Genomic DNA, 55834 nt, shown 5'->3' with positions numbered 1-55834 from the left:
TTTGCTGGACGAGCCGACCAACCACCTGGACCTGGACTCGATCGAATGGCTGGAGGGCCTGCTGGTCGATTTCAAGGGCAGCATCATCACCATCACCCATGATCGCTCCTTCCTGGACAACGTGGCGACCCGCATCGTTGAGCTGGACCGGGGCAAGCTGCTGTCCTACCCCGGTAATTTTGCCGCCTATCTGGTGCAAAAAGCAGAACAAGCCGCGCAGGAAGCCGTGATCAACGCCCGCGCTGACAAACTGTTGGCGCAGGAAGAGATCTGGATTCGCAAAGGGGTAGAAGCCCGCCGGACCAAGGCCCAAGGGCGCATCAACCAGCTGGGCGTGCTGCGTGCCTCGCGCGAAGCCCGCCGTGAAGCCGTGGGCAGCGTCAAGCTGGACGTGGCCAGTGGCGCGGTCAGCGGCAAGCTGGTGGCTGAGTTGACCCATGTGTCCAAAACCTTTGGCGAGCGCGCCATCGTGCGGGACTTCTCCAGCGTGGTGTTGCGCGGCGACAAAATTGGTCTATTGGGCCCCAACGGCGCCGGAAAAACAACCTTGCTAAAGCTGATCCTGGGCCAACTCGCTCCAGATGCGGCGCCCGCCGACGCCCCTCAACCCGGCCCTGGCGAAAGCGCCTGGGGCACGGTGCGCCAAGGCGCCAACATTCAGGTCGCCTACTTTGACCAGATGCGCAACGCGCTGGACCTAGACGCGACGCTGGAAGATTTCATCAGCCCTGGCAGCGAGTGGATCGAGATTGGCAACCGCAAACAGCACGTCAAGAGCTACCTGGGCGACTTTCTGTTCTCGCCAGCGCGAGCCCGCTCGCCTGTCCGCTCCTTGAGCGGGGGCGAACGCAACCGGCTGCTGCTGGCGCGCCTGTTTGCTCGCCCTGCCAATGTGCTGGTGCTGGACGAGCCAACCAATGACCTGGACATCGACACCCTAGAGCTGCTGGAAGAGCTGCTGCAGAACTACGAAGGCACCGTGTTTTTGGTCAGCCACGACCGAACCTTCCTGGACAACGTGGTCACCAGCACCATTGCCTGGGAGGGCGACGCCCGCTGGCGTGAGTTTGAGGGCGGCGTCGAAGACTGGCTGCTGCAGACCAAGCGTGCACGCGAAATTGCGGAAAGCAAGGGTCAAAAAGGCTCTCAGGCCTTTAACTACGAGCGGGAGCAGCTATCAAAACAGCAGCAAACGCCAACCCAGTCTGCTGTGCCGCAGGCCCCAGTGGCAGCCGCCCCGGCCGGCAAAGCACGCAAGCTCAGCTTCAAAGAGCAACGTGAACTGGAGGTGCTGCCGGAGACGATCAGCGCGCTGGAATCCGAGCAAAAGGAAATCAGCGAGGCCTTGGCCGATGGCAGCTTGTATGCCGTGGACAACGCCCGCGCCATGAAGCTGGCCACCCGCAGCGCCCAGATTGACGACGAACTGATGGCCGCGCTGGAGCGCTGGGAAACACTGGGCGCCAGCCCGGTTTGAGTCGATTTCCGGTCTTAAGGGGGCTTGTTCGCCCGCCAGGGCCGGGCTTCAAACCGGAAGACGCGCGGGTCGGCCACATCCACGGTGCCCTTGATCCAGCCAAAAAATGGGTAGCCAAAGGTCTCCACGCGCGTGAAGTTTTTCACCGCTTGCCGCGTGGCCGGGTCCAGCATGGGCTGGTTGATCTGGTGCCAATGGGTGTCACCGTGCACCAACACGACCTGCCCCTCGAAGGCCTGGGTTTCCTGGCGCAGCTGGGTCAGAAAGTCCCGGTAACCCGGCGTTGGGCGTCCCGCATTGGCTTCGTCAAATTGGGGGTCGGCCTGCATGACCACCATCAGACCCGCCAACTTCTTCTCACGCGCCTCGCTAAAGGCCTGTGCCAGCCAAGCCCGATTGGCGGCACTGCGCTGCAAAAATTCGGGCACTGGCCCACGGTGCGGGGTGGCGCCGGCGTAGTTGTTGTCGCTGCCGGGCAGGTTCAAGCCCACAAACAAGGCGCCGCCGGCTTCCCAGCGTACGTTTTCCCGGTAGCGCGCAAACGCCGGGTCCTTACTCTGGCGAGTGAGGCGCAGCGGTCGCTGACCCAAGGCGTGCTCGCCTTGAAAAAAGAGCGTGCGTAACTTGTCCAGCCGTTCTTCGGGGTCGTAACGGCCATTGCTTCTGCGGTGGCAATCCGTCCATTCGTTGTCGCCCGGCACATAGACCAAAGACGTCTTCGAGGCCTGAAACACGCTCAGAACGTCCTCGAACACGGCGTCGCTGCAGACGGAGCTACCACTCTTGATGTCACCGTTGTGCGTCACAAACGCCAGATTTTCGCCGTCCATCTCATCAATCAACAAGGGCAGGTTTTTGCGCTCCCAATCGCTGTAAGGCATGTCGCCAATCAAGCCGAAGGACAGCGGCTGGGCGCCCGCCGCGGCGGCGCACCAAGTCAGCGCGATCAATAGCAATCGTGAAATCTTTTTCATCAGGAGGGGCAGAAGGTGTGAAGGGGGCGATTCGCTGGACCGGCCCGGTGGCGCGGCGTGCGTGACTTTGTGGGATTTTAATTTCCGGATCAACGATTCGTGGACAACCCCCGGCGAATCGAGCACGGATGCGACGAAACGGCCTCAGCTCCAGCCGCTGAACCACACCCTAACCACGCCTTAATGGCGTCAAAATAACTACACAATTGATAGCAACTTGCGCTTGGTGTGCCTACGCCAGGGGCATTAAATTTATAGAAATAACCGGGCGTCGTACGCCATTGACGCCTATCAAGTAACATGCCCCCGAATCAAAACCGCCCAGACCCGGGCCTCAACGGAGAAAGTTATGTTCAGTCATGTGATGTTCGGTGTGAGTGACCTGGAAGTGTCCAGAAAGTTTTATGACGCCGCGCTGGGCTCGCTCGGCATTGCCCCAGGTGTGGCCAACAAGAATCGCTATTTCTACCGCAGCCCCACCGGCACCTTTGGCATCACCACGCCCATCAACGGCGAACCCGCCACCCATGGCAATGGCAGCACACTGGGCTTTCACGCCAAGACTGCGGAGCAGGCCGACGCCTTCCATGCGGCGGGCTTGGCCAACGGCGGCACGGCCTGTGAGGCGCCACCGGGCCTGCGCGACGGTGGCGGCATGGCGCTGTACCTGGCTTACCTGCGGGACCCGGACAACAACAAAATCTGCGTGCTGCACCGCCCAGCCGCTTAAGACTTTTGGCCGTCCATGGCCCAGCGCCGTGGACGCCTTCCCCCAGCTCTCACCATGCGCCGTCGAACTCTCCTTCCCCTTGCCTTGTACCTGCCCTTGAGCCAACTGACGGGGGCTGCGTCCGGCGATGCACCGACCGAACCGGAGGAGGACGCGCCAGCGCTGCCCCGCTACAAAATCTCTGCGGCCCAACTGCAGCGGGCGGTAGCAGAGCGTTTTCCGCTGCGCTACCCGGTACCGGGGGTGTTGAATATGGACCTGCAGGCGCCCCACTTGCGCATGCTGCCGGCGCAAAACAGCTTGGGTGCCGAGATGCTGGTGGACGTGGCCGGCCCGGCGCTGCGCACCAGCCACCAAGGCACACTGGCGGTGGAGTTTGCCCTGCGTTATGAGGCCAGCGACCTCACCGTGCGCGCCCACCAGTTGCGCTTCAAACGCCTCACCATGCCCAGCCTGCAGCCCGGTGTGGTGGCGCTGCTGAATGGCTACGGCCCGGCGCTCACCGAGCGCGCCTTGCTGGAGGTGGTGGTGCACCAACTTCAACCCCAAGACCTGGCCCTGCCCAATGGCCTGGGCATGCGCCCCGGCACTATTACCGTGACAGACGCGGGCTTGGTGATTGGTTTTGTGCCCAAACCACTGGGCCAGCAATAAGGCAGCGACTGGCGGACACCACGGCCCCGTCACACCCGCTGCGCAAAACGCTGGTTCAGCAAAAACTCCACGAAAGTAGAGGTATTCAGCGCCAACCATTGGCGCGCCGGGTACACGGCATAAATAGACGGACCGGGCGCCAGACTGTATTGGGGCAGCAGTTCGACCAGTTCGCCGCTGCTCAACTCTTGCTCCACCAGCAAGCGATCCATCAGGGTGATACCAGCCCCGGCGCAAGCGGTGGCGGCCAGCGCCATGCCGTCGTTCACATGAATGCGACCCTGCACGCGCACCCGCTCGGTCACCCCGTCCAGGGTGAACGGCCATTCGTCGTAAACCCGGTTGTCGCGCGTCCACAGCAGGCATTCGTGCTGGGTCAAGTCGCTCGGCGTCTTGGGCACACCCGCCCGCGCCAGATAGGACGGAGACGCCACCAAAGTGCGGGGGTTGTCGGCCAGCTTGCGGGCCACCAACGTGGAGTCTTCCAGATTGGCGGCGCGAAGGGCCACATCAATCTGCTCGGCCACCAAGTCGGTCATGCGGTCTTCCACCAGCAGGGTCACCTCCACCAAAGGGTGCAGGCGGGTGAACTCGGTAATTAAGGGCACCAAATGGCGCTGTCCCAGTGGGCGCGGGCAGGCCACCCGCAGCGGCCCGCGCACCTCTTGCTGAAACTGGCCTGAGATTTGCGCGACGTTGTTCAACGCCCGGTCAATCTGCTGCGCCTCCAGCAACACCACTTTGCCCACCTCGGTCAGCGTCAGCTTGCGCGTGGTGCGCTGAATCAGCCGCGCACCCAAGTCGGACTCCAGGCGGGACAGTTGACGGGAGATGACGGATTTGCCACAGCCCAAGCGCGTGGCTGCCGCGCTGATACTGCCCGCGCTCACGATGGCGGAAAAGGTGGTCAGCAGTTGGGGATTCAGCATGGTGGTGCGGCTTGGCAGGTTTTATTGTTGCTATTTATACAACTCAATTGTGCTTTATTAGGCCTTCTCAAGCAACGCCATGACCCCTACATTCCATGCATCGCATTAAAAGTGTCACACCGCTGTGACGTCTCGTGCCCTCCACAACCCTTAGAAAGCTGTTTCATGACCCAAGTCACCCCCATCGCTGCCGACCAAGAAATGGCATCAGACGCGCTCATCGAGCGCCTGCAGTGGCGCTACGCCGCTAAAAAATTGGACGCGTCCAAAGCCGTGCCGCAAAACAAGGTAGAACGCATTCTGGAAGCCGCCCGCCTGGCGCCTACCTCCAGCGGCTTGCAGCCCTACGAAATCATTGTGGTGACCAGCAAGGAAGTACGCGAGCGCATCAAACCCATCGCCTGGAACCAAGGCCAAATCACCGACGGCTCGCACCTGCTGGTGTTTGCCGCCTGGGACAACTACACCGTGGAACGCATCAACATGATGTTTGACCTGACCAACTCCGTGCGCGGCACCAAAAACGAAGGCTGGGAAAACTACCGCAACATGCTGCTGGGAATGTACCCCCAGCGCGCTGCCGAGGTGAATTTTGAACACGCCGCCCGCCAAGCCTACATTGGCCTGAGCGCCGCCATGATGGCCGCCGCCTTTGAAGAAGTCGACTGCACCCCCATGGAAGGCTTCGACCCCAAAGCGCTGGACGAGATTTTGAACCTGCGCGAACGCGGCCTGCGCAGCGTCGCCATTCTGCCCCTGGGCTACCGCGAGGCTGACAAAGACTGGCTGGTGAACCTCACCAAAATTCGCCGCCCCCGCGAGCAGTTCATCACCGAAGTCTGATCGCCCCCGCTCGTCTCCACTCCCACCTCGGGGTGGCCCGCTGGTTCAACACCGTGCTGCTCATCGCCGTGGCAGGCGCATTGGGTGCCTGTGGCGGTGGGTCTGACACCACGCCCACCGTCCCCGTCAACCCCAACCGTGGCTTTGCCAACGCCGCGCCGTGGGTCTCGTACTATGGTTCAGCGGCCAAGCTTGACCTGGCCAAAATGGCGGCCACTTTCCGCAATCCGGACATTGACGCCGACCCCGGCCTGCGCAACTTCAGCGCCACCCAAGTCAAGCAATTGCAAAACCGCGGCGCCAACAAAGTGACCTTGCCCTCGAAAAACGTATTGGACTTCACCCGCTTTCGTAGACAAATTTCAGCTTCCAGTTCGAAGCTGCTCGAATGCCAGCGGGCTCAGTTGGTCTAGGTGACTGTGCCTGCGGACTCGATTGTAAAAACCCTCTATGTAATCAAACACGTCGGACTTGGCTTCCTGTCGGGAAGCATAGATACGCCGCTTGATTCGTTCCTTCTTCAAGCTGCTGAAGAAGGACTCTGCAACTGCATTGTCCCAACAGTTTCCCCGGCGACTCATGCTGGGCACCAACTGGTTGTCTTTGCACCAGCGGTTGAAATCATCACTACCAAACTGGCTGCCCTGGTCCGAATGAATCATCACCGGGGTCTTCGGGCGCCTGCGCCACACGGCCATCATCAGCGCGTCCAGCACCAGCTCGGTGGCCATGGTGGAATTCATGGACCAGCCCACGACGGAGCGTGAGTACAGGTCAATCACAACGGTCAAATACAGCCAGCCCTCGTGGGTGCGTATATAAGTGATGTCAGTGACACAAACCTGGTCGACCTGGGCGACTGTGAATTCCCGTTGCAACCGATTGGGTGCGGTGGTGGCTGGCATCCCAATCCTGTAGCGTGGACGCTTATAGCCACGCACAGAGCGCAGTTGAGCTTGACGCATCAGGCGTGCCACACGTTTCTCGCCACATGCAATACCGGCCTCACGCAGGTCACAGTGAACGCGTGGGCTGCCGTAGATACCCAGACTGTCCTCAAAGGACTGTTTGATGTTTAGCAATAGGGATTCATCGGCCAGGCTGCGCGATGACTTTGGCCTAGTCTTCCAGGCGTAGTAGCCGCTGCGCTGAATCCGAAGCACCCGGCACATGCTGCTCACGCGAAACTGGCTTTGATGCGCTGCCATGAATGCGTACTTCACCCGGACAGTTTGGCAAAGTACGTTGCGGCCTTTTTTAGGATGTCACGCTCCTCGTTGGCCCTTTTGAGTTCAGCCTTGAGGCGGGACACCTCTGCCTTGAGCGAAGCGTTTTCACCACTACCAACGCCTTGCTGCTGTTGAGCAAGGCGAACCCAAAGGTAGAGGCTTTTGTCCGACATGCCAAGGCGCTTGGCCACATCCACTACCCCGTGACCGCGCTGGGTCACTTGCTTGACTGCCTCAGCTTTGAATTCCGCTGGGTATCTGACTCTCTTCATGACTAACTCTCCAGTTCAATTTCGACCTTAACAGGTGTCTATTGAAGCGGGTGCAGTCCATATCCCTTGCTGAGTGTGTAAATTCACGCAAGGAGAACGGAAATGACGAAGACAGCAAGAGCGCGCTACACGCTCGAATTCAAGCAAGAAGCAGTTCGACTGGTCGAAGGTGGCCAGAGCATTGCAGCCGCGGCACGCACGCTGGGAGTGGTCGACCAGACGTTGTTCAATTGGGTCAAGGCGCAGCGCCAGGGCCAGCTCAAGGGAGCTGACAGCAAGGTATTGGTCAGCGCCGAGCAGATGGAGATCAGCCGGTTGCGGGCCGAGCTGGCGCGTGTGAAGATGGAGCGTGACATTCTGGGAAAAGCGACGGCGTACTTCGCAAAGGGATCGATTTGAAGTACGCCTTCATCCAGCGCCACCGCAGCACATGGCCGATCTCGGTACAGTGCCGCGTACTGGGGGTGAGCATCGCCGGGTACCACGAACACTTTGTGCGACTGGCCAGTCCGGCCCAGCTCCGCCACCTGAGCGATGACGCCTTGCTGGTGCACATCAAGGCCATCCATGCCGAGACGCGAGGCGGCTACGGCTGGCCACGCACCTGGAAGGAGCTGCTTGCCCGTGGCATCCGTGTGGGCAAAGAGCGCGTGCAAAAGCTCATGCAGTTGCACGGCATCCGTGCCAAGGGAAAGCGGCGCTTCAAGGTCACCACCGATAGCAATCACGATCTAGCGATCTCACCCAACCTGCTCAACCGGGAGTTCGATGTGGCAGCACCCGACAAGGTCTGGGTGGGTGACATCACGTACATCGCCACGGACGAAGGCTGGTTGTTTCTGGCCGTGGTGATTGACCTGTTCAGCCGCCAAGTAGTGGGCTGGTCGTTACGAGAGGAAATGACGCGGGACATCGTCATTGATGCGCTGCGCATGGCATGGTTCAAGCGGCATCCGGGCAAGCAGGCTGGCCTGATGTTCCATAGCGACCGCGGCAGTCAGTACGCCAGCAAGGACTTCCGGGAAGTGCTCAAGGAGTACGACATCACCAGTTCAATGAGCCGGCGCGGCAACTGTTGGGACAACGCCTGCAGCGAGACGCTGTTTGGATCATTGAAGGTGGAACGGTTATACGGACAGAAGTTCAAGACTCAGCGGGAGGCAAAGGATGAAACGATTGCTTGGATGCTTTGGTATAACCGGACTCGACTGCATTCGACACTGGCCTACGTCAGCCCGGTGCGGTTCGAGCAAAACTGGCTTGCTAATCAGCCCAAGCAAGCCAACTCATGATCTCGGTTATGGGATACGGATTCCAGGGGCAAGGTCAATTTTGAGCCATCCCTGAATGAAGCGCTTCGCCGCCGTTGCAGCGGTGGGGGCTGCGGTCCCATTTGGCACTTGATTTTTTGCCGCTCACAGACTGCGCAAAAAAGCGGCCAGGTCGGCGGCTTGGTGGGGGCTGAGGTGCAAGGGCCGCAGGATGCGTTCGCCGTCGGCATGCAGGCGGTCTTCGTTGAGATCGGAGTAGTGCTGTACCACGTCTTCAATGCGGGCCAGGCTGCCGTTGTGCATGTAGGGCGCGGTCTCGCTCAGGTGGCGCAAGCCCGGCACCCGGAATTCACCAAAGTGGCGCGGCTCAAGAATGACGTGGCGGGTGCCAACGGCGCTGGGGTCTTTGCCGCCCGCGTCGTTGAATTTCCCCAGGCGGTTGTAGTTGCTGCGCAGCAGTTGCTGTAACCCGCTGTAGCGGCCTGAATCCACACCGCCCGGTACAAAAAAGGGCACACTAATGTCGGCAAACTCGCCGTTGCTAAAGCGCGGGCCGGCATGGCACACGGTGCAACGCCCCTCCCCGATGAACAGGCGCAGGCCGCGCTGGGCAGCGAGGGGGTAGCTGACGGCGGCTTGGGCGTCGCCACGGCTAAGAGCGTCGCGGAAATCGTCAAACGGGGTGCGCGTCGACACCAGCGTGCTTTGGTAGGCGGCCAGGGCCTTGGCTACATCCACAGCCAACGTGGCATCGTCGCTGGGCAGCGCTTGCCCAAAAGCGGCTTGGTAGCCCTGGGCCAACTCGGGCGTGTTGCGCAGGCGCTCACCCAGGCTGGTGAGGGTTTGGTGCATTTCGCCGTCGTCAAGCAGCGGGGTCAGGCTGGCCGCCCACAAAGAGTCGTGACTGCCACCCCAGCCTAACCAGCGCGCCTGGGCGCTGTCGAGCAGGCTGGGCGTGTTGCGCCGACCGTTGAGGCGGCCCACGGCGGTCGGCAAACCGTCTTGAAAGGCCCGGGCCGACTGGTGGCAACTGGCGCAGGCCAACTTGCCATTGCCCGACAAGCGCGCATCAAAAAACAGCGAGACGCCCCATTGAACCGCCGTGGCCTGGGTGGCTACGCGGTTAGAGGCATCGGGGCGCACCACAGGCGGCCAGGGGCCATGCGCCACGATCTGCGCCCGCTCGTCGGCGGTAAATTCGAGCAGCCCGGCTGGCGCGGCAGTCGAGGGCGGTTGCTGGGGCTGACTGGAGGCAGGCAGGGTCAGCCACGTCATGGCGGCCAGCAGCGCTGCGCCCAACATCAGGGGTTTGAGCCAACGCCGTCTCAAAGGGGGGCGAGTCACTTCAACTGCACTGACTGCGTCAGGCGGTGCGGGCTGCCGTCCCAGCGGGTATCCACTTTCAGCAGCCAGCGCCCGGCCATGTGCCAGACCATGCCCTCGACTCGCCACTGGCCGTCACCCTGTGCGATGAAGCTGGGTTGGTAGTTCATGCCGTGGCGGTGGTCGGGCATTTCGGCATCCACTTTCACCAACTGCGCCGAGGCGGGGCACAGGGTGAGTTGCATCACAAACGGTTCGCCCACCGTGGGAAAGGCCGGCTCGGTGGACCAAGTGGCTTGCACCGGCCCGGTGGTCATGAGCGATGGTGTGTCTGCGGGCAACGGGCAGGTGGCCGCGTGCGCCGCGAGGGCGCTGATGCACACGGCAGCCACGGCAAGAGCGCGGACGGCTTGCCACTGGGGGCGTGTTGCCACGTCGTCAGGCCTTCAGCAGCGACGCGAACAGCGCTTCGCCGTTGCGGTAGGCAATGCGCTCGACCACCTCAGTGGGCAAACCAGTGAGCCAGGTGCGCGTCCAGTTGGCGTGCTCGCCAATGTAGTACCAGCGCTCGGGGGTGAAGGTGTCAGTGCCGACCACAAAGCGGTCAGGGTAGGCGATGAAGACTTTTCGCCAGTTGGGGTCAATGCGCCCCATGGTGGCGTGGTCGCTGCGAAAGGCCAGATCGCACCACAGATTGGGAAAGCGGGCGAGCATGGCTCCTACTTTGTCGGGGGCGTCAAAGCCGGAGTGCGCCCAGAGAATGCGGGCGCTGGGGTCTTGCTGAAACTGGCGTTCGATGGCATCTGCGTCCGAATGCGAGTGCAGGAAGATGCGGTGCTTTTTTGCCAACCCCACCACCTTGCGTATGACGGGCAAGTCAGCGTCTTTGCCGTAGATGTGGTATTCGCCAATGGCGGCGTAGCGGTACTTGGCCAGACGCTGCTCCAACATGCCGACCACGGTGGCGTCGTGCATCCAGGTGGACAACTCGCCGCGCTGGCGGTAGGGCCGCAGTGAGGGGATGATGAGATCAGGCGCTTCGGCAAACAGCATCTGGGTGCCCTCGTCGCTGCTGCTGGAGACCATGGCGCGCTTCAGACCGGCTTTGCGCAGAAGCGCGATGGCGTCTTTGGGCGGAAGGGTTTCCCAAGCGTCGTGGCTGTAGTGCAGGTGGGCGTCAAAGATGGGCAGGGGCGCCGCGTCGGCAGCCTGTGCCTGGCCAAAGCCAGTGAGTCCGGCAGCAGTGCCCAATAGCCAGTCGCGTCGGCGCAGGGCGAGGGGGTGCGGGGTCTGGCGGGTCATGGGATCTCCTATGCTAGCCTGGGGTAAAAATCTTGCCCACCAGCATATAAGAAGTGGCCCACCCCTTGCAATCCACAGGGTGTAAGTCAACGCCAAATTGCTACGCTTTAGATAGCGATATGCGGATATTTCGTGTGGGCTAGAGCTCTATTTGGCTTGCAAATTGGTGGCTATTTAATGTGCAGCAATTCTTGCGCTGTAACCCCCACTTTCACCCCAACCCTCTCTCGCCCGGCGGGAGTGAGTGGGGGAAAACTCCCGAGAATCGCTGCGCCGAAAGCACCACTGGCACCTTCGGTACAACAGCCATCATTGGCACCCATCACCTTAAGTCAAAGCATTCTTTGACTTGCGTCACCCGATTGATCGCGCCGGCCCGTTATCGCAGGTGCCGGGTGATGCCTTGGGCTCACCCGACCTACAAAAAAATGGCAGACCTGAGTAGTTACTGCAAATCAGCGACTCACGTCCACCACCACACGGCCTTTGACTTCGCCGTTGAGCAGCTGGGTGGCCACGGGCACGACTTCACTGAGGCCGATATCACGGCTGATGACGCCGAGTTTGGCCAGGTCCAGATCCGTGCCCAGGCGTTGCCAGGCTTCCAGTCGATCAGCTTGCGGGCACATGACACTGTCCACGCCCACCAAGGTGACGCCGCGCAGGATGAACGGCATGACCGACGCCGGAAAATCCATGCCACCGGCCAACCCGCAGGCGGTGACCACACCGCGATACTTGGTGGTGGCGCAGACGTTGGCCAGGGTGTGGCTGCCCACCACATCGACCGCGCCCGCCCAGCGCTCTTTGCCCATGGGTTTGCCTGGCGCTGAAAACTGGGCGCGCTCCAACACTTCTACCGCGCCCAGTCCTTTAAGGTAATCGGACTCTTCGGGGCGGCCGCTCACGGCCACCACGGTGTAGCCGAGTTGGCTGAGCACCGCAATGGCGACGCTGCCCACACCACCTGCTGCGCCGGTGACCAAAATTTCACCATCGGCGGGCTTGACGCCTTGGCGCTCCAGGGCCAGCACACACAGCATGGCGGTGTAGCCGGCGGTGCCGATGGACATGGCCTGCTGTGGCGAGAAGGCGGTTGGCAGCGGCACCAGCCAGTTGCCTTTCACCCGGGCTTTTTGCGCCAGACCGCCCCAGTGGCCTTCACCCACGCCCCAGCCGTTGAGCAGCACCGCGTCGCCGACCTTGTAGTCAGGATGCTCGCTGTGCTCCACGGTGCCCGCCAGGTCAATGCCCGGCACCATGGGGAATTTGCGCACCACCGGCGCTTTGCCGGTGATGGCCAAGCCGTCTTTGTAGTTGAGGGTGGAGTGGCTGACGCGCACGGTGACGTCGCCCTCGGGCAGCTGCGTTTCGTCAATGTCTTTGAGGGAAGCGCGGTAGCCGGACTCGTCTTTTTCGATCAAGATGCCTTTGAACATGGGGGTCTCCTTGGGGTTGAAAAATTGATGGTTGCAAAAATTTTAAGATTTAGACTGATCGTCTTTAAAAATCTAAAAAAAGTTAGCCGGGGGGCAATCTGGCAAAAAACACGCGCCCAAACAGGTCTAGCGGCGCGCCGCTGCGCTCCAGCTTGGCTCTTAAAACCGCGCCTTCCCAGCCAATCCAGAAGAAGGCGGCGAGCTCATCGCAATCGGCTTGGCGAGAGAGTTCACCCGCGTCTTGCGCGGCCCTGAGGCAGCGGGCAAAACGGGTCTGCCAATCGGCAAACACATCGAGCAGCCGAGCCCGAAAGCTTTCCGGCAGGGTGCCCATTTCTTGACCGAGGTTGCCAATGAGGCAGCCGCGCCGAAAGTCGTGGCGGGCCATGCCGGCATGGGCATCCGCAACAAAGCGGCGCAGCCGCTGAAGGGGTGACAGGCTGGTATCGCCCAGATGGCGTTCGATTTTGCGCACAAAATAAGCGGAGTAACGCTCAATCAGCTCGGCGCCAAAGGCTTCTTTGCTCTCAAAGTGATGATAAAACGAGCCTTTTGGCACGCCACCGCGACGCAAAATTTCGTCCAAGCCTGCTGCCGAAAATCCTTTTTCAGTCAGCACCTCCAACCCCGCACGCAGCAGCAACTCGCGCGTCTCCACCACGCCGTCACGCGATTTTGGAGGGCGACCCCGACGAGGGGGTGTTGAGAGCAGAACTTCCATTCCGCCGATATTAGACCGATCGTCTTATAAAGTCAATAAAAGGCGGTTGGAGGTGTCGCGCGGGGCATGGGACGCGGGCAGGCCAAGGTGGGCTGGCCCTGCCACGGCAGCGCGCAGCAACGAGGTGACCGGCGCAGGGAGATACGTTGCTATTGAATGAATAGCATATTGCGCTTGCTTCACTGGCGCTGGAGGCTAATTTGGCACACAAATCGGGGTTGGTTTCGGCGTCTCCGCGTTGCGGGCGGTTTCAGGCGGGCTGAATCGGATTGATGTGGCGCAATGAAGTCGCAGAAACGGTCAGGCGGGGCTGATCTTTTGCTGCATTGCAGCGTAAAGTTTTGCCATGGATTGGTCAGGCCACTTGGACCTCCCCTGCAGGGTGCCAGCACGCAGGGGGTAACTGGTGGCCCGGCCGGGTCGTGATGTCATTCAAAAAGAAGGAAGCCCCATGGCGGAAGCAGCAGAGTTGAAGAAAGCACCCTACGTCATCGAGTGGCGTGATGGGTTCAAGATTGGTGTGGGTCAGGTGGACCAGGAGCATCGGCACTTGTTCACGCTGGTCCGTGCGCTGCATCTCGACTCAGTGGACCAAACCGTGGAGGAGTGGCTGGACTATGTGGTGACGCATTTCACCAACGAGCAAGCCTTGATGGAGAAAAGCGGCTACCCCGCTTTTGAGCAACATTTGAAGTTGCATGAAGAGTTTGGCGCCCAGGTGGCGGACTTTTTGGGCAACGGCGAGGCGTGGAACGAGGACCGCGTCCAGGAGCTGCGCCGGTTCCTGAACAAGTGGCTGATTGGTCACATCATGACGCACGACCTGCGTTTCGGAAAATGGTATGCCAACCAGCCGACGCCAACCCCAGCGGTGTTGCAGCCCACCCAGGAGTCCGGCGGTTTTTTCGTCCGCTTGTTCGGCCGCAAGCGCAGCGCCGGTGTCCATGGCACTGCGCCACACCGCTAGCAATTCACGGGGCCAACTTCAACCGGGCCCATGCGGGAGTGCTCGGGGTGGGGCGGAGGCGCGCTAGCCCAAATGTTTACCAAAGAAGCGAAGGGTGCGATCCCAGGCTTGTTGCGCCCAGACAGCGTCGTATTGGGTGGCGGGAATGCGGCCTGGGCCGGCGGCAGTCTCATTCGCAAAGGCGTGGTGGGCCAGGTAGCGATGGAAATCAAACCCCACGCCAGCGGCGGTCAACTTCTCTTGCAGCGCATCAATGGTGTCGATCTTGAAGAACTCGTCTTGCGTGGCCCAGTGGCCTTGCAGCGGCGCGGTGATTTTGGTGGCGTCGATGTACTCCAGCGGTGGGCAGCCATACCAGACCACGCCGGCATCGATCTCGGGCGATTGGGTGAGCGCCAGCAGCGTGAGCGCGCCGCCCATGCAAAAGCCAGTGACCCCGACCTTGGGGGCACGGGTCTTCAAATATTGAACCGCACCGCGTATGTCTTGCCCGGCGGCGTCACCGAAGTCGAGCCCGGTCATGAGGTGGTGCGCTTCCTCTTGCTCCACCGTGGCTTTGCCGCGGTACAGGTCAGGCACCAGCGCCTGAAAGCCGGCCAGTGCCAGGCGGTCGGCCACGCCGCGAATCTGGTCGTTCAAGCCCCACCATTCCTGAATCACCACAATGGCGGGTGCACCATTGGGTTGGGCCGGTTCGGCCAGATAGCCCTGCACAGCCTTGCCGTCCGGGCGCTGAAAAGTCACCATATTTCCCATAACTACTCCTGTTGGTCAATGAATGTTGCACCTCATTCTCCGCCGATAGGGACACCCTGCTGAACGGCAGGGGGATAGATCAACGTGGCAGCGGGGCAGTCGGGTGAGATCTAAAGGGGACTAATTTTGGACACACCGGGCAAGAAACCTTCAGAGGCCGGCACCCGCGCCCCGGCTTGATTGGATTCACCCCTTAGCATCGGCGCATGACCCGCAGTGCAAAACCCCCAGCCAACCCCCGACGCGCGCAGACCATTGCCGCGTGGGTGGCTGCGCTGCTCAGCCAGGCCGATGCGGCTACCCTGAAAAGCCTGCCCCCGCTGCTGGATGCGGATGCCGCCCATGTGATGGCCTTGCTACGCGACCAAGCCGGCGCAGAGTCCACGCCACTTGATTTGCCCACCACAGAGGTGGGCACCGTGGTGGGCCACTTTCGCCCGCGCATCACCCTGCAAACCCTGGGTCGGGGCGAGGGCCTGCTGGGTCTCAAACCCCACGGCAAACTGGCCGCGCGGGGGAGTAGCGTGACATTGGTCCAAATTGACTGGACTTACCGCACCGATGACGGCACGGGCGGTGGCGCGCAATGGCAAACACCTGCCCCTACCTCAGTGCTCAACAGCCGACCCTCTGCCGTGCAAGATCTGTATGACACAGGCGGCCCGGTACGGCGCATGCAGCGCGACCTGGCGGCCGAAGCCGATGCCATGGACCTGGTCTGGGAGCTGGGCTTGCTGCCGGTGTCGACGCAGCAGTTGCAGTGGCGCCATCGGGAAGAAGGCGAGGCCGGCATGCCCACGCTGGGCGCAGTGTGGACGCTGTCGCAAGAAGCGTTCTTTGGTGATTTTTGGGCCGAGCAAGTGCCGCGCCTGCAGGCGCTGGGCTGGCAGGTGGTGGTGCAGCCCGGCTTTGCCCATGAAAGTGTGGGGGTGACACGCTGGAAGTTGATCGTGCAGCCCGACACGGGTGAGGTGCTGGGCAAGGAACTGGATGGGCCGCTGGCAGAGCGCGAGCGCCCGGTGCAAAAGCTGCATCTGCCCGAGCGCGAAGGCGCCTGGTTGCTGAGCCTGGGCATTGAGATTGACGGCGAAATGCTGGACCTGGCACCGCTGCTAGCCGACCTGCTCAAGCGCGACCCGCGCTGGCTCAATGCCGCCAAGATGGCGGCCATTGACGACCAGGCACTGATCTCGCTGCGCGCACCGGGCGGGAGGCGCATTGACGCGCTGGCCGCGCCACTGAAAGCCATCATTGGCGCGATGGTCGATTTGCTGACCGACCCTCAGCGTGGCCGCCAGCCCGGCGAGCCGCTGCATCTGGGGGCCTGGGAGGCACGCCGAATGGACGCCTTGCGCAGCGCCCTGGTGGAAGCCCACCGCGTCGGCCCGCAAGGAGGCTGGCAACTGGAAGGCGATGCGGGATTGGCCAGCTTGGCCCAACGCCTGAAAACCATCGGCACCCCGCAGCCGGTGAGTGCCCCGGTGGGCCTGCAGGTGCAATTGCGCGGCTACCAGTTAGAAGGTTTAGCGTGGCTGCAGTACCTGCGGGCGCAACACCTGGGCGGCATCTTGGCCGATGACATGGGCCTGGGAAAAACCGCGCAGGCGCTGGCCCATGTGCTGGTGGAAAAACAGAGTGGCCGCATGGACCGGCCCACGTTGGTGGTGGTGCCCACCTCGCTGGTGTTCAACTGGCAGCTTGAGGCGCAGCGCATGGCGCCAGATTTGCGCGTGCTCACGCTGCAGGGCGCAGACCGCGCCAAACTGTTTTCGCAGATGGCCACCCATGACTTGGTGCTGACCACCTACCCGCTGCTGTGGCGCGACGTCAACGCCTTGGCCACACAGCGCTTTCACCTGCTGATTCTGGACGAGGCGCAGATGGTCAAGAACGCAGGCAGCCGCAGCGCCCGCGCCCTGCGCCGCCTGCAGGCGCGCCACCCGCTGTGCATGACCGGCACCCCGCTGGAAAACCACCTGGGCGAACTGTGGTCCCAATTTGATTTTTTGATGCCCGGTTTTCTAGGCGATGTGCGCAGCTTCAATACCCGTTGGCGCAAACCGATTGAAGAGAACGGCGAAACGGTGCGCGCCCAACTGCTGGCCCAGCGCGTGCGCCCTTTCATCTTGCGCCGGCGCAAGCAAGATGTCGCGAGTGAGTTGCCCCCGCGCACCGAGGTAATTCAGCGCGTGCAGTTGCAAGGCCAGCAGCGCGAGCTGTACGAAGCCGTGCGCACCGCTGCCGACAAACAGGTGCGCCGCGTGCTGCAACGCCAGAGCTTTGATGGGGCGCAGATCAGCATTCTGGATGCGCTACTCAAGCTGCGCCAAGTGTGTTGCGACCCGCGCTTGGTGAAGGGAATAGAGTCTTGCGGCGACATGGAGCGCGCCAAATTGGAGCTGCTGGGCGAGATACTTCCCGCGCTGGTGGAGGAGGGGCGCCGGGTGCTGGTGTTCTCACAGTTCACTGAGTTTCTGGAGCTGGTGGCCGAGCAATTGCAAGCGCTGCAGTTGCCCTTTCTCAGCCTCACCGGCAAGACGCCACCCAAGCAGCGCGGCGCGGTGGTGCAGCAGTTTCAAGCTGGTGCAGCGCCCGTGTTTTTGGTGAGCCTGAAAGCCGGTGGCGTGGGCCTGAACCTGACCGCAGCGGACACCGTGATCCACCTGGACCCGTGGTGGAACCCGGCCGTGGAAGAGCAAGCCACTGCCCGCGCCCACCGCATTGGGCAAGACCAGCCCGTGTTTGTCTACAAACTGGTGGTGGAGGGCAGCATCGAGGAGCGCATGCTGGAGCTGCAGGCCCGCAAACTGGCGCTGGCGCAAGGGGTGCTGGGGCATGACGCAGAGGGCGCTCTCAAGTTCAACGAAGAAGACCTGGGCGCCCTGCTGGCGCCGCTGACACCGGCGAGCGGGGTGGGTTGACGTTGCGGGGGGCGCAACTTCGCGCTGGTACCCAATGGGAAGCCGCACCGCCGATTGCGTGCCTTTTAGGGCTCTGACCCATGTTTTATATGCGCAGGTAGTTATCGAATACGCAGCAGTTCGTGTTTTGAAAACTGTGTATTCACGCCAAGCTAGACTCCTCGCCATGCCCCACGCCGTCTCTCGCCTGCGCGCTGCCCGCCTTGCGCGCAGCTCCAAACCTTTTCTGGCCCGTGGCGGGCCGCGTGGCGAGCGTTGCGCGGGTTGCCGGCTGGTGCCGAGCCACTGCATCTGCGCCTTGCACCCTGTCGTGCCGACACGCGCCGGGGTGTGCCTGCTGATGGCCGACATTGAGCCGCTCAAACCCAGCAACACCGGCTGGCTGATTGCCGATGTGGTCCCCGACACGTTTGCCTTTGGCTGGGCGCGCACGTTGGTCGACCCCGCGTTGCTGACCCTGCTGGCCGACCCGCAGTGGCAGCCCTATGTGGTGTTTCCGGGTGAGTTTGTGACCCCTGAGCGGGTCGTCACCGAGGTACAAACCTCGGTGGCTCCGACTGGCTCAGTGGTCAAGCGCCCCTTGTTTGTGTTGCTGGACGCCACCTGGCCCGAGGCACGCAAGATGTTTCGCAAAAGCCCTTATTTGGATCGTTTTCCTGTGCTCAGTCTGCACCCCGAGCAGCTATCGCGTTACAAGCTGCGCCGGTCCCGACGCGATGACCACTTTTGCACATCCGAAGTCGCAGGCCTGTGCCTAGACTTGGCTGGCGAGACACGGGCGGCGCAAACATTGGAGACGTATCTCGATGTGTTCACTCACCATTACCTGCAAGCCAAGAACCAACTCCCAGCCGACCTAGAGGGTGTTGCCCATCAGCAGTTGCGCAGCCTCATCACTTGATACGCGTCAAACGAGGGCCATTCAAAACAGACGGCAGGCGGTTCAGCGCGCTTAATGACAGAGGTTGAACCACAACAACCCATTGTCTAAAAGGAGTTGACATGACCGCCATGATGAAAGCCGCCGTATTTGTTTCCCCGGGTCGCATTGAGTTGGCCGACAAGCCGATTCCCAATGTGGGGCCCAACGACGCCTTGGTGCGCATCACCACCACCACCATTTGTGGCACCGACGTGCACATCCTCAAAGGCGAGTACCCGGTGGCCAAAGGCCTGACCGTGGGCCACGAGCCGGTGGGCGTGATCGAAAAATTGGGCAGCGCCGTGCAAGGCTACACCGAGGGCCAGCGCGTGATTGCCGGAGCCATTTGCCCCAACTTCAATTCCTATGCCGCGCAAGATGGTCTTGCGTCGCAAGACGGCAGCTACCTGGTGGGCCAAGGCCTGTGCGGCTGCCACGGCTACAAAGCCACGGCCGGCTGGCGCTTTGGCAACCTGATTGACGGCACCCAGGCGCAGTACGTGTTGGTGCCCGACGCGCAAGCCAACCTCGCCCCCATTCCCTACGGTCTGACCGATGAGCAAGTGCTGATGTGCCCCGACATCATGTCCACCGGTTTCAAAGGCGCAGAGAACGCCAACATTCGGATCGGGGACACAGTGGTGATTTTTGCGCAAGGCCCCATTGGCCTGTGCGCCACGGCAGGTGCCCGTTTACTGGGGGCGTCCACCATCATTGGTGTGGACGGCAACGACCACCGCTTGGGCATTGCCAAAAAACTGGGGGCTGATGTCACGCTCAATTTCAACAACTGTGACGTGGTGGCTGAGGTGATGAAGCTCACCGGCGGGCGTGGTGCGGACTCGGCCATCGAGGCGCTGGGAACGCAGGGCACATTCGAGTCGGCATTGCGCGTGCTCAAACCCGGTGGCACTTTGTCGAGCCTGGGCGTTTACTCCTCCGATCTCACCATTCCCCTAGGCGCCTTTGCCGCGGGGCTAGGCGACCACCGCATCAACACCGCCTTGTGCCCCGGCGGTAAAGAGCGAATGCGCAGGCTCATGAATATTGTGGCGTCGGGCCGGCTGGACTTGGGTGTCATGGTGACGCACCACTACAAACTCGACGACATCGTGGAAGCCTACGACCTATTTTCGCACCAACGCGATGGCGTGCTGAAGGTGGCGATCAAGCCTTGGTAAGGCGGGTTTCTCTGCTATATCGTGGGCAAATGGGCACGCTCAGATACTCACAACCTATCAAGGTTAAGGGCAAATTCACTGCAGACCTCTGTCGATCAAGTTGTTGCGGCGTGAGCGGATGGACCTGAGGAAATAGCATGTAGTTGACCACGCATAGTGGCGGACCTCCGTGTCTTTTTTCGTTGCTAGCATTCTTCGCAATTGAAGCCAAAAACAGCTTGGTGATCGGCTACGGGTGGTAGGCCAACCTCCAAATTGGCACCGTCTTATAGCGACCAGAGGCCATCTGCAGTCATTCGGTAATGGCTGCTTCAGAGCAGCGGAGGTTACATTGACTTAAGAGGTAGCCGTATGGAATTCCCATGACCTTAAATCCTCACTTGCCAACTTGCCAACTTGCCAACGGTGATTCCTTTCTCCGCCAAATCAATAGCCATCAAGCGACTTTTTTTGTCTGTGGGATATCGTCATCAGAAATAATTAGGTCTTGGCTAAAAAACATGACTTCATTGCCTACGTAACGCCGTTGGGCCGTGTAATTGAGCCCGTATGTTTTCGAGTTGACGAGTTGGTACATGGCGCGGATTTCGTCTGCATTGTCATAAGACACGACCCAATGCCGCTTGAAGCCTTTAGCATTGATAGTTTTCGCGATCGCAACATGATCGTCGTGCTCGTAATAGTTTCGGTACAGACCCTTGCCTTTGACATAGTAAGGCGGGTCAAGATAGATCAGCGACTTTTTCGGCAGAAACTCTTTGCCACGTTTCAGAAGAGCCAAAGAATCTTCACAGTACACGGTAATCTTATTTGCACGTTTAGCGATTTCCTTAATGCGTGCGGTAATGACATCCTTTTTGAAGCGGGCATCCAGTTTGTAGGCTCCTTCCTGGTTCTTCCCACCAATGACGCCCGCTTTCAAAATACCAGAACGGTTGGTTCTGTTCATGAACAAGGTAGCAAACCCCTTTTCGACCAAGCTGGCTTGGCAGTCTTCGCGCAGTACCGAACGCCACTTGAACCATTCTTCGATAGTGATAGGCGTCGATGCCAGCAACTCAAGCAATTCCGCAGAGTGCTGCGTCACAGAAACCCAAAATGCAAACACTGCGGGGTCTGCATCGTTGATATGAATATGGCTTGCATGTCCATGAAACAGCAGATCGAGGGCAACCCCCGCTCCGCCCGCGTAGGGCTCCAGGTAATGCCCCCCGATACGCCATTGACCTCCATTACCTTGGCAATGAACGGCGCAAAAGGCGCTTTTCCGCCGGGGTAGCGCAGTGGGCTGTAAAGCCTATTTGAGAACATCAGGCACCTTCTTCAGTTTGATTTGCAGCGCGGTTAGTTTGGCATCGTCCACGGCGTAGCCCTCTTTCATGACGCCGAATAGCACTTCCTTGAATTTTTCCAAGAATACGTTAGTTGCCTGCGGATTATTTTCAACCCAATGCCGCCACGCGTTGAGCGGTTTAACACTCGAGGCGACCAGCAATTGGAAATCAACAGAATTATAAAAATTCTTGAAAATAGCCCGTTTTATCTTGTTTCCACGGTAAGCAGCAAGACGCTCTTTAAGATTCACTACGTTACCAATGATGCCCAACTCCCTAATTGCCTCGCGGCCAGCTGAATTGGTAAAGACTTCGCGGGAAAACTGCAAGTTGTTTTTCCAAAAAAAATCATCAGCAGGCAAGTTGTAAAGATGCTCAAAAATCAGCTGATCTGGCGGCAAATCTCCGGGGAGAAGAACGACAGTTTTAAACCCTTTTCCCTTGACGAGTGACTTGGCGTCTTCGTCTAAACAAACAACACTATTCACGGTAAATTCTGGCACTTTTTTATCAAGCAAATACACGTAATTTGTGCAACCCATCTTGATGCCCGACATCGGATTAGAAAATTTCCTAATTGGCTGCCGGAAAATTAATGCCGCGAAGAAATCCTCAGCCTCTTTGTCTTCAAAATAAACATTGACGCTCGGAAGGATAGCTGTTGGTCCTGCGCTGACAGTTCTCGTGTGGATGTCGGCGCTAGTCTTCGCCCAAGACCAATCATGCATGACCTGAACAGATCCATACGTATTGCTCAAATAGACGGTTTTGAACTTTTTACTGTATTTGTGCTGACTTTGCTCGTATGCGTACTCAATCATGACAGGTGAGTGAGACGTCATAACCACCTGCAAATTGAGCTTCTTGCATTCACGTTCAAGAATCTTCAGCAGGTTGACTTGAGCAGTTGGAAACAAGCCAGCATCAGCCTCATCAATCAGCAGCAAACCACCTTTGTAGTCGGCATATTCCGCTTTGAGTTTTTTGAAGAACAGCAGCGCCATGATGATCTGACCCGCATTGTCTTCGCCCGCAGAGACTGACTCATGGTTGTAGTTGTCACCATGAGCAACGGCAGAAGCAATTGTTCCGTGAGTGCCTGTGGCTTGAGTCGAGTTGCGATTTAGCAGCTCGTTGGTTAGTGCAATGAACTCGTTCTCAGGGGCTTTCAAATAATCGAGATCTATTTCTTTATAGTCTCGATCTGCGATTGGAAAGAGTCGCTTTAAACTCAAAAAAATCACTGAGGGTGTAAGAAGTTTTGTGTAAACGGTTATTTGGCAGGAAACTGCTGTCTTGCATGGAGCCGAGATGACCGTAGAGATGAAACCCTTACCCGCCGAGCTGATTGACGCCCTGTTGGCCGACTACAAAAAGCCCGAAGACCTGATTGGCCAGAATGGCCTCTTGACGCCGCTCACCAAAGCCTTGGTCGAGCGAGCTTTGCAAGCCGAATTGACCGGCCACCTGGGTCACGGCAAGAACCAGTTGGTTGCCAATGAAGCGGGCAACACCCGCAACGGGTGCAGCAAGAAAACGCTCAAAGGCGATTTTGGCCAGCTACCCATAGAAATCCCCCGTGACCGCGCCGGCACCTTCGAGCCCCAACTGATTGGCAAACACCAGACCCGCTGGAGCGGCTTTGACGACAAGATACTGTCGCTGTATGCCCGAGGCATGACGGTACGCGAGATTCAAGGCCATCTGCAGGAGATGTACGGCGCCGAAGTGTCTCCTACCCTGATTTCATCCGTGACCGACGCCGTCATGGACGAGGTCAAAGCCTGGCAGTCGCGCCCCTTGGAGGCGCTGTACCCCATCGTCTACATGGACTGCATTCACGTCAAGGTGCGCGACAACGGTACTGTGCGGGTCAAGGCCCTGTACTTGGCCATTGGCGTCAACCTGGACGGCCTCAAAGAGGTACTGGGCCTGTGGATGGCCCAAACCGAAGGGGCCAAGTTCTGGCTGCAGGTGGTGACTGAACTGAAGAACCGGGGCGTGGCTGACATCTTTATCGCCTGCGTAGATGGGCTCAAAGGTTTCCCTGACGCCATTGAGGCAGTCTTCCCCAAGGCGACGGTGCAGCTTTGCATTGTTCACATGGTGCGTCACAGCCTGAACTTCGTGGGGTGGAAACAGCGCAAGGAAGTCGCCGCGGATTTGCGGCTGATTTACGCTGCGCCCACTGAATCCGAAGCTGAGCGACAACTCACGGCATTCGAGGTCAAATGGGACGATTCCTTCGCTCCGATTGGGCGCTCCTGGCGGCGCAACTGGACACGCTTGATACCGTTCTTTGAATACCCGCCAGACATCCGAAAAGTGATTTACACGACCAACGCCATTGAGTCCGTGAACATGAGCCTGCGCAAAATAACCAAGACCCGCGGCTCGTTCCCAACTGAGGACGCAGTGTTCAAGCTGTTCTATCTGGCACTGAACAACATCAGCCAGAAATGGACGATGCCGATTCGGGATTGGAAGGCTGCTCTGAACCGCTTTACCATTCAGTTTGACGAGCGCATGCCGCGCGTCTAACTTAACCGCCGTTTACACAAAATTCGGGACACCCTCATCACTGGATGCGTGAAGTTTCTGCTGGTGTTTCCCGTAGCGATACTGTTTTTCCGTATGACAGGGCGCGGTAATACCTTTTTCTTTTCGTTTTCAGTAACACCACGCGTCATCAGTTCTAAATTGGCTGTAGCAGCTTGGTCTGTGTATCCATCGTGCAAATGAATGATGGCAGACAGCGATCCTGGCACATCAAATATCTCAGATATTCTGATGTGCTCCTTGTATTGAGATTTAAAACCATGACCGCTGATTTGCTTGAACTCGCGAAGACTTGCGCCAGTGATGTAGTCTTTTTCAAAGCTGAAAATTTGCGCTGCGATCCCAAGAATTGACGATTTGGATGTGCCGTTCTTTCCGCAAATGACGGTGATGTAATCGCCGAACTCAACTTCGACGTTGTTGAGTGCGCGAAATTTTTCAATTACTATTTTTCTGAGTTGTGTCTTTGTCATGTTGCATCCCTTATGTCTTATTGAAGTTTTCACTCAATCGTGAATATTATTCTTCGTCGACCTGCTACTGAGGTTTCAGCTTTTAACTGATCGATCAGGCCATTTCGCTCAGCCTCAATAGTGCCTTGGCGGTCCATAAGTGGAGCCGAAACCTCTTAGTCTTATTTTTTCGATCACGCTCCAGCGTCTGCACTTACCCCACTAAACGCTGCAAGTGTTTAGTGGAGATTCTGATGGTCAGTATTTCACCACCTTTCGCGGGGATGTCGACGCCCTTAAAGTTGACAATTTCCGCATAGTTCGGTTCGACATTTGAATGTCAGCTGTCGGGTCAACAGTTGACCGCTTGTTAAGCCCGACATGGGTCGAGTCCCGTAATTCAGTCACGCCCGCCAAACGACTGGAAGCGGAGCGCACCGATCATTCCTCTCCCATCATTCACGAGCGTCACACGCATCAAGTTGTATTGACGAGGGACGTCAGGGTTTCAAGTTCTGGTGCTCGGCAGCTGCCTTTTGCACCTCTTCCCATTGGTGTTTGGGAATGTGGCCGGTAAAGCGCTCAACCACCATGTCCATCACTTCTTCTGTCACTTCATGGAGCAGGTAGGGAATCACGTCAGCGGTGATGTCGCCGCCCAAGCGCACCAAGCGCTCAGCCGCCGTCACGCAGTGCCCGTATTGAATCACCGGATCGGACTTGCCATGGATAAAGTGCAGTGTGGTTTTCTCGGGGGCGTGCTCAGGCAACTGTGCATAGCGCCCCGACAGTGCGACGATGCGCGCCGCCAGCCCGGCCTGTGCCTGCGCGGCCTCCAGCGCCATGATGGCACCCTGCGAAAAGCCGATAACGGCGGTAGCGCCAGGCTCGACGCCGCTGGTTTGCTGCCAGTAGCGCAGGTTGTGGATGAAGGCGGGCATGACCTCGGCCACGCGCGTGGGGCGGTTCTCGTCGGTGATGCCTTGCACAGAAAACCACTGGGCGCCTGCGCCGCTACTGCCCAGATCGCTGACATAGGGCGCGTGGACGCTCACGATAAAGGCGTTGGGAAACTGCGCCGCCAGATGTTGCCCCAAGGGCACCATGTCCTGCGCATTGCCGCCCACGCCGTGGTGCAACACCAAGAGTTGCTGCGCGGCATGAAGGGGTTTTTGGATGATGATGGAGTCAGACACGGTAGGCCCTTGCGAGTGAGGTAAAACAATCGATATCACTTGGGTGCGGATGCCCTGCGTACAAGGCGATCATGGCATTTGGGATCATCGGTCAAGACAGAGGGTATGTCTATTTACTCTTTTTTTGATAGCTGCTTGCGCATACTGCGCTTGAGCTAGAGGCCAATATGGCTCAAATTTTGGGTCGCAATGGCTCTGAAACCGTCCGACACCCGCTTGTCGCTGGCTGCGGCTTGCCAAAACGCGGTGGCCAAGGTGCGAGCTTGGTTCCACTCCGGCAGGGTGGCGGCCGTGGGTTGCAGGGGCCGGGCGGCAAAGTCGCGCGCCACCAGCTCGCCGCCGACGGGGGCGTACATCATGGGCAGCATGTCGTAGGTGGGCGAAAGCGTCCAGTCGTCCTGGTCCAAAATAAGCGAAATGTTGCCGTAGTGGCGGTCGGTGTTGGCAATCAGCACGCCATACGCTTCCAACAGGCGCAGCGTGCGGGCGTCCTTTGGGGTGAGCAGGCCGCGCGACAGCATGCGGTTGGCCGTGGCCGCCCAGTTGTCCATCTCCCCCACGTATTCGTTGTCGTACACCATCAAAGACACCATGCCGATGCGGCCGTGGGCGGTTCGGTCAAACCGCTCGGCCTCCAGAAAAATGCGCCCGCCGCCTGAGACGATGTTCGTCTTGGCCGCTGGCAAGCCCGCCTGCGCCAACACACTCAAAGCCAAATGCTCGCACACCAGCAAGTCCCGCAGGCGCTGGTCCACGGGCGCGTCCCCTGCGGGGGAAAACTTCACAATCACATGGCGCTCGCCGTGGCGCGTACAAAACTTAGGCTGCTCACCCCCTGCTGACGATCCCGACAACGTGCCCTGCATCGCTTGCTCGGCCATGCGCGGGTAGTCGGCGTGCGACTCCGCCCGTGAGGCGCGCTGGGGCAGGGTGTGAAAGCGCTGAAACGCAGCTTCGCCCACCACCAAATTGCCGGGCAAGTCATCGCCAAACAGGGCCAACGCCCGCAGCACGTCGTCGTCATTCCAGTGGCGCGGGTCCGTGCCCAGTTGCAGTTCAGGGTGGGCATGGGCAAAAGTGCGGCCCATGAAGCCTTGCGGGCGCATGTCGTCCAGAAACCAGGGCAAGCCGCCGTGTTGCTGGCTCAGGCCGTCCGCCTCATCCACCCAAACAGCACCACCTTGCAAGGGCACCAAGCGGGCAAAAGGCGACGCCTGACCCTGCTCGTTGACCCGCATCACCGGCACCTCGCGGCCCACACCCGCCACCGTGCGCGGCAACACATAACGCTGCGAACGCGCCGCGCCCACCTTTTGCACCTGCCCCGCCTGAACCAGCGGCGCCAACGCCCGCGACACCGTCGGCTGGCTCACCCCCAACTGCTCCTGCAACTCCGCGCTGGACAGCACCCCACCCTGACGGCGCAGGGCTTGCAAAACTTTGGGGACGAGGGGGTTGTCGGTGGTCATGACTCATTTTATGAATAGATTCATAAATAATTAAGTTCAATTGAATCAATGGCTTAAGTTTCAGCTTGAATAGATAGTTCTAAGAAAAATCCCATCAAAAACTTGTTCCGAGAAGAGGCGTGGCAGACATGTTCTGCCGGAATAGCGACCCGCCTTTCCACTTGCTAGCGCAGTATTTGATCTACCTGCTATCGATCATCGTTCTCTGCTGGGCGCAGATCAAGTGTGGATCGGACGGAGGCACGATGCCACAGCAGCAACCCAAGCACACCCATAAATGCGGCGAACGCGAAGTGCACCAACGCAGGGCCGGCTTGCCCTCACTGCGAGTCGGCGAACTTGTAAAGCCACGCCAACCGCCCTGCAAAGGGCTGAGGAGGAGTCTCCAAAGTGGTGAATCCAAACGCAGCAAATGCCACTGCCGTGGCCCACAACCCCCAGCAAGCCTCCCTGGGAGTCAACGTAGGACGACCGTCGGCAGGGAATATTTCATGTTCTTGCGGGTTCGAATTGATTTGACTGTCGACATCTGGCCCAATGGGCGGCGGAGCTTTTGAGAATTGCAGTCGCCTGCTCAGTTAACGATCTTCACCGCTTCGCCGCACTCTGACCATCCCCATTTGGCTGAGTTAGTGGAAGATGACAGGTACCTCTCTCACATCTCCGACCCGTCGTCCGGCAAAAGCCCGGCAAAACGTTGCGCCGCCGGGGGCCGTGGGCGCGCTGGTCGCCGCTCAGCTCACGAGGACTTCAACCTCCATGCCCGCAAACGCGTCAGCGGCGCCCACATAGCTGCCTGACACCGGCATCAACAGCGTGATGTCGCGGGCCACGGCGACCGGGACCAGGTTGAATCCGCCGATGCTGCGGTTGGTCGGGTCGAAGGTGATCCATCCCGCCCCCGGCACATAGACCTCGGTCCACGCATGGGTGGAGCCGGACCCCGAGGAGCCCGTCTGGGTGCTTTGCGGGTCGTACAGATAGCCCGACACGATGCGGGCGCCGATGTCCAGGCTGCGTACCGCTTCGGCGAACAAAATGGCGAAGTCGCGGCACGAGCCCTTGCCGCGGTCCAGCGATTCGATGGGCGTTTGGGTGCCTTCGCTTTCGCGCACCTCGTACTGCAGGGCTTCAGACACGCCGTGGCTGATGGCCTTCAGCAACTCCAGCGTGTCGGGTGCGGCGCCCCGCACGAATGACCGGGCCCATTTTTGCAGGCGGCCCATGGGGTCAAGGTACTGCTGGATGGCCAACGCTCCCAAGTCAGCGCGATCGTCGTTCGAATAGTAGAAAGGGTAGCTCTGGGCTGCTGCCGTAATGTTGAAAATCGGCCAGGGGTTGCCGGTGAGGTCCAGTTCGAGCTTGCTCTCAATCCGCAACACGTCGGTCTGGCCGCTGAACGACGCCGTCGCAATCGCATTGCCCCAGACGTCGTTGGCCCACGCAACCGTGACATCCGGTGACACCTTCAGCGTGTGCGAGAGCAGTTGCAGTTCACGGCTTTCTCTGGGGCGCAACATCAGCCGGTGCGGACTCAGGCTGACGGGGGTGCGGTAGTGATAGACCGTTGTATGGCTGATTCGAACTTGGGTCACGGTGTTGGGGGGCTCCTTAAGTACATTCAGCGTACCACCTTCAGTGAAAGCGGGCCCGCGTCAAGCGGCGGCGCCGTTCGCTCAAACCACCCGCCAATCGTTCGCAGCCACGTAGTCCGTCAGGAACTCGGCAAAGCGTTGTGCCGCTGGTGACAGCGGGCGGTCTTTGCGGGTAAAGATGAAAAACTTGCGCTGAATCTCTGGGGCCACCAGCGGGCGGCTCTCCAGTTGAAAACGCTTGATGAGCGTGCCGGCGTAAGGCAGGCAGGTGGTCACCCCCAGCCCGGCGCTCACCATGCTGAAGGCAGTGGTCATGAAACCCACCTCGTTGCTGGGGGTCAGCGCGCCGCCCCGCAGTGCCTCAAACAAGTCACCCCGCAGGCGCTGGGTGAACTCGCCTTGCAGCGCAATCAGTGGGTGGGCCAGCGCCTCGCTCCAGCGCACGGTTTTCTTGGCCGCCAGCGCGTGGTCGGGCGGAAACACCACCACAAACGGCAATTCAAACAGGGTGCGGGCCTCAATCTCGGGCAAAGACTCGCGCTCGGGGCCAACGCCTAAATCCACCTCGCCGCTACTCACTCGGAGCAACACGCTTTCCACCATGCTGTCAAACAGCCGCACCTGAATGTCCGGGCACTCCCGTTTGAAAGCGGCCATCACCTCGGGCAGCACGGTGCAGGACATGAGCTGCGGCGCGGCGATGCGAACCACCCCGCGTTTCAGCGCCTTCAGGTCGGCCATGGCGTCCAGTGCGCCGTCCAGGTCTTGCAAGATTTTGACGGCCAGGGGGTAAAACTCGCGCCCGGCCTCCGAGAGCTGCACCTTGCGCGTGCTGCGGTGCACCACCTGTACGCCCAAAATCTGCTCCAGCTCTTTGATCAGCCCGCTCAGGGCCGATTGGGTCACATGCAAGCTGGTGGCGGCCTCGGTGAAGCTGCTGGTGTGGGCCAGGGCACAAAAGGCGCGCAGTTGGCGCAAAGTGACATTCATAAGCTAGCCAGATAAATTCATCATAAAAATTCGTTTGAATGATAGATGAAAAGGCTTTTTAATCACCCCAAGGCTTCTGCCGTTCAACCGCATTCACTGGAGACCGCCATGCTCGTCAAAAAGATTCACCACGTCGCCTACCGCTGTATCAACGCCAAACAAACCGTCGAGTGGTACGAAAAGCACCTCGGCATGAAGTTTGTGCTGGCCATTGCCGAAGACGAGGTGCCCTCCACCAAGGCGCCAGACCCTTACATGCACGTCTTTATTGACGCCGGCATGGGCAACATCCTGGCCTTTTTTGAGCTGCCCAACGCCCTGCCCATGGACCGGGACCACAACACGCCCGCGTGGACGCAGCACATTGCTTTTGAGGTGGCCAGCATGGGCGACCTGCTCACCACCAAGGAGCGCCTGGAGGCCGCCGGTATTGAAGTGATTGGCGTGACCAACCACACGCTTTTCAAGTCCATTTACTTCTTTGACCCCAGCGGCCACCGCCTGGAACTGGCCTTTAACACCGCCACCCCTGCCATGGACAAGGCGCTGGACGACGTGAAATGGGACATGCTCAACGAATGGGACCGCACCAAAAAAGCCCCCAAGCACGCGGCCTGGATGCATGACGGAAGCGGAGTGCCCCAGTGATTGGATTGAACCCCACGCACAACCCCGCGCTCAAAAGCTGGGTCACCTCCGCCAACCAGCCCGACTGTGATTTTCCGATTCAAAACCTGCCATTTGGTGTGTTTCGCCGCGCCGGCAGCACCGAGGCCTTTCGCGGCGGTGTGGCCATGGGCGACCAGATTCTGGACCTGAGCGCCGCGCAGCACTTGGGAGCCTTCAGTGACGACGCCGGTGATGCGGCCCGCGCTTGTGGTGCACCTACCCTCAATGCTTTCATGGCCTTGGGGCCCAAGGCCTGGTCGGCATTGCGTGCAGCCCTGTCGCGCGCTTTAAGCGAAGGCGCTGAACTGGAGTCGGCTTTGAGTCGCTGCCTGGTGCCGCAAGCCGAGGCCGAGTTCACCGTGCCCGCGCACATTGGCGACTACACCGACTTCTACACGTCCGTGCACCACGCCACCAACGTGGGCAAACTGTTCAGGCCGGACAACCCGCTGATGCCCAACTACAAGTGGCTGCCCATTGGCTACCACGGCCGTTCTTCGTCCATTGGCGTCTCCGGCCAGTCCTTTCACCGCCCGGTGAGCCAGACCCTGGCTCCCGGTGCGGCCACACCCCAGCTCACCCCCAGCCGGCGCATGGACTACGAATTGGAACTCGGCGTCTACATGGGCACCGCTAACGCGCTGGGTGAGCCTGTGCCGCTGGACGAGGCCGAGTCCCACGTCTTTGGTCTGTGCCTGTTCAACGATTGGTCTGCCCGCGACATTCAGGGCTGGGAATACCAGCCGCTGGGCCCGTTTCTGTCCAAAAATTTTGCCAGCACCGTCTCACCCTGGATCGTGACACTGGAAGCGCTCGCACCCTACCGACAGCCCTGGACCCGGCCCAGCGACGACCCGCAACCCCTGGCCTACCTCGACTCGGCCACCCTGCGCGCCAGCGGTGCCATTGACATTGAGCTCGAGGTGTTCATCCAGAGCGCTGCCATGCGCGAACAAGGCCTGCCTGAGCACCGCCTGTCACGCAGCAATTTCCGTCACGCCTACTGGTCGGTGTCGCAAATGGTGGCGCACCACACGGTGAACGGCTGCAACCTGCAACCCGGCGACCTGCTGGGCAGCGGCACCCAGTCCGGCCCCACGCTGGACGAAGCCGGCGCCTTGATTGAGTTGTCCGTCGGTGGCAGCCGCACGCTGGCCTTGCCCTCGGGCGAAACCCGCACCTTTCTGGAAGACGGCGACACCGTCACCTTCCGGGGCGCGTGCAAGAAGCCAGGCGCGGCCCGGGTCGGCTTTGGCGAAGTCAGCGGCACGCTGTTGCCAGCGCGTGCGCTGGTCTAGGGCTGCCCATGCTCAAGCTCTACACCTACTTTCGCAGCTCGTCTTCGTACCGGGTGCGCATTGCGCTGAACCTCAAAGGCCTGCCTTATGAGTCAGTGCCGGTGCACCTGCTTCGCGACGGCGGCGAACAACACGCCAGCAGCTACGCCCAACTCAACCCGGCAGAGCTGGTGCCCACGCTGGTGGACGGCGACCTGGCCCTGATCCAATCGCTGGCCATCATGGAATACCTGGACGAAGTGCACCCCAGCCCCAGCCTGCTGCCCGGCAACGCGCTGGACCGGGCCCGCATTCGCACTATGGCCCAAAGCATTGCCTGCGAGATGCACCCATTGAACAACCTGCGCGTGTTGCAGTACCTGCAACGCGAACACCAGCTGGACGAAGCCGCCAAAGCCCACTGGTACCGCCACTGGATCACGCTAGGGTTCACCGCATTGGAAGCCCAGTTGAACCACCCCGACACCGGCACCTTTTGCCACGGCGACACCCCCACGCTGGCCGACTGCTGCCTGGTCCCCCAAGTGTTCAACGCCCGCCGCTTTGACACCCCGCTGGACGCCTTCCCCGCCATCCGCCGCATCGAAGCGGCGTGCCTGGCATTGGAGCCGTTTCAGCGTGCTGCGCCAGAGGCACAAGCCGACGCGGTTTGAGCCACCTGCGCGAAAGTGACTCGGCGGACTGATTCGCTCTACCTTAAAACAGCGTGGTTTGCGGCCCCAGCGCCGCTCTGGCGGCCAGATTGTCGGCGGGATAGGGCCGCAGCAATGGTTTGCTGTGTTCGGGCCTGGCGTTGAGCCAGTCGTCGTACTGGTCGTCATGCAGGATGACGACCATGCGCTTTTCATCGTTGGGTTTGTGAAACAGCCGCATCAAAGGGTGCTGGGCGGCGTTGAGGGTAAGCATGGTGAAGCTGTGCACCACCTCGCCTTGGGGTGACTTCCAGGCGGACCACAGGCCGGCAATGCCCAAGGGCTCGCCATCCGCCCGCGCAATGCGGGTGGGCACGGGCCGGCCGCTGCGCCAGTCGGGCTCAAAAATGGCCTCGGCAGGAATGATGCAGTGCTGGGCCTTGTTCCACGCGTCCCGAAAACTGGGCTTGCTGGCCACGGTTTCGCTGCGGGCGTTGTAGGTGTATTGGGTGATTTTGGTGTCCGGGGACCAGTGTGGCACCAACCCGAAGAGTCCGGGCAAGGCTTCGCGCGCTGGCACGGCTTCGTCGCCCACTTGCGACTGCGGGTGCGCACGGACAAATGTGCCGGTGTAGCCAGGCCACATATCGACCTTGCCCAAATCAGCGGGCGGTTGAACGAGGAACAAGCGCTGCAAGCGCTCTTGTTCTTTCAGGGCTTGGTAATGACTGCACATGGCGGCATGGTAGCGCCTGTTGAGCGCGTTTGATGGCCTGGCAGCCGCGGTTGAGGCCGCTTAGCTTAACTGGCTCAAGCGCGATAACGCTTGGCAAGCGCGGCTATGTGATCAGGCCCAAGCCCGCAGCAACCACCGAAGGCTGTAACACCCTGGCTCTGCCAACCTTGCGCCCGATCCACCAAATCGCCTGGTGAAATGATGTCGACAAAGCTCCACTCTGGCATTTTGAAATAGCCGCTTTCCGGGTAGACGCCGAGTGGCCCTTGCCAGTGGCGCTTGACGATATCGATGGCGTCTCCGGTGTCATTGGGCGACGAATGCATGATGCTGATGTGGGCCGGGCAGGTGGCGGCCAGCACGCGCACCACGTCGTCCAACAGTTGATCGTCATGGCTGAAGCCCACGAGCTCGCCATCGGCACGCCGCTCAGTGGCGATGCCTACCCAAACCGGCAGGCCCGTGGCGAGAGCGGCTTGCGTCGCCCACAGCGAATACGCCACGTCGCGCATCATCTCCATGAGGATGAAGTCCACCCCCGAAGAGGCGAGGTTTTGGGCCTTGCGCTCGAACAGGGCTCGTGCCTGCGCCTCAGGCCACTCTTGCTGCTTGGCGGTGCGGTCTGAGCCCGCCACGACCGGGCGCATGGTGGACATGGAACCCGCCACCGCCACTGGTTTGCCCTGCGCCGCTTCCCGGGCAATGGCCACGGCGGCACGGTCGATGGCCAGCAACTCGTCGTCGCGGCCCAGCGCGTTGAACAGCAAGGCGCTGGTGGCAAAGGTGTTGGCGGTGATCACATCAGCCCCAACCGCGATGTAGTCGTGGTGGACCGCACGCACGATGTCCGGATGGGTCAGGTTCACCTCCGCGCACCAAGTGTCGCCACTCATGGGCGCGCCACGGCGTTGGATGTCAGTGCCCGTGCCCCCGTCAAGAATGATGGTCTCGCCGCGCTGCAGCTTGGACGCAATGTGTTCGTACATAGAGATAACAACCTTTCGATCAACAACGAACCACCAGAAGCAAGAAACCCATAAATTTCTCAACTTATGGGTTTCAATTTCTCAGCTTATCAGGCTACCTACACTAAGCTTAAATATCGATATTGCCTGCGCGCAAGGCGTTGGCTTCGATGAACTCTCGGCGGGGCTCCACGTCGTCGCCCATCAGCATGGTGAAAACGCGATCGGCTTCGATGGCGTCATCAATTTGCACTTTAAGCAAGCGCCGCACAGTGGGGTCCATCGTGGTCTCCCAGAGCTGCATGGGGTTCATCTCACCCAATCCTTTGTAGCGCTGGCGCGAGGTGGCGTGCTCGGCTTGACCGATAAGCCAGGCCATGGCTTCGCGGAAATCGGCCACTTTCTCTTCCTTCTGGCGCTCGCCTTCACCGCGTGTGACCTTGGCACCTTCGCCGAGCAAGTAGCGGAAAGTGTTGGCGGCTTCGGCCAAGGCGGCGTAGTCGGCACCGTGCACAAAGTCTTGTGTGAGCACACTGCTCTTGACGTTGCCGTGGTGACGACGGCTGATACGCAGAATGGGTTTGTCCGAGCGCTCGTCAAACTCACCGGCCACTTCAGCATCAGGCAGCTTGGCTTGCAGGGCAGCGGCAGACACTTCAGCATCGGCCACGGTGTCCAGATTCAGCACAACGCCGTCGGCCACGGAGCGCAAGGCTTCTGCGTCCATGAAGTTGCGCAAGCGAGCGATGACACCCTGTGCGACCTGGTGCTTGCGCGCCAGTTCAGCCAGCACATCGCCAGTGAGGGTGGTGCTGTTGGCGCCACCGGTGATGACGGAGGCATTCACCAAGGCGATACGCAGCAAGAAGCTGTCCAGAGCGGGCGCGTCCTTCAGGTACAACTCTTCTTTGCCGGCCTTGACTTTGTAGAGCGGCGGCTGCGCAATGTAGATGTGGCCACGCTCCACCAGCTCTGGCATCTGGCGGTAGAAGAAGGTGAGCAGCAGGGTACGAATGTGGGCGCCGTCAACGTCGGCGTCGGTCATGATGATGATGCGGTGGTAGCGCAGCTTGGCGACGTTGAAGTCATCGTTGCCAGTGGTGCCACCGGCTTTGCCGATGCCGGTGCCCAAGGCGGTAATCAGCGTCAAGATCTCGTTGCTGGTGAGCAGCTTTTCGTAGCGTGCTTTTTCAACGTTCAAAATTTTGCCGCGCAACGGCAAAATCGCCTGAAATTTGCGGTCACGTCCCTGCTTGGCGGAGCCGCCGGCGGAGTCACCCTCGACGATGTAGATTTCGCACATGGCAGGGTCTTTTTCCTGGCAATCAGCCAGCTTGCCGGGCAGGCCCATGCCGTCCAGCACGCCTTTGCGGCGCGTCATGTCGCGGGCTTTTCGCGCAGCCTCGCGGGCACGGGCGGCTTCAATGATCTTGGCAACAATAATTTTGGCGTCGGCGGGGCGCTCTTGCAGGTAGTCGTAGAGCAGTTTGCTGACGATGTCTTCTACGGGACCACGCACCTCGGAGCTGACCAGCTTGTCTTTGGTCTGGCTGCTGAATTTGGGCTCAGGTACTTTGACGCTGAGCACGCAGGTCAGGCCTTCGCGCATGTCGTCGCCGGTGACTTCAACTTTGGCTTTTTTGGCGATTTCGGTGTCGTCAATGTATTTATTGATGACACGGGTCATGGCCGCCCGCAGGCCGGTGAGGTGGGTGCCACCGTCTCGCTGGGGAATGTTGTTGGTGAAGCACAAAACTTGCTCGTTGTAGCCGCTGTTCCACTGCATGGCGACTTCAACACCAATGTTGGTGTTCTGGTCGCTTTGGCGGTCACCCGTGGCATGAAAGATGTTGGGATTCAACACCGTTTTGCCTTTGTTGATGAAGTTCACAAAGCCTTGCACGCCACCGGCACCGGAGAAGTCGTCTTCTTTGCCACTGCGCTCGTCTTTGAGGCGAATCTTGACACCATTGTTCAGGAAACTGAGCTCACGCAGGCGCTTGCTGAGGATCTCGTAGTGGAAATCGTTGTTTTCCTTGAAGATGTCCGTGTCTGGCAGGAAGTGAACTTCAGTGCCCCGCTTTTCTGTGGTGCCCGTCACCTTCAGGGGGGAAACCTCAACGCCGCCCACCATTTCGGTGATGCGGTTTTGTACAAAGCCGCGGCTGAACTCCATGACATGCACTTTGCTATCACGGCGAATCGTCAAACGCAGCATTTTGGACAACGCGTTCACGCAACTGACACCCACGCCGTGCAATCCACCGGACACCTTGTAGCTGTTCTGGTTGAACTTGCCGCCAGCGTGCAGTTCAGTCAAGGCAATCTCTGCCGCACTGCGCTTGGGTTCGTGCTTGTCGTCCATCTTGACGCCGGTGGGAATGCCGCGTCCGTTGTCAACCACGCTGATGGAGTTGTCGGAGTGAATGGTGACAAGAATGTCATCGCAATGACCGGCCAGCGACTCGTCAATGGAGTTGTCCACCACCTCGAAAACCAGGTGATGCAAACCTGTGCCGTCCGAGGTGTCGCCGATGTACATGCCGGGGCGTTTACGCACGGCCTCCAGACCTTCCAGAATCTGGATGGAGCCTTCGCCATACGCCTCTGAGGCGCCTGCCTGATTGCTGTCGATGGTAGGCTGGAAGTTGGAGCTACCGGCAGTGCTCGCGCCGGTGTGCACCGCGTTTTCGTCATTCACAGGGGGTTGAACTGGCTTATTTTCTTCGGTCATAACTCACTTCTCTCACAATTTCTCAAACTCTGGAAAGACCAAACCCGCGATGAACAAAATGTTCATCGCGGGTTTGGTCAATGCGTGTAGCAAGGCATGCAGTTTTAAATCCGCATCGGCATCACGACATACTTGAACGTGGTGTTGTCGGGAATGGTGAAAAGGGCTGAACTGTTGCCGTCAGACAGTTCCAGCGTCACCATGTCTTGGCTCATGTTGGACAGTGCATCAATCAGATACGTCACGTTGAATCCGATCTCGATGCTGTCGCCGCCGTAGTCAATGTCCAACTCGTCCACAGCCTCTTCTTGCTCGGCGTTGTTGGACGCCACGCGCAGCGTGCCGGGGTCAATGTTGAGGCGAACACCCTTGAATTTGTCACTGGTCAGAATTGCGGTGCGCTGCAAGGTGGCCAGCAAGGCGGTGCGGCCCAAGGTAATGCTATTTTTGTGGTTTTTGGGGATGACACGGTTGTAATCGGGGAACTTGCCCTCGACCAGCTTGGTGACAAACTCCATGCCCTCAAAGCCAAACTTGGCCTGGTTGTTGGCAAACTGCATCTCGATCGCGCCTTCGGCGTCGGACAACAGGCGCTGCAGTTCGATCACGGTTTTGCGCGGCAAGATGACCTCTTGCTTGGGCACCTCAACGTCGAGCGTGGCGGAGGCGAATGCCAGGCGGTGTCCGTCGGTGGAAACCAGACTGAGTTGCTTGCCTTCGGCCACAAACAAAATGCCGTTCAGGTAATAGCGAATGTCATGCACGGCCATGGCAAAAGAGACTTGATTTAACAAGCTCTTGAGCGTCTTCTGCGGCACGGTGAATGCCGGTCCAAAGTTGGCAGCCTCTTGAACCAGCGGAAAGTCTTCGGCAGCCATGGACTGCAGCGTGAACTTGCTTTTGCCACCCTTGAGGATGAGCTTGCTGGCGCTGGACTCCAGCGAAACCACTTGGTCCGAGGGCATGGTGCGCAGAATGTCAATGAGTTTGCGCGCGCCCACGGTGGTGGTGAAGTCACCGCTGTCGCCATCCATCTCCACGGTGGTGCGAATCTGGATTTCGAGATCGCTGGTCGTCAACTGCAATGACGAACCGGTTTTGCGAATCAATACATTGGCCAGAATAGGCAAGGTGTGCCGGCGCTCAACGATGCCGGATACCGATTGCAAAACCGATAAAACTTTGTCTTGTGTGGCCTTCAGGACGATCATGTCAACCTCTTTATAAATATCTATCTTTAACGCTATTCAACGACCCAATTGGGGATGTACTCGCTAACTCTGCCATTTTCCCTTTTTTTGCAGGCGATCAGCCTTTCAGGGTCTGCTCCAACACATGAAGCTGTTGGTTCAATTCGGTCAATTGCTGACGCTCGCCACCAATTTTTCGAACCGCATGCAACACCGTGGTGTGATCGCGGCCACCAAATAGCTCACCAATCTCCGGCAAACTTTTTTGAGTCAGCTCTTTTGCAAGGTACATCGCAATTTGCCGTGGCCGCGCAATGCTGGCCGGGCGCTTCTTGGAGTACATGTCAGCGATCTTGATTTTGTAGTAATCCGCCACCGTCTTCTGAATGTTTTCCACAGAAATTTGACGATTCTGAATCGACAACAAATCACGCAACGCCTCTCGCGCCAACAGAATTGAGATTTCCTTTTGATTGAAGCGCGAATAGGCCAGGATTTTGCGTAGGGCACCCTCCAACTCACGAACGTTGGAACGCACGTTTTTAGCGACAAAAAATGCAACCTCCTCCGGCATATCAATGCCTTCGACGCGCGCCTTGTTTATCAAAATGGCGACCCGCATTTCCAGCTCCGGCGGTTCAATGGCCACCGTCAAACCGGAGTCGAAACGAGACACCAGGCGCTCATGAATATCCGCCAAACCCTTGGGATAGGTGTCGCTGGTCATCACAATGTGTGACTTTTTCGCCAACAAGGCTTCAAACGCGTTGAAAAATTCCTCTTGAGTGCGTTCTTTGTTGGCAAAAAACTGCACGTCATCAATCAGCAGCAAATCAAGTGAGTGATAACGCTCCTTGAATTCGTCGAACGTCTTGCGCTGGTAGGCCTTAACCACATCCGAGACAAACTGTTCTGCATGGATGTAGAGAACTTTGGATCCCGGCTTGTCTGCCATCAAGCGATTGCCCACCGCGTGCATCAAGTGGGTCTTTCCCAATCCGACCCCGCCATAAATGAAAAGCGGGTTGTAAAGATGGCCCGGCATGCTGGACACATGCATCGCTGCGGCGCGCGCCATGCGATTGGCAGTGCCTTCGACCAAGGTGTCAAATGTCAGTGCTGAATTGAGGCGATTTCGGAATTCATTGCTGTTTCGCTCCTCGCTGGGGGTTTGATTCACGACCGAGGCGACGGGAAGAGGATCGACCACTCGCTGCGGTGCCTGGCTTCGAACGGGCACCTCTCGGGGAGCAAGTGCTAACTCAATTTGAACAACCTGACCAGAAAGTGACTCCATGAGGCCGGACAGGCGTTGGCTGTACTGCGCCCGTATCCAGTCCAACTTGAAGCGATTGGCCACGAATATGGTGACCTTCCCAAGGTCATCAGACACCTGAGCGGTTAACGGTTTGATCCAGGTATTGAATTGCTGCTCAGGAAGCTCCTGAGCCAGTTGATCAATACACGTTTGCCACAGACTTTGTCCAGGACCAACTCCTGTCCCGGGTTGGTTTTCGATAAATCCCTCTGTCATTGTGGGTGATTGCCTCTGTGGATAGCCATGTACTTCAAAGGCTCGAATTGTAGATTGTCAAGACCTTATCCACAAGGCAGTCGACCCCGCCCAATTCGTCGCAAGCGCGGCAACGGCGCCAGTGGCCTTGCCCTTCCTGACAAAGTTTGCCATAATCCGAGGTTCCCTTAATTGAGTTAAGGGAGAAAGTCAGCGACCCCCTTCATTGTTTTAACTTTGGTGGGTCGACATTGAGCCCTTTAGGATTTCCAAAATGAAACGCACTTACCAACCATCCAAGATCCGCCGCGCCCGCACTCACGGCTTCTTGGTTCGCATGAAAACTCGCGGCGGCCGTGCCGTGATCAATGCTCGCCGCGCCAAAGGCCGCAAGCGTCTGGCCGTCTAAAGACAGCTTCGGCGCGTTGCGCAGTTGCTTGGTCTGAACCAAACCGCCCAAAGCAAATGCAGCGACTGAAAACTCGAAGTCAGTTTCAAGCTGCATTGTCTGGAGGCACTGTAGCGCGGACGACGCATTTTGCGTTGCATCGCGCGGGGTTGGATCAACCGACGACCGCCGCGCCAATCACCCGGTCCGCTCTAGCGCCAAAACTGGCGCTTTTTGACGTTCAAGGGGTTTGGCTTGCCGCCATGGTGCCCAAACGCTGGGCCAAACGTGCAGTGACACGGAATACCATCCGTCGCCAGATTTATTGCGTCAGCGCCGACTTCGAACTGGCACTGCCTGATGCTGCGCATGTCATTCGACTTCGGTCGGACTTTGATCGAACCTTGTTTCCCAGTGCGACGTCTGAGAAGCTGAAGTCCACCGTACGACAGGAGTTGCAGCAATTGTTTGCAACAGCCGTCGCACGCCCTTCAGCAAGCTCAACTCGACAAGACCGCGCATGATTAAAGCAGCGCTGATCGGCTTGGTCAAAGGCTACCGCCTGTTTCTAAGTCCTTGGCTTGGTTCGTCCTGCCGGTTCGAGCCGACCTGCTCGGCCTATTCGCTGCAAGCACTACAGCAGCACGGTTCGGCGGCAGGCAGCTACCTGACTTTGAAACGCCTTGGTCGCTGTCATCCTTGGTGTGCCGGCGGAAGCGATCCTGTTCCCGCCTCGAAACCCCGGTTATTCACCCGGCTGATCCCAGCCGCCACTCAAAAGAAATCTTCATGAACGATATTCGCCGCACCATTTTGTGGGTGATCTTTGGCTTCTCCATTGTTTTGCTTTGGGATCAGTGGCAGGTATTCAACGGACGTCACGCCACTTTTTTCCCCAAAACCGCACCTTCTGTGGCCACCGCGCCCTCAGGCGCACAGACGCCGATACCTTCGACGTCTGATTTGCCGACGGCTAGCATAAAGGCCACGGCGTCACAAATGCCGGAAGTGATGAGTCCTGCGCCTGAAACCACTCCATTGGCGGCGATTCCCCGGGAAAGCGTAGTCGTTGCGTCTGATGTATTGAAGCTCACCTTTGACAGCGACGGCGGCTCGATCGTGAAATCGGAGTTTCTGAAACACGGTGGCAAAGGCGCGGATTCACACCCGTTTGTGCTGCTGGATTCCAGCAAAGACCGCGTCTACCTGGCTCAAACCGGATTGCTCGCAGGCGACGCCGGTGGCACCTTGCCCACGCACAAGACGCCAATGACAATCGTACCCGGCGAACGGACGATGGCGAAAGGCAGCAACAGCTTGGATATCCGCTTTGAATCACCCGAAATCGGTGGCGTAAAGCTAGTCAAGACGTTCACTTTGACACGCGGTTCCTACGCTGTGGCTGTCAAACACGAGGTAATGAACGTTGGCACCACCACCGTATCACCTCAGTTGTACCTGCAGTTGGTGCGCGACGGCAACAAACCAGTGGGCGAATCCTCCTTCTACTCAACTTTTACCGGACCCGTTGTTTACACGGAGGCGAAGAAGTACCAAAAAGTAGAGTTCAAGGAAATCGAAACCAAAGCCACCGAAAACAAACAAGTCGATATCGAGAAGTCGGCCACCAATGGTTATGTAGCAATGGTGCAGCATTATTTTGCAAGCTCATGGTTGCTCGGTGATGGCATTCAACGTGATTTGTTCATGCGCAAAGTGGGTGCCAACCTTTACTCTGTCGGCATGATTGTCCACCTCGACGCTATTGCCCCTGGTACATCAAAGTCGATTGATGCAAGGCTCTTTTCCGGCCCCCAAGAAGAAAAGGTACTGGAATCACTGGCACCCGGTCTGGAGCTGGTGAAAGATTACGGATGGCTCACTATTCTTGCCAAGCCGCTGTACTGGTTGCTGGACAAGATTCACAGCTTTATTGGCAACTGGGGTTGGTCCATCATGGCCTTGGTATTGCTGTTGAAAGCAGCTTTCTACTGGCTCAATGCGAAGGCCTACTCCAGTATGGCCAAGATGAAGGCCGTGAATCCGAAAATCACAGAGATGCGTGCCCGCTTGAAGGACAACCCTCAGCAGATGCAGCAAGAGATGATGCGGATTTACAGGGAGGAGAAAGTGAACCCCATGGGCGGCTGCTTCCCGATCATGGTTCAGATTCCCGTCTTCATTGCGCTGTACTGGGTGCTGTTGTCCAGCGTGGAAATGCGCAACGCCCCTTGGGTGATGTGGATTCACGACCTGTCGTCCCCTGACCCACTCTACATCCTGCCTGTGGTGATGGCCTTGACGACGATGCTGCAAACAGCGCTCAACCCGGCACCGCCAGATCCTTTGCAAGCAAAAATGATGTGGTTCATGCCACTAGCCTTCAGTGTGATGTTCTTTTTCTTCCCGGCCGGCTTGGTTCTGTACTGGATTACGAACAACATCCTGTCGATTGCACAGCAGTGGGTCATTAACACTCGTATGGGTGTTCCACCGCAATTCAACTTGCCAAAGTTCAAATAGACGCAGCGCACGCATCCCGGCCTGGCAACGCTTTGCCAAGCCGGGTGTGACGAAACCTCCGACGGAACCGCCGTGTCACTCCCTCGCCATCAGGATCCCATTGCGGCCATCGCGACCGCACCGGGCCGGGGCTCGGTTGGCATTGTCAGAGTGAGTGGACGCCAATTGGGCCCGCTGATCCAAGCCCTCTGCGGCCGCGCCTTGAAGCCGCGCGAGGCGTCCTACCTTCCTTTCCTTGACGAGGCCGGCGTTGCGATTGACCAGGGTCTGGCTCTTTTCTTCCCCGCTCCACACTCATTTACCGGCGAAGATGTATTGGAACTGCAAGCACATGGTGGCCCAGTAGTGCTTCAGTTGTTGCTGGCGCGCTGCCTGTCGGCCAGCCTCGGAGCCACCTCCATCCAAAACCAAACTTGTCTGCCCGGGCTGCGCCTCGCTCTGCCGGGTGAGTTCACAGAGCGCGCTTTCCTGAACGACAAAATCGATTTGGCGCAGGCAGAAGCTATTGCCGATTTAATTGATGCGAGCACAGAGGCTGCTGCTCGAAGCGCCAGTCGGTCGCTGACCGGTGCTTTTTCGAAAGAAATTCACAAACTGCGAGATGCATTGATTCACCTTCGTATGTTGGTCGAAGCCACACTGGACTTTCCAGAAGAGGAAATTGACTTCCTGCACAAGGCGGATGCACAGGGTCAGCTCACGCGATTGCAAGAAGCGTTGGACGCCGTCATGCAGCGCACGAGACAGGGCGCATTGTTGCGAGAAGGCATCAAAGTAGTGATTGCCGGCCAACCCAATGCCGGCAAGTCATCTCTTTTGAATTCACTGGCGGGTGCTGAATTGGCCATCGTCACGCCCATTGCCGGAACAACACGGGACAAGGTTCAACAAACAATTCAGATTGAAGGTGTTCCGGTCCATATCATTGACACAGCCGGCTTGCGAGACAGCAGTGACGAAGTTGAGAAGATTGGTATCGAACGCGCATGGGACGCCATTTCAACCGCCGACGCTGTCCTGTTTATGCATGACTTGACGAGAACTGAGTTCTCCACTTACCAAGCAGATGACGAGGTCATCTCATGCCTGCTCACCACCAAACTCAATTCAAACGTCCCCGTCATTGACATTTGGAACAAGGCCGACGCCATCGACCTTGCCGTGATGCCCACGCCCGGTCTCACCTTGTCTGCCAAAACTGGTTCCGGCTTGGAGGCATTGCGCTTGAGGTTACTGGAAATCGCCGGTTGGCAACCAGGAGCTGAGGGAATTTTTAGTGCAAGAGAGCGTCATGTTCAGGCCCTTCAGAAGGTCACCATTCATCTCTGCCACGCCGCTCAACACCTGGAGTCACAGGCACAGTCGCTGGATCTTTTGGCCGAGGAGCTTCGGCTGGGACAGAACGCGTTGAACGATGTGACCGGAGAATTCAGCTCCGACGATTTGCTAGGGGTGATATTCTCCAGTTTCTGCATCGGAAAGTAGCTCAGCATGCGTTGGAAGTGCCGGCGACCCGCTACAAGGGCGAGGGCGCTGCATCAGAAGCCACACCCAATTGGATCTAAAAATGTCAATCTTCAACCTGTTCGGCAACAAAGCCGCCCATTCGTCCGGCAGACTGCCCGAGAACTCGGAGGTTGACGATGAGGGCGCCAGTCAGCCTACACCCTCTGGAAGCGATCGCAAATCATTGCGACTCACCCAACGGGAGCTTCTCTATAGCGCAATAAAAGACGTGATGATTCGGGCCGGAGTGTTGGCTGCAAGTTATCGCTTTAAGGTTCTTTCGCTGGATGCCCAAGGCCGTCAATACCTCGTCATGATGGACTTGCTGAAAGAAGGTATTGGGGAGTTGAAGAGCTTGGCCGAAATTGAGTCACTCATAACGCAGGCAGCCAAAGTTCGGCACGACTTGGTGGTGACGGGTGTTTACTGGCGCAACGAGATACCGGAGTCAGTTCGAATTGCCGCTGCGGCCCCCGGCGGCGCCGACAAAAGCTCCACTGTGCAAGGACCTCAACGAAGCAACACCAAGTCCGTTCAACCAGCCAGCAAGAACAAAGAGGTGGGCAAACCCCGTCAGGCCGCATCTTTGCCATCGAGTCGCAAACCACCTGCGGACTCAACTGAGTTTGAGGACACCCGAATCATTGCGCCCAATGACTCCGGCTCCCCACTCAGTGCGACGCAGTATGGTGATTTGAACTGATCCCGCCTTTTGTTGAACAGGCCCTCAGTGGCCCTCGAAATCCAACAAGGTAAACAGCGGCAAGCCTGACGCTTTCAGCTTGTCCGACCCGCCAAGCTCGGGCAAGTCGACGATGGCGGCGCCCTCCATCACGTGAGCCCCGAGCTTTTCAAGTAATTTTTTACCGGCCATCATAGTTCCGCCAGTCGCGATCAGGTCGTCAATCAGCAGAACCCGGTGGCCTGCTTGCACTGCATCGGTGTGCAGTTCCACGGTCGCGCTTCCATACTCCAGCTCATAGGTTTCTTCCACTGTCGTGAATGGAAGTTTTCCTTTTTTGCGAATCGGCACAAACCCGACGTTCAGTTCGTACGCAATCACAGCGCCCAAAATGAACCCGCGCGCGTCAAGCCCTGCCACCACGTCTGGACGCATGGCCGGATCCATGTACCGATGGACAAAGGCATCAATCAAGACCCGAAACACTTTGGCATTTTGAAGAAGTGGCGTGATGTCGCGAAACTGAACGCCGGGTGCCGGCCAGTCTGGCACGGTCCGAATGTGGTTTCGAAGGTATTGATTTACGCTCAGGTTTTGCATGGCATTCCGGCAAGAGAGGTGGTTGGGTATTGTGCAGCGCACCGAAATGATGAACAACAAGCCATCGTAGCGCTCGCGGTCATTGCTGAAGAAGCATGGTCGACGCAAGGGCCAAGGATTCCGCTTGACCAGACAGGACCAAAGTGTCCCCATCTTCAAATATTAAGTCGTCGGTCAGAGGCAAGAGTTTCCCACTGCTTCGGCGCAAGCTCACGATGCGCACCCCGACACTGTCAAGTTCAAAATGTCCCATCGATTTTCCGATGCTGGTCGCATCAATGGGAAGCGTCAAGGTCGACAACCGCTCATGGTGCAATTCATCCACTGAATCATCGTCTGCCCCGTGAAAATACCCTCTTAGCAGGTTGTAGCGGGCATCTCGCTGGTCTTGAACAATGCGAATCACTCGACGCATCGAAACGCCAACCAGGGCCAGAGCGTGGCTGGCCAGCATCAAGGAGCCTTCGATGGCTTCTGGCACAACCTCCGTCGCGCCCGCGTCTTGCAGTAGTTCCAGATCGTGATCGTCCTGGGTTCGCACAATCACAGGTACTTGAGGTGCATGTGATCGAATGTGCGTTAGCACCTTGAGGGCACCTGGCGTTTCGAGATAGGTAATCACCACGGCGCTTGCCCGGGCCAGTCCCGCCGCCATCAAAGCCTGCAGCCGCGCCGCATCACCAAATACAACGGAGTCACCTGCTGCAGCTGCCTGCCGCACGCGGTCAGGATCAAGGTCTAGCGCAATGTAGGGAATATGTTCGCGTTCAAGAATGCGTGCAAGATTTTGACCACAACGACCATAGCCGCAAATAATCACGTGCTTGTTGCTGTTGATCGATTTACGGGCAATATTGGTCATTTGAAGCGACTGTTGCAACCATTCACTGCTCACCAGTTTCATGACAATGCGGTTGCTGTACATGATGATGAAGGGTGTTGCCAACATAGACAGCACCATGCTGGCCAGAATGGGATTAAGCAAAGCTGGCGGCACCAATGAATTGGCCTGAGCCAAGGTCAACAAGACGAAGCCAAATTCACCGGCTTGTGCCAAATACAACCCGGTTCTCACAGAAACGCCGGTTGTGGCGCCCAGCCCACGAGTGAGCGCGGACACAAGGACCGCTTTGAACAACACGGGGCCAATTACCAGCAGAAGCACCAACGGCCAACGCTCCAGGACCAGCCGCCAGTCGAGCATCATGCCAATACTAATAAAGAACAAACCCAGCAATACATCATGGAAGGGACGAATATCCGTTTCAACTTGGTGCTTGAACTGTGTCTCTGAAATCAGCATTCCCGCAATAAAAGCCCCAAGTGCGAGGCTTAGTCCGGCCAACTCGGTCAGCCACGCCAGCCCCAGAGTGATCAGGAGCAGGTTTAATACAAACAACTCCTCACTCTTGCGCCGTGCCACCAATGTGAGCCAGAACCGCATCACACGCGGCCCACCGACCAACAGCAATGTAATCAGCACGCTGGCTTTTAGGGTCGCCAGCAGCAACGTACCAGCCAGTTGGTCCGTGGATGCCCCCAGCGCCGGAATCAACACGAGCAACGGGACTACCGCCAAATCCTGGAATAGCAAAACACCCATGACCCGCTTACCGTGCTCAGACTCCATCTCAAGGCGTTCCGTCATCAGCTTGACCACGATGGCGGTACTGCTCATTGACAACGCACAAGCCAAAGCCAGGGCAGTCTGCCAAGTCATGCCCCACATCCCGGGCATGAGCGCTGCCAACCCCAATGCGGCACCAGTCGCAAGCAGAATGGTTAAACCGACTTGAGAAAACCCCAAGCCAAAAACATGACTGCGCATGGCCCGCAATTTGGGCAGGTTGAACTCCAGGCCAATCACAAACATCAGGAACACCACGCCGAACTCGCCCAAGTGCCGCACGCCATCGGCATTTTTTGCCAAAGCTAGAGCATTCGGGCCAATCACCACGCCCACGGCTAGGTAGCCGAGCATTGGGGGCAACTTCATGGTCCGAAATGCCACGACGCCCAGCACCGCAGCAAGCAAATAAAGTAGAGTTAGTTCGAGTGGACTCATACCCACATACTACCAAGTGACGTGACATCGATAAAATCATGGGATGAACCCAAAACTCACGCCCGCGCGGCCGTTCAATGCCGAGCAAGCTCTGCGGCTTGCAGAGGAAACTCTTGACATCGAGGCCACAGCCATTCTGGGCTTGAAGCGCAACTTGGGCGTATCATTCCCCCAAGTTGTGGAAATGATGCTTGGCGTGCGTGGCCGCGTGGTCGTGATGGGCATGGGGAAAAGTGGCCATGTCGGAAGAAAAATAGCGGCAACTCTTTCGTCAACGGGAACGCCCGCCATGTTTGTCCACCCAGCTGAGGCCAGCCACGGCGATTTGGGGATGATCAAGGCCATTGATCTTGTATTGGCCATATCCAACAGTGGCGAATCTGAGGAATTGACAGCAATCCTGCCGGTTCTTAAGCGCATGGGGGCTCCCTTGGTCGCCATGTCGGCGCAAGCAAGCTCAACCCTGGGTCGCCACGCCGACGTGTTTCTAGATTGCAGTGTCGAAAAAGAAGCCTGTCCCTTGAATCTCGCCCCCACTGCAAGCACCACCGCACAACTGGCCATGGGAGATGCTTTGGCCGTGGCCTTGCTAGATGCCCGTGGCTTTAAGGCGGAAGACTTTGCGCGATCCCACCCTGGCGGAGCATTGGGGCGCAAGTTGCTGACACTGGTCAGTGATGTGATGCGCGGGGGTGACCAAATTCCGCACGTTGGGTTGAACGCAAGTCTAAGCGACGTCATGCGCGAGATGGGAGCCAAAGGCTTGGGCGCAACGGCGATTGTGGAAGGCGATTTGAAAGTCAGGGGCGTGTTCACGGACGGCGACCTACGCCGCTTGGTCGAAAAGGGCACCGACCTGCGAAGTTTGCTGGCACACCAAGTCATGCACCCCAACCCTAGCACCATATTGAGTGATGCTTTGGCGGTGGACGCTGCAGAGTTGATGGAGCTCCGTCGTATTACCAGCGTCTTGGTCATCGATGCCAGTGGCCGACTATGTGGGGCCCTGAATAGCAACGATTTAATGCGGGCAAAGGTCATCTAATGGCAGCACCGGCACTTCAATTCGATCCAGGGCTGTTGCTACGGGCTCAAGGGGTTCGCGTCGCATTTTTTGACGTGGATGGTGTTCTCACCGATGGCGGCCTTCATTTCAACGAATTTGGCGAAACCCTGAAGCGCTTCAATACATTGGACGGACATGGCCTCAAGTTGCTGCAGCGGGCCGGGATCACTCCAGCCGTGATCAGCGGCCGCGACTCCAAGCCTTTGAGGGTTCGACTGGCGGCACTGGGAATCACCCATGTCCACTTTGGCACGGAAGACAAGCGCCCCGCGGCTGAGCAGACCCTGCAAGCGCTGGGTCTGGAGTGGCACCAAGCGGCAGCGATGGGCGATGACTGGCCGGACCTACCCATGCTTCAACGCAGCACCATTGCGTGCGCCCCATGCAATGCCCATATAGAGGTGAAAGCGGTCGCGCACTATGTGACCAGCGCACGAGGTGGCGAGGGCGCTGCCAGAGAGTTCTGTGATCTCCTCCTGGTTGCGAGCGGTCAATACGCTGGCTTGCTGGCGCAATACACGTTGTGAATCATCATTTTCACTCGACATGGGATCGGCTTTCAATCTACCTTCCGGTGGTTCTCATGGGTGTTTTTGCGCTGGGCACCTATTGGCTGGTACGCAGCACCCCACTGTTGATACCGCCTGAGCCTGTCGTGGCGGCGCGTCATGATCCAGACTATTTCATGCGCAACTTTTCCGTGAAGACATATGGCGAAACAGGCCGACTCAAGAGTGAGGTGACTGGCAGCAATGCCCGGCATTTTCCGGACAGCGACACGCTTGAAATTGACGGCGTTCGCATTCGCTCCTTTGATGAGGAGAACCGACTGACCACGGTCAGTGCACGCCGCGCGTTGACCAACAGCGACAACTCCGAAGTTCAATTGTTTGGCGATGCACTTGTCATCCGATTGCCCGGACAGGATGCGAAGGGAAACAATTTGCCTGGCATGGAGTTTCGAGGGGAGTTTCTTCATGCCTTCATGGACACTGAGCAGATTAAGTCGCACCTTCCCGTCGTACTAATCCGTGGCCTAGACCGCTTCAACGCCGATACCTTGGACTTTGACAATCGCACCGGTGTTTTGCTGCTCAATGGGCGCGTCAAAGGTGTTCTGGTGCCTACCAAATCCCCCTGAATCACCCGGAGTTTCCAATGTCCAAACTCGTATTCATAACTGGCGCCTCCAGTGGCTTGGGCCAAGCGTTGGCCTGGCGCTATTACCAAGCGGGTTTCACATTGGCTCTGGTGGCGCGGCGAGTCGCTGAACTCCAAGCCTGGGTGGACGCGCAAGGCATCAGCGCCGATCGCTGTCGAATTTATAGCGCGGATGTTGCCGTCTCAGACAGTATCGTTGCGGCTGGCCAGGCGTGTTTGGTTGATCAAGGTGTTCCGGATGTGGTCATAGCCAACGCCGGCATAAGCATCGGCATGGACAGCGCAGTTCGAGGTGACCTCGATGTGATGACTCGCACCTTGGCCATCAACCTGACAGGGGTGGCTGCTACCTTTTATCCCTTTGTGGCCGCAATGGCCGCCCGCGGCGATGGCCGCTTGGTTGGAATCGGCAGTGTGGCTGGTATTCGGGGACTCCCCGGACATGGGGCTTATTGCGCGAGCAAAGCTGGGGTCATCAGCTATTGCGAAAGCTTGCGAGGTGAATTAAGACCCACTGGTGTCAAAGTGGTCACGATTTGTCCGGGTTATATCGACACACCGCTCACTCAAAAAAACACCTACGGCATGCCATTTTTGATGAGCCCCGAAGCTTTTTCGGACAAAGCCTTCAAAACCATTGAAGACGGTTCGAGCTACCAAGTCATTCCGTGGCAAATGGGCGTTGTGGCCAAGCTTCTGCGCATCTTGCCAAACAGCCTGTTTGATAAAGCCTTGTCCGGGCGGGCTCGTAAAGCGCGCAGCACGGAATAATTGAAAAGGGCGCCGGACGGGGCTCACCTCCGTCATTTCCACCAGGGGAAATCGATCCACCCATGCAAAAAGGGCCCAAGGGCCCTTTTTTCAATTGGCTATTGCCAGCTGAGTGCTTAGTAGCTGCTACGACCACCGCCGTAACCGCCGCCGCCGCCACCACCGCTACGACCACCGCCACCGCCAGCACCGCCGCCGTAACCGCCGCCACCACCACCACCGCTACGACCACCGCCACCGCCAGCACCGCCGCCGTAACCGCCGCCGCCGCCGAAGCCGCCGCCACCGGTACGTGGAGGACGTGCCTCCATTGGGCGAGCTTCGTTCACGACGAGACCACGTCCACCGTATTGCTGACCGTTCATGCCGTTGATAGCTGCTTGTGCTTCTGCATCGCTGGCCATTTCAACAAAGCCGAAACCTTTAGAGCGGCCGGTGTCACGTTCCATCATGACTTTGGCGCTGGTAACGGTACCGTGTGCGGCAAATGCTTGCTGCAAGTCTTCGTCACGGAAAGAATATGGCAGATTGCCTACGTAAAGTTTGTTGCCCATGAAAGGACTCCTCAAAATAACTCAAAACGCGATGGAGTCCAAAACCGCTATTAACCCGTAATCCACAAACCAATGAAGACTTAAAGCAGACGCGAAACTGACTAAACACCGCAAACCCGCACTGCCGATTTTCGGCAATACAACTGCATTATGCGTCAACTTCCACAAAACACATTATTTTTTTGAAATATTTGCAAGCAGCACACAAACAGTCCGCAAAGCCTCCTTCGGGCAAAGTGTCACGGCGCCTCCGGACCTTTGAAGTCACCCGATAAAGCGTCCTCACCTTCATAGTTGCGCCACTGGGCCATGGCATTGCGCATGGTGAGCATCTGGCGCTCGAAATTTGGGCACGCGGCACACATTGCCATGTGCATTCTTACCGCGAGGCGATCGCGCCAACCGAGCGCGCGATCCTCTCTGGCAGTCACCAAGGCAGTAATTTCTTTGCAGTTTTTGAGAAAAGGCATCATGGTGCTTTGGGCTTGGCAAACCAGTTGAGCTCCAAGCATTCTCGTAGGCGCAAACGTGCGCGGTGGAGCTGGACGTAAAAATTGGTCGGCGTCATGCCCAGTTCCTTACAGATTTCATCACTGGAAAGTTCCAGCCACTCCCGCATCAAGAACAGACGCCCTTGAGCGGCGGGTAATTTAGTGGTGCAGGCGTCCAGCACTTCAAAGAACTGGCGACTGGAGAGGTCTTGCTCCGGGTTGCCCCAGTCAGCCGGACGTTGGGTGAAGTGACCATTGGCCTTGACGCCGAGATAGTCCAGCGGATCAGCGTCTTCATCAGCACCGGGGTCCAATCCGCTGATTTCCCGACTGTGATGGCGCAGGGCGTCGATCACCTTGTGCTTCAGAATGCCAATCAACCAAGTTTTGAGCTGCGACCGATTGCCGAAACTTTGCGGTTTGGCCAGAGCGGCCAACACCGTTTCAGACACCGCATCCTCCGCCCACGCGTCATTCCTTAACTGCAGCCGGGCAAAGCGCATCAAATAGAGACGATGCTCAAGCAACTGATGTTCAAAAGACGAGGGGGCACTGATGCTCATGGTGTGGCGCAGTGTAAAGGGAGGGCAGATCAAAAAATGTGGCTGACGCAAGCGTCGATTTGTCCAATATTTCAAACGGCATGTAAGAAAGCCGATTACGCTTTGACTAAACCATCACCAGCCTGTCAATCTGCAGTGCCAACAACTTGATTCAGGCCGGCTTTCTCAATTTTGAGTTTTAAGGAGTATTTCAAATGAACCAACGTGCCATGATCGCCGCCGCAGCCGCTTCCCTGATGTCTCTTGCCATGGTTTCCATGCCGGCTGCCGCCCAGTCCAAAGACAAATGTTTTGGGATCGCCAAAGCGGGCCAAAATGATTGCGCCAGCATTTCCGGCGTTCACTCTTGTGCCGGCCAGTCCAAAGTCGACATGGACAAAGGCGAGTGGAAGTATGTTGCCAAAGGAACTTGCAAAGACATGGGCGGCCTGTCCATGGACGAAGCCAAGATGATGAAAAAGGGCTAATCCTTCCCTTGGTGACCTCAATGCCGCCTGCTCCCATCAATCCACTTGCGTCTGACGCCTCAAGTCTTCAGCAGCCAATGGTTGGGGTGGGCTGGCGACAACCTCATTACGGCGAGTTGCTGCAACAGCAGCCGCCTCTGGGCTTTCTTGAAGTCCATTCCGAGAATTTTTTTGCCCCCGGCGGTGCAGCCTTGTCTGTGCTGGAGCAGGGGCGAGCCCATTACCCCATCAGCTTGCACGGTGTGGGACTGTCCTTGGGTTCGGCCGCCGGGCTCGACCCATGGCACCTGGACCAATTGGCCCGGTTGGTGAAGCACGTTGATCCGGTGCGTGTGAGCGACCACGCCAGCTTTGCCCGTGGCAGCTTCAAAGGCGGCACGGTGCATGCGTCTGATTTGCTGCCGATTCCCTTCAGTACCGAAGCCTTGAATGTGTTGAGTGCCAACGTGCAGCAGGTGCAAGACCGTCTGCAGCGCCGCTTTCTGGTGGAGAACCTGTCGAGCTACCTGAACTGGTCGCCTGACCCAAACGAACCAGCCCTGCTAGAACCCGATTTCCTGACCGCGCTGGCGCGTCGTACGGGGTGTGGCTTACTGATCGATGTGAACAATATTTATGTCAATGCCCTGAATGCCCAAATCAACGGCGCGTCCGGTGACCCGGTGCAGCACTGCCTGCGCTGGTTGGACGCCATCGCCCCCGGCGATGTTGGGGAGATTCACCTGGCGGGCCATTGCCGAGTTCAACCCATGCCCGGTGAAGAAGCCTTGGGTGAGATCGTCATTGACGACCACGGCAGCCGGGTGTGCAACGAGGTATGGCAGATTTACGCGCATGCCATCGCCCGTTATGGCGCCGTGCCCACCTTGATTGAATGGGACACCGACATTCCGGCCCTGGACGTACTCCTGGCCGAGGCCGCCCAAGCCCAAGCGGTCTTGAGGGCAACGCTGGAGGTGACCGCATGATTTCGCTCGCCGCCCAGCAACAGGCCTTGCTGGAGACTCTTTTTGAACCATCCTCCAAAAATGCTACTAATTTTATAGCTGCTTGCGCAGGTAGTACGAGGGCTAGAGGGCTGAAAGCCTATCAAACCAACGGCCATATGCTGGCCGAACGGTCCTTGAAAGCCGCCTTCCCGGTGCTGGTGCAACTGATTGGTGACGAGAACTTGCCCGGCCTGGCTCGTGCGTTCTGGCATGCCCATCCCCCCGAAAAAGGCGATCTGGCGCGGTGGGGCGCTGAGCTGCCCGAATTCATTCGGGCCAGCGAACAGTTAGCAAGTGAACCTTATCTGGCCGACGTCGCCGCCGTGGAATGGGCTTTGCACGTCTGCGCAGGTGCGCCAGACCAGTTGGCAGACCCGGCCAGTTTTGGCTTGCTGATGCAGCACGATCCACTCGAACTACAACTTCAATTGGCCCCCGGCTGCATCGTTTTTTCCAGTGCGTGGCCGGTGGCCAGCATTTTGGGCGCGCATCTGTCGCAAACACCCAGTTTTGAAAATGTTCGCGAGCGATTTCGCGCCAGCACCGGGGAATCCACACTGGTCTGGCGGGAGGGTTACCGCCCCCGTGTGCGCGAGACGCTGGCTGGCGAAACGGGCTTGGTCACCGCTCTGCTGCAGGGTCAGTCCTTGGGCGACGCGCTGGACCACGCCCCCGACCTCGATTTCAACACCTGGCTGCCGATGGCAGCCCAGAGCCAGCTCTTGCTGGGCGCAGCCCTGGCGTCGCGGTAAGCGGCTATTTCAAGGAATACACATGAACACTCTCTCCTCCACGTCGCCCCGATTGCGCGCCGAATCCTTGCCAGCTCGCCTGGTCGCCCTGTTTGACTTCGGTGCCAGTGTGCTGGACCGGTTTCAATCCCTGGCCGCCTTGTTGGCGCGCATTTACGTGGCGCAGGTGTTTTTCCTGTCTGGCCTGACCAAGTTGCGCGACTGGAGCGTGACGCTTTTCCTGTTTCAGGAAGAGTACAACGTGCCTTTTCTCTCACCTGAGGTTGCTGCAGTGATGGGCACGACTGGTGAGTTGGCCTTGCCAGTGCTCTTGGTGCTGGGCTTGGGCGGGCGATTTGCCGCCTTAGGCTTGTCAGTCGTGAACGTAGCGGCAGTCGCCTCACTCTCTGAAATCGCCCCGGCGGCGCTGCAGCAGCACATCACCTGGGGCGTGCTGCTGGCCGCACTGGCCATCTACGGATGCGGGAAATGGACGGCGGACTACGTCATCGCCAGCCGCTGGCGCTGAAACCGCTGCGCCCTATTCGGCGTGCACAATGATCGGCCATGACGACCTCACCCCACTCGCCCCCCGCCCAGAAACCGCGTCGCCTCGGCTGGCGACTGACCTTGGGCTTTGGCCTGCTGCTGGTCTTGATGCTGCTGGCGCTGGCGCTGGCAGGCGTGCAGATTCGCACCATGACCGTGCAAACCCAACGCTTTGCCACCGAGGACATGCAGCGCCTGCTGCGAGTGCAAGCCTTATCGCTTTACACCGAGGGTGCCTCTAACGCGCTGCTGCGCTTGATGAACGCGCCGCGCCAGAACCGGGTCGAGGAATACGCCGACGTCGATGAGCGCAATCGCCGCATGGACGGCATCGTGGCCTCCCTGTCAGACCAACTCAAGGACCCCATGCAGGAGCGGACGCTTCAACGGCTGGTTGCAGCGCGCGCGGCGTACTTCACCGCGTTTCTGGCGACGGTTGACGAGATCGAAGCGGACAACAGCCCCGGGGCGATGCACGCCTTCACCGACCAGGTGCGCCCCGCCTTGGGCGAGATGCTGGCCGCCTCCAACGCGCTGGTCAACCGCGAACGTGAACGCATTGAAGAACAGGCCGAAGAAGCGCAACGCCAGTTGGAGAAATTGGCCCTGTGGGTCACCGGCCTGTCCGCGCTGGCCGTGGCGCTGGCGGCATGGCTGGCATGGCGCACCACCCGCAGTGTGGTCGACCCATTGGCGCAGCTCGAAGCCGCCGCACTTCAAATTGCCGCCGGCGACTATTCCACTCCTAGTCTTGTCACCAGCGCCGTGGAGGTCAACCGGGTCGGTGAGGCACTGAGCACCATGGCTGGCGCCATTGCCACGCGGGAACGCGAAATCGAACGTTTGGCCTTTCGCGACCCCTTGACCAATTTACCCAACCGCACCTTTCTGCTCGAACCCGCTGCGCGGCGCGCCATTGGCAACAACGTGCTCATGATGCTGGACTTGGCGCGACTGAAAACCATCAACGAAACCCTGGGCTTTGCCACGGGCGACACCCTGATCAAGGAAGCCGCCAAACGCGTGAGCGCCGTTGTCGAGGCCGGAGAGTCAGACGGCACCCTGTCAGCCGCGCCCAAAGGCCGTGGCCCCGTGGTGGCGCATCTGTCCGGTGGGCGCTTTGCGGTCTCCTTTTTTGCCCCGGACCGGCCCAGCGCCGAGCGCCTGCACCTGCAGGTGCAACGGGCCATGGCAGAGCCCATCGTGTGCAGCGGCCACAGTGTGGATCTGAGTTGGGCCGTGGGCCTGGCCGACTCGCCCGCCGAGGCGCCCCTGGATGCACCCATGCTGATGCGCAATGCCGAAATCGCGCTGCATGCGGCCAAACGGGCGACGATGGGCCTGGCCTGGTACAGCGAAGCCCAGGAGGCCGCGCGCTTGAGCCATTTGGGTTTGCTGTCTGACCTGCGGGCCGCCGTGGCCGACGCCCAGCTTCAGATGTGGCTGCAGCCCAAGTTCTCTCTCCAAACCGGCCTGGCCATCGGT

The 55834-nt window shown here is 58.7% G+C and carries 55 protein-coding genes (2 of these 55 cut by a window edge); 29 read left to right on the top strand and 26 right to left on the bottom strand.

What is annotated here, in order from left to right; translation table 11 throughout:
• On the top strand, nucleotides 1-1477 hold the 3' portion of the coding sequence (locus J8G15_RS15690) for an ATP-binding cassette domain-containing protein (RefSeq protein ID WP_210543246.1). 497 nt of this gene lie to the left of the window's left edge; only the last 1477 of its 1974 coding nucleotides appear in the window; the start codon falls outside the window, past its left edge; it ends in the stop codon at nucleotides 1475-1477.
• Nucleotides 1478-1491: 14 nt separating this feature from the next.
• Here the strand turns inward: J8G15_RS15690 and J8G15_RS15685 are convergent, their stop codons facing one another.
• Nucleotides 1492-2451 carry a hypothetical protein gene (locus J8G15_RS15685; protein WP_210543245.1) on the bottom strand — a complete coding sequence of 320 codons (960 nt, stop codon included), beginning with the start codon at nucleotides 2449-2451 and terminating at the stop codon, nucleotides 1492-1494.
• Between the two features lie 349 nt (nucleotides 2452-2800).
• On the opposite strand from J8G15_RS15685, the gene J8G15_RS15680 reads away from it, so the two are divergent.
• Complete coding sequence (locus tag J8G15_RS15680; protein WP_210543243.1) at nucleotides 2801-3181, top strand: VOC family protein; 381 nt, start codon at nucleotides 2801-2803, stop codon at nucleotides 3179-3181.
• A gap of 54 nt (nucleotides 3182-3235) precedes the next feature.
• Nucleotides 3236-3835 carry a DUF1439 domain-containing protein gene (locus J8G15_RS15675; RefSeq protein ID WP_210543241.1) on the top strand — a complete coding sequence of 200 codons (600 nt, stop codon included), beginning with the start codon at nucleotides 3236-3238 and terminating at the stop codon, nucleotides 3833-3835.
• 29 nt (nucleotides 3836-3864) lie between these two features.
• On the opposite strand, the gene J8G15_RS15670 is transcribed toward J8G15_RS15675, so the two are convergent.
• Nucleotides 3865-4764, bottom strand: coding sequence for a LysR family transcriptional regulator (locus J8G15_RS15670; RefSeq protein WP_210543239.1), 900 nt, complete (start codon nucleotides 4762-4764; stop codon nucleotides 3865-3867).
• A 165-nt stretch (nucleotides 4765-4929) separates the two neighbouring features.
• On the opposite strand from J8G15_RS15670, the gene J8G15_RS15665 reads away from it, so the two are divergent.
• Nucleotides 4930-5607 (top strand): nitroreductase family protein, encoded by a 678-nt coding sequence (locus J8G15_RS15665; protein WP_240538321.1) that lies wholly within the window; start codon nucleotides 4930-4932, stop codon nucleotides 5605-5607.
• Nucleotides 5608-5660: 53 nt separating this feature from the next.
• Nucleotides 5661-6020 carry a hypothetical protein gene (locus tag J8G15_RS15660; RefSeq protein ID WP_210543237.1) on the top strand — a complete coding sequence of 120 codons (360 nt, stop codon included), beginning with the start codon at nucleotides 5661-5663 and terminating at the stop codon, nucleotides 6018-6020.
• Here the strand turns inward: J8G15_RS15660 and J8G15_RS15655 are convergent.
• A protein-coding gene (locus J8G15_RS15655; protein ID WP_370627429.1) for an IS3 family transposase occupies nucleotides 5970-7108 on the bottom strand; the annotation gives its coding sequence in 2 pieces (ribosomal slippage) (nucleotides 5970-6859 and nucleotides 6859-7108; 1140 coding nt in all). The two genes, J8G15_RS15660 and J8G15_RS15655, sit on opposite strands and share 51 nt — an antisense overlap.
• Before the next feature lie 102 nt (nucleotides 7109-7210).
• Here J8G15_RS15655 and J8G15_RS15650 point away from each other — a divergent pair.
• Nucleotides 7211-8400, top strand: a protein-coding gene (locus J8G15_RS15650; RefSeq protein WP_210542005.1) for an IS3 family transposase whose coding sequence is annotated in 2 segments (ribosomal slippage) — nucleotides 7211-7469 and nucleotides 7469-8400 — 1191 coding nt in all. Because the reading frame shifts where the segments join, the coding sequence is not laid out codon by codon here.
• 123 nt (nucleotides 8401-8523) lie between these two features.
• Here the strand turns inward: J8G15_RS15650 and J8G15_RS15645 are convergent.
• The 5 genes from J8G15_RS15645 to J8G15_RS15625 form a co-directional block, all read right to left on the bottom strand.
• Nucleotides 8524-9723: a cytochrome-c peroxidase gene (locus J8G15_RS15645; protein ID WP_210543233.1), complete on the bottom strand. Its 1200-nt coding sequence runs from the start codon at nucleotides 9721-9723 to the stop codon at nucleotides 8524-8526.
• On the bottom strand, nucleotides 9720-10136 hold the full coding sequence (locus J8G15_RS15640) for a hypothetical protein (protein ID WP_210543231.1): 417 nt from the start codon (nucleotides 10134-10136) through the stop codon (nucleotides 9720-9722). The genes J8G15_RS15645 and J8G15_RS15640 overlap by 4 nt, the downstream gene beginning before the upstream one ends.
• A 4-nt stretch (nucleotides 10137-10140) precedes the next feature.
• Entirely contained in the window at nucleotides 10141-11004 is an 864-nt protein-coding gene (locus J8G15_RS15635; protein ID WP_210543229.1) for an amidohydrolase family protein, read from the bottom strand.
• Nucleotides 11005-11459: 455 nt separating this feature from the next.
• The gene (locus tag J8G15_RS15630) at nucleotides 11460-12443 is read right to left on the bottom strand and encodes an MDR family oxidoreductase (protein ID WP_210543227.1); all 984 of its coding nucleotides are present in this window, start codon (nucleotides 12441-12443) and stop codon (nucleotides 11460-11462) included.
• 82 nt (nucleotides 12444-12525) lie between these two features.
• On the bottom strand, nucleotides 12526-13164 hold the full coding sequence (locus tag J8G15_RS15625) for a TetR/AcrR family transcriptional regulator (protein WP_210543226.1): 639 nt from the start codon (nucleotides 13162-13164) through the stop codon (nucleotides 12526-12528).
• A 451-nt stretch (nucleotides 13165-13615) separates the two neighbouring features.
• Between J8G15_RS15625 and J8G15_RS15620 the strand changes: the two genes are divergently transcribed.
• Complete coding sequence (locus tag J8G15_RS15620) at nucleotides 13616-14131, top strand: bacteriohemerythrin (RefSeq protein WP_210543224.1); 516 nt, start codon at nucleotides 13616-13618, stop codon at nucleotides 14129-14131.
• A 63-nt stretch (nucleotides 14132-14194) separates the two neighbouring features.
• On the opposite strand, the gene J8G15_RS15615 is transcribed toward J8G15_RS15620, so the two are convergent.
• The gene (locus J8G15_RS15615) at nucleotides 14195-14878 is read right to left on the bottom strand and encodes a dienelactone hydrolase family protein (protein WP_210547616.1); all 684 of its coding nucleotides are present in this window, start codon (nucleotides 14876-14878) and stop codon (nucleotides 14195-14197) included.
• A gap of 215 nt (nucleotides 14879-15093) precedes the next feature.
• Here J8G15_RS15615 and J8G15_RS15610 point away from each other — a divergent pair, with 215 nt between their 5' ends.
• The 3 genes from J8G15_RS15610 (at nucleotide 15094) to J8G15_RS15600 (ending at nucleotide 19911) form a co-directional block, all read left to right on the top strand.
• Nucleotides 15094-17808: a DEAD/DEAH box helicase gene (locus J8G15_RS15610; RefSeq protein ID WP_210543222.1), complete on the top strand. Its 2715-nt coding sequence runs from the start codon at nucleotides 15094-15096 to the stop codon at nucleotides 17806-17808.
• Between the two features lie 166 nt (nucleotides 17809-17974).
• Nucleotides 17975-18709 (top strand): tRNA-uridine aminocarboxypropyltransferase, encoded by a 735-nt coding sequence (locus J8G15_RS15605; protein ID WP_210543220.1) that lies wholly within the window; start codon nucleotides 17975-17977, stop codon nucleotides 18707-18709.
• Nucleotides 18710-18810: 101 nt separating this feature from the next.
• Nucleotides 18811-19911 carry an NAD(P)-dependent alcohol dehydrogenase gene (locus J8G15_RS15600; RefSeq protein WP_210543218.1) on the top strand — a complete coding sequence of 367 codons (1101 nt, stop codon included), beginning with the start codon at nucleotides 18811-18813 and terminating at the stop codon, nucleotides 19909-19911.
• Nucleotides 19912-20347: 436 nt separating this feature from the next.
• Here the strand turns inward: J8G15_RS15600 and J8G15_RS15595 are convergent, their stop codons facing one another.
• Both J8G15_RS15595 and J8G15_RS15590 read right to left on the bottom strand, forming a co-directional pair.
• Nucleotides 20348-21070 (bottom strand): DNA adenine methylase, encoded by a 723-nt coding sequence (locus tag J8G15_RS15595; protein ID WP_240538573.1) that lies wholly within the window; start codon nucleotides 21068-21070, stop codon nucleotides 20348-20350.
• Nucleotides 21071-21208: 138 nt separating this feature from the next.
• Nucleotides 21209-22489: an AAA family ATPase gene (locus tag J8G15_RS15590; RefSeq protein ID WP_210543216.1), complete on the bottom strand. Its 1281-nt coding sequence runs from the start codon at nucleotides 22487-22489 to the stop codon at nucleotides 21209-21211.
• Between the two features lie 67 nt (nucleotides 22490-22556).
• Between J8G15_RS15590 and J8G15_RS15585 the strand changes: the two genes are divergently transcribed.
• The gene (locus tag J8G15_RS15585; RefSeq protein WP_210542506.1) at nucleotides 22557-23786 is read left to right on the top strand and encodes an IS256 family transposase; all 1230 of its coding nucleotides are present in this window, start codon (nucleotides 22557-22559) and stop codon (nucleotides 23784-23786) included.
• On the opposite strand, the gene J8G15_RS15580 is transcribed toward J8G15_RS15585, so the two are convergent.
• The 5 genes from J8G15_RS15580 to J8G15_RS15560 all read right to left on the bottom strand — a co-directional run bounded on the left by J8G15_RS15580 (nucleotide 23783) and on the right by J8G15_RS15560 (nucleotide 29506).
• On the bottom strand, nucleotides 23783-24277 hold the full coding sequence (locus tag J8G15_RS15580) for an AAA family ATPase (RefSeq protein ID WP_210543214.1): 495 nt from the start codon (nucleotides 24275-24277) through the stop codon (nucleotides 23783-23785). The genes J8G15_RS15585 and J8G15_RS15580 overlap by 4 nt on opposite strands.
• A 479-nt stretch (nucleotides 24278-24756) precedes the next feature.
• A complete protein-coding gene (gene ypfH / locus J8G15_RS15575) occupies nucleotides 24757-25452 on the bottom strand; it encodes an esterase (protein WP_210543212.1) in 696 nt (231 codons plus the stop codon).
• Nucleotides 25453-25607: 155 nt separating this feature from the next.
• Entirely contained in the window at nucleotides 25608-26921 is a 1314-nt protein-coding gene (yjjJ, locus tag J8G15_RS15570; protein ID WP_210543211.1) for a type II toxin-antitoxin system HipA family toxin YjjJ, read from the bottom strand.
• A gap of 734 nt (nucleotides 26922-27655) precedes the next feature.
• The gene (locus J8G15_RS15565; protein ID WP_210543209.1) at nucleotides 27656-28516 is read right to left on the bottom strand and encodes a transglutaminase family protein; all 861 of its coding nucleotides are present in this window, start codon (nucleotides 28514-28516) and stop codon (nucleotides 27656-27658) included.
• An 81-nt stretch (nucleotides 28517-28597) separates the two neighbouring features.
• Entirely contained in the window at nucleotides 28598-29506 is a 909-nt protein-coding gene (locus J8G15_RS15560; RefSeq protein WP_210543207.1) for a LysR family transcriptional regulator, read from the bottom strand.
• A gap of 108 nt (nucleotides 29507-29614) precedes the next feature.
• On the opposite strand from J8G15_RS15560, the gene J8G15_RS15555 reads away from it, so the two are divergent.
• From J8G15_RS15555 to maiA, 3 genes are read left to right on the top strand one after another with little or no spacing between them, the layout of a single operon-like run.
• Entirely contained in the window at nucleotides 29615-30154 is a 540-nt protein-coding gene (locus J8G15_RS15555) for a VOC family protein (protein WP_210543205.1), read from the top strand.
• On the top strand, nucleotides 30154-31473 hold the full coding sequence (fahA, locus tag J8G15_RS15550; RefSeq protein ID WP_210547615.1) for a fumarylacetoacetase: 1320 nt from the start codon (nucleotides 30154-30156) through the stop codon (nucleotides 31471-31473). The genes J8G15_RS15555 and fahA overlap by 1 nt, the downstream gene beginning before the upstream one ends.
• Before the next feature lie 8 nt (nucleotides 31474-31481).
• Nucleotides 31482-32126, top strand: a complete 645-nt coding sequence (gene maiA / locus J8G15_RS15545; RefSeq protein ID WP_210543203.1) for a maleylacetoacetate isomerase — start codon at nucleotides 31482-31484, stop codon at nucleotides 32124-32126.
• A gap of 43 nt (nucleotides 32127-32169) precedes the next feature.
• Here maiA and J8G15_RS15540 read toward each other — a convergent pair whose 3' ends face one another.
• The 5 genes from J8G15_RS15540 to dnaA all read right to left on the bottom strand — a co-directional run bounded on the left by J8G15_RS15540 (nucleotide 32170) and on the right by dnaA (nucleotide 39264).
• The gene (locus J8G15_RS15540; RefSeq protein ID WP_210543201.1) at nucleotides 32170-32841 is read right to left on the bottom strand and encodes an SOS response-associated peptidase; all 672 of its coding nucleotides are present in this window, start codon (nucleotides 32839-32841) and stop codon (nucleotides 32170-32172) included.
• Between the two features lie 74 nt (nucleotides 32842-32915).
• Nucleotides 32916-33827, bottom strand: coding sequence for a homocysteine S-methyltransferase family protein (locus tag J8G15_RS15535; RefSeq protein WP_210543199.1), 912 nt, complete (start codon nucleotides 33825-33827; stop codon nucleotides 32916-32918).
• A gap of 109 nt (nucleotides 33828-33936) precedes the next feature.
• A complete protein-coding gene (gene gyrB / locus J8G15_RS15530) occupies nucleotides 33937-36540 on the bottom strand; it encodes a DNA topoisomerase (ATP-hydrolyzing) subunit B (protein ID WP_210543197.1) in 2604 nt (867 codons plus the stop codon).
• A 104-nt stretch (nucleotides 36541-36644) separates the two neighbouring features.
• Nucleotides 36645-37751: a DNA polymerase III subunit beta gene (gene dnaN / locus J8G15_RS15525; RefSeq protein ID WP_210543195.1), complete on the bottom strand. Its 1107-nt coding sequence runs from the start codon at nucleotides 37749-37751 to the stop codon at nucleotides 36645-36647.
• 97 nt (nucleotides 37752-37848) lie between these two features.
• Nucleotides 37849-39264 carry a chromosomal replication initiator protein DnaA gene (dnaA, locus tag J8G15_RS15520; RefSeq protein ID WP_210543194.1) on the bottom strand — a complete coding sequence of 472 codons (1416 nt, stop codon included), beginning with the start codon at nucleotides 39262-39264 and terminating at the stop codon, nucleotides 37849-37851.
• A 253-nt stretch (nucleotides 39265-39517) separates the two neighbouring features.
• On the opposite strand from dnaA, the gene rpmH reads away from it, so the two are divergent.
• From rpmH to J8G15_RS15490, 6 genes are all read left to right on the top strand, one after another.
• Nucleotides 39518-39652, top strand: coding sequence for a 50S ribosomal protein L34 (gene rpmH / locus J8G15_RS15515; protein WP_006299042.1), 135 nt, complete (start codon nucleotides 39518-39520; stop codon nucleotides 39650-39652).
• 56 nt (nucleotides 39653-39708) lie between these two features.
• Nucleotides 39709-40155, top strand: a complete 447-nt coding sequence (locus J8G15_RS15510; protein WP_210543192.1) for a ribonuclease P protein component — start codon at nucleotides 39709-39711, stop codon at nucleotides 40153-40155.
• Nucleotides 40152-40424, top strand: a complete 273-nt coding sequence (gene yidD, locus J8G15_RS15505) for a membrane protein insertion efficiency factor YidD (protein ID WP_210543190.1) — start codon at nucleotides 40152-40154, stop codon at nucleotides 40422-40424. The genes J8G15_RS15510 and yidD overlap by 4 nt, the downstream gene beginning before the upstream one ends.
• Nucleotides 40421-42154, top strand: coding sequence for a membrane protein insertase YidC (gene yidC / locus J8G15_RS15500; protein WP_210543188.1), 1734 nt, complete (start codon nucleotides 40421-40423; stop codon nucleotides 42152-42154). Before yidD ends, yidC begins: the two co-directional genes overlap by 4 nt.
• A 72-nt stretch (nucleotides 42155-42226) precedes the next feature.
• Nucleotides 42227-43639, top strand: a complete 1413-nt coding sequence (gene mnmE / locus J8G15_RS15495) for a tRNA uridine-5-carboxymethylaminomethyl(34) synthesis GTPase MnmE (RefSeq protein ID WP_210543187.1) — start codon at nucleotides 42227-42229, stop codon at nucleotides 43637-43639.
• 82 nt (nucleotides 43640-43721) lie between these two features.
• Entirely contained in the window at nucleotides 43722-44363 is a 642-nt protein-coding gene (locus J8G15_RS15490) for a hypothetical protein (RefSeq protein ID WP_210543185.1), read from the top strand.
• A 24-nt stretch (nucleotides 44364-44387) separates the two neighbouring features.
• Here J8G15_RS15490 and J8G15_RS15485 read toward each other — a convergent pair whose 3' ends face one another.
• The gene (locus tag J8G15_RS15485) at nucleotides 44388-44942 is read right to left on the bottom strand and encodes an adenine phosphoribosyltransferase (RefSeq protein ID WP_210543183.1); all 555 of its coding nucleotides are present in this window, start codon (nucleotides 44940-44942) and stop codon (nucleotides 44388-44390) included.
• Nucleotides 44943-45021: 79 nt separating this feature from the next.
• Nucleotides 45022-47007 carry a monovalent cation:proton antiporter family protein gene (locus J8G15_RS15480; protein WP_210543182.1) on the bottom strand — a complete coding sequence of 662 codons (1986 nt, stop codon included), beginning with the start codon at nucleotides 47005-47007 and terminating at the stop codon, nucleotides 45022-45024.
• A gap of 43 nt (nucleotides 47008-47050) precedes the next feature.
• Here J8G15_RS15480 and J8G15_RS15475 point away from each other — a divergent pair, with 43 nt between their 5' ends.
• The 4 genes from J8G15_RS15475 to J8G15_RS15460 are packed head-to-tail and all read left to right on the top strand — an operon-like array spanning nucleotide 47051 to nucleotide 50005.
• Nucleotides 47051-48052 (top strand): SIS domain-containing protein, encoded by a 1002-nt coding sequence (locus J8G15_RS15475; RefSeq protein ID WP_210543181.1) that lies wholly within the window; start codon nucleotides 47051-47053, stop codon nucleotides 48050-48052.
• A complete protein-coding gene (locus J8G15_RS15470; RefSeq protein ID WP_210543180.1) occupies nucleotides 48052-48600 on the top strand; it encodes an HAD family hydrolase in 549 nt (182 codons plus the stop codon). The genes J8G15_RS15475 and J8G15_RS15470 overlap by 1 nt, the downstream gene beginning before the upstream one ends.
• A gap of 56 nt (nucleotides 48601-48656) precedes the next feature.
• Nucleotides 48657-49214 carry an LPS export ABC transporter periplasmic protein LptC gene (lptC, locus tag J8G15_RS15465; protein WP_240538320.1) on the top strand — a complete coding sequence of 186 codons (558 nt, stop codon included), beginning with the start codon at nucleotides 48657-48659 and terminating at the stop codon, nucleotides 49212-49214.
• Nucleotides 49215-49231: 17 nt separating this feature from the next.
• Nucleotides 49232-50005 (top strand): SDR family oxidoreductase, encoded by a 774-nt coding sequence (locus J8G15_RS15460; protein ID WP_210543179.1) that lies wholly within the window; start codon nucleotides 49232-49234, stop codon nucleotides 50003-50005.
• A gap of 116 nt (nucleotides 50006-50121) precedes the next feature.
• Here J8G15_RS15460 and J8G15_RS21895 read toward each other — a convergent pair whose 3' ends face one another.
• The 3 genes from J8G15_RS21895 to J8G15_RS15445 all read right to left on the bottom strand — a co-directional run bounded on the left by J8G15_RS21895 (nucleotide 50122) and on the right by J8G15_RS15445 (nucleotide 51613).
• Complete coding sequence (locus J8G15_RS21895; protein WP_210543178.1) at nucleotides 50122-50559, bottom strand: RNA-binding protein; 438 nt, start codon at nucleotides 50557-50559, stop codon at nucleotides 50122-50124.
• Between the two features lie 239 nt (nucleotides 50560-50798).
• Nucleotides 50799-51032, bottom strand: a complete 234-nt coding sequence (locus tag J8G15_RS15450; protein WP_240538319.1) for a zf-HC2 domain-containing protein — start codon at nucleotides 51030-51032, stop codon at nucleotides 50799-50801.
• Entirely contained in the window at nucleotides 51029-51613 is a 585-nt protein-coding gene (locus J8G15_RS15445; RefSeq protein ID WP_210543177.1) for a sigma-70 family RNA polymerase sigma factor, read from the bottom strand. The genes J8G15_RS15450 and J8G15_RS15445 overlap by 4 nt, the downstream gene beginning before the upstream one ends.
• A 194-nt stretch (nucleotides 51614-51807) precedes the next feature.
• On the opposite strand from J8G15_RS15445, the gene J8G15_RS15440 reads away from it, so the two are divergent.
• The 5 genes in view from J8G15_RS15440 to J8G15_RS15420 are tightly spaced (at most 38 nt apart) and all read left to right on the top strand, a layout consistent with a single transcriptional unit that may run on beyond the window.
• Nucleotides 51808-52080: a DUF2282 domain-containing protein gene (locus J8G15_RS15440; RefSeq protein WP_210543176.1), complete on the top strand. Its 273-nt coding sequence runs from the start codon at nucleotides 51808-51810 to the stop codon at nucleotides 52078-52080.
• Between the two features lie 20 nt (nucleotides 52081-52100).
• A complete protein-coding gene (locus J8G15_RS15435) occupies nucleotides 52101-53048 on the top strand; it encodes a DUF692 domain-containing protein (protein ID WP_210543175.1) in 948 nt (315 codons plus the stop codon).
• Nucleotides 53045-53821, top strand: coding sequence for a DNA-binding domain-containing protein (locus tag J8G15_RS15430; protein WP_210543174.1), 777 nt, complete (start codon nucleotides 53045-53047; stop codon nucleotides 53819-53821). Before J8G15_RS15435 ends, J8G15_RS15430 begins: the two co-directional genes overlap by 4 nt.
• Nucleotides 53822-53843: 22 nt before the next feature.
• Complete coding sequence (locus J8G15_RS15425; protein WP_210543172.1) at nucleotides 53844-54329, top strand: DoxX family protein; 486 nt, start codon at nucleotides 53844-53846, stop codon at nucleotides 54327-54329.
• 38 nt (nucleotides 54330-54367) lie between these two features.
• Nucleotides 54368-55834 carry the 5' portion of a bifunctional diguanylate cyclase/phosphodiesterase gene (locus J8G15_RS15420; RefSeq protein WP_210543170.1) on the top strand. The gene runs 678 nt beyond the window's last position, so 1467 of the gene's 2145 nt are visible here — the first part of the coding sequence; its start codon is at nucleotides 54368-54370; the stop codon falls past the right edge of the window.

The organism is Rhodoferax sp. PAMC 29310 (assembly GCF_017948265.1).
GTDB lineage: Bacteria > Pseudomonadota > Gammaproteobacteria > Burkholderiales > Burkholderiaceae_C > Rhodoferax.
This window is presented reverse-complemented; position numbering and strand designations above follow the sequence as displayed.

What these genes read in the sequence shown, in the direction of transcription:
- J8G15_RS15470 (WP_210543180.1), top strand. Translation starts at nt 48,052, where the DNA reads ATGGCAGCACCGGCACTTCAATTCGATCCAGGGCTGTTGCTACGGGCT.
- dnaA (WP_210543194.1), bottom strand. Translation starts at nt 39,264, where the DNA reads ATGACAGAGGGATTTATCGAAAACCAACCCGGGACAGGAGTTGGTCCT.
- J8G15_RS15605 (WP_210543220.1), top strand. Translation starts at nt 17,975, where the DNA reads ATGCCCCACGCCGTCTCTCGCCTGCGCGCTGCCCGCCTTGCGCGCAGC.
- J8G15_RS15580 (WP_210543214.1), bottom strand. Translation starts at nt 24,277, where the DNA reads ATGACAAAGACACAACTCAGAAAAATAGTAATTGAAAAATTTCGCGCA.
- J8G15_RS15685 (WP_210543245.1), bottom strand. Translation starts at nt 2,451, where the DNA reads ATGAAAAAGATTTCACGATTGCTATTGATCGCGCTGACTTGGTGCGCC.
- J8G15_RS15490 (WP_210543185.1), top strand. Translation starts at nt 43,722, where the DNA reads ATGTCAATCTTCAACCTGTTCGGCAACAAAGCCGCCCATTCGTCCGGC.
- J8G15_RS15450 (WP_240538319.1), bottom strand. Translation starts at nt 51,032, where the DNA reads ATGATGCCTTTTCTCAAAAACTGCAAAGAAATTACTGCCTTGGTGACT.
- J8G15_RS15620 (WP_210543224.1), top strand. Translation starts at nt 13,616, where the DNA reads ATGGCGGAAGCAGCAGAGTTGAAGAAAGCACCCTACGTCATCGAGTGG.
- maiA (WP_210543203.1), top strand. Translation starts at nt 31,482, where the DNA reads ATGCTCAAGCTCTACACCTACTTTCGCAGCTCGTCTTCGTACCGGGTG.
- J8G15_RS15625 (WP_210543226.1), bottom strand. Translation starts at nt 13,164, where the DNA reads ATGGAAGTTCTGCTCTCAACACCCCCTCGTCGGGGTCGCCCTCCAAAA.
- J8G15_RS15600 (WP_210543218.1), top strand. Translation starts at nt 18,811, where the DNA reads ATGACCGCCATGATGAAAGCCGCCGTATTTGTTTCCCCGGGTCGCATT.
- J8G15_RS15475 (WP_210543181.1), top strand. Translation starts at nt 47,051, where the DNA reads ATGAACCCAAAACTCACGCCCGCGCGGCCGTTCAATGCCGAGCAAGCT.
- J8G15_RS15510 (WP_210543192.1), top strand. Translation starts at nt 39,709, where the DNA reads ATGCAGCGACTGAAAACTCGAAGTCAGTTTCAAGCTGCATTGTCTGGA.
- J8G15_RS21895 (WP_210543178.1), bottom strand. Translation starts at nt 50,559, where the DNA reads ATGGGCAACAAACTTTACGTAGGCAATCTGCCATATTCTTTCCGTGAC.
- J8G15_RS15615 (WP_210547616.1), bottom strand. Translation starts at nt 14,878, where the DNA reads ATGGTGACTTTTCAGCGCCCGGACGGCAAGGCTGTGCAGGGCTATCTG.
- J8G15_RS15675 (WP_210543241.1), top strand. Translation starts at nt 3,236, where the DNA reads ATGCGCCGTCGAACTCTCCTTCCCCTTGCCTTGTACCTGCCCTTGAGC.
- lptC (WP_240538320.1), top strand. Translation starts at nt 48,657, where the DNA reads ATGGGTGTTTTTGCGCTGGGCACCTATTGGCTGGTACGCAGCACCCCA.
- J8G15_RS15555 (WP_210543205.1), top strand. Translation starts at nt 29,615, where the DNA reads ATGCTCGTCAAAAAGATTCACCACGTCGCCTACCGCTGTATCAACGCC.
- J8G15_RS15560 (WP_210543207.1), bottom strand. Translation starts at nt 29,506, where the DNA reads ATGAATGTCACTTTGCGCCAACTGCGCGCCTTTTGTGCCCTGGCCCAC.
- J8G15_RS15445 (WP_210543177.1), bottom strand. Translation starts at nt 51,613, where the DNA reads ATGAGCATCAGTGCCCCCTCGTCTTTTGAACATCAGTTGCTTGAGCAT.
- J8G15_RS15430 (WP_210543174.1), top strand. Translation starts at nt 53,045, where the DNA reads ATGATTTCGCTCGCCGCCCAGCAACAGGCCTTGCTGGAGACTCTTTTT.
- J8G15_RS15540 (WP_210543201.1), bottom strand. Translation starts at nt 32,841, where the DNA reads ATGTGCAGTCATTACCAAGCCCTGAAAGAACAAGAGCGCTTGCAGCGC.
- J8G15_RS15585 (WP_210542506.1), top strand. Translation starts at nt 22,557, where the DNA reads ATGACCGTAGAGATGAAACCCTTACCCGCCGAGCTGATTGACGCCCTG.
- J8G15_RS15480 (WP_210543182.1), bottom strand. Translation starts at nt 47,007, where the DNA reads ATGAGTCCACTCGAACTAACTCTACTTTATTTGCTTGCTGCGGTGCTG.
- J8G15_RS15425 (WP_210543172.1), top strand. Translation starts at nt 53,844, where the DNA reads ATGAACACTCTCTCCTCCACGTCGCCCCGATTGCGCGCCGAATCCTTG.
- J8G15_RS15440 (WP_210543176.1), top strand. Translation starts at nt 51,808, where the DNA reads ATGAACCAACGTGCCATGATCGCCGCCGCAGCCGCTTCCCTGATGTCT.
- J8G15_RS15485 (WP_210543183.1), bottom strand. Translation starts at nt 44,942, where the DNA reads ATGCAAAACCTGAGCGTAAATCAATACCTTCGAAACCACATTCGGACC.
- J8G15_RS15610 (WP_210543222.1), top strand. Translation starts at nt 15,094, where the DNA reads ATGACCCGCAGTGCAAAACCCCCAGCCAACCCCCGACGCGCGCAGACC.
- J8G15_RS15630 (WP_210543227.1), bottom strand. Translation starts at nt 12,443, where the DNA reads ATGTTCAAAGGCATCTTGATCGAAAAAGACGAGTCCGGCTACCGCGCT.
- J8G15_RS15535 (WP_210543199.1), bottom strand. Translation starts at nt 33,827, where the DNA reads ATGTACGAACACATTGCGTCCAAGCTGCAGCGCGGCGAGACCATCATT.
- rpmH (WP_006299042.1), top strand. Translation starts at nt 39,518, where the DNA reads ATGAAACGCACTTACCAACCATCCAAGATCCGCCGCGCCCGCACTCAC.
- J8G15_RS15460 (WP_210543179.1), top strand. Translation starts at nt 49,232, where the DNA reads ATGTCCAAACTCGTATTCATAACTGGCGCCTCCAGTGGCTTGGGCCAA.
- J8G15_RS15665 (WP_240538321.1), top strand. Translation starts at nt 4,930, where the DNA reads ATGACCCAAGTCACCCCCATCGCTGCCGACCAAGAAATGGCATCAGAC.
- yidC (WP_210543188.1), top strand. Translation starts at nt 40,421, where the DNA reads ATGAACGATATTCGCCGCACCATTTTGTGGGTGATCTTTGGCTTCTCC.
- gyrB (WP_210543197.1), bottom strand. Translation starts at nt 36,540, where the DNA reads ATGACCGAAGAAAATAAGCCAGTTCAACCCCCTGTGAATGACGAAAAC.
- yidD (WP_210543190.1), top strand. Translation starts at nt 40,152, where the DNA reads ATGATTAAAGCAGCGCTGATCGGCTTGGTCAAAGGCTACCGCCTGTTT.
- yjjJ (WP_210543211.1), bottom strand. Translation starts at nt 26,921, where the DNA reads ATGACCACCGACAACCCCCTCGTCCCCAAAGTTTTGCAAGCCCTGCGC.
- J8G15_RS15635 (WP_210543229.1), bottom strand. Translation starts at nt 11,004, where the DNA reads ATGACCCGCCAGACCCCGCACCCCCTCGCCCTGCGCCGACGCGACTGG.
- J8G15_RS15680 (WP_210543243.1), top strand. Translation starts at nt 2,801, where the DNA reads ATGTTCAGTCATGTGATGTTCGGTGTGAGTGACCTGGAAGTGTCCAGA.
- dnaN (WP_210543195.1), bottom strand. Translation starts at nt 37,751, where the DNA reads ATGATCGTCCTGAAGGCCACACAAGACAAAGTTTTATCGGTTTTGCAA.
- J8G15_RS15670 (WP_210543239.1), bottom strand. Translation starts at nt 4,764, where the DNA reads ATGCTGAATCCCCAACTGCTGACCACCTTTTCCGCCATCGTGAGCGCG.
- J8G15_RS15435 (WP_210543175.1), top strand. Translation starts at nt 52,101, where the DNA reads ATGCCGCCTGCTCCCATCAATCCACTTGCGTCTGACGCCTCAAGTCTT.